This is a genomic window from Paenibacillus brasilensis (assembly GCF_009363115.1).
In the GTDB taxonomy this organism is placed as follows: domain Bacteria; phylum Bacillota; class Bacilli; order Paenibacillales; family Paenibacillaceae; genus Paenibacillus; species Paenibacillus brasilensis.
On the sequence record NZ_CP045298.1, the window covers coordinates 1405430 to 1463100 of the forward strand.

52 protein-coding genes and 4 pseudogenes (1 of these 56 cut by a window edge) are annotated in these 57671 nt (G+C 47.0%); 19 read left to right on the forward strand and 37 right to left on the reverse strand.

Annotation, left to right across the window (positions count from 1 at the left end):
* Positions 1 to 881, reverse strand: partial view of an amidohydrolase gene (locus GCU48_RS06615; protein ID WP_244316104.1) — the 5' portion only. Its footprint begins 373 nt before the window's first position; 881 of the gene's 1254 nt are visible here — the first part of the coding sequence; it begins with the start codon at positions 879 to 881; the stop codon falls past the left edge of the window.
* A gap of 413 nt (positions 882 to 1294) precedes the next feature.
* Here GCU48_RS06615 and GCU48_RS06620 point away from each other — a divergent pair, with 413 nt between their 5' ends.
* Positions 1295 to 2266 carry a ring-cleaving dioxygenase gene (locus tag GCU48_RS06620; protein WP_152379479.1) on the forward strand — a complete coding sequence of 324 codons (972 nt, stop codon included), beginning with the start codon at positions 1295 to 1297 and terminating at the stop codon, positions 2264 to 2266.
* A gap of 88 nt (positions 2267 to 2354) precedes the next feature.
* Here the strand turns inward: GCU48_RS06620 and GCU48_RS06625 are convergent, their stop codons facing one another.
* The 4 genes and pseudogenes from GCU48_RS06625 to GCU48_RS06640 all read right to left on the reverse strand — a co-directional run bounded on the left by GCU48_RS06625 (position 2355) and on the right by GCU48_RS06640 (position 8870).
* Complete coding sequence (locus GCU48_RS06625; RefSeq protein WP_152379480.1) at positions 2355 to 4052, reverse strand: M3 family oligoendopeptidase; 1698 nt, start codon at positions 4050 to 4052, stop codon at positions 2355 to 2357.
* A 270-nt stretch (positions 4053 to 4322) separates the two neighbouring features.
* On the reverse strand, positions 4323 to 5132 hold the full coding sequence (thiD, locus tag GCU48_RS06630; RefSeq protein ID WP_025719462.1) for a bifunctional hydroxymethylpyrimidine kinase/phosphomethylpyrimidine kinase: 810 nt from the start codon (positions 5130 to 5132) through the stop codon (positions 4323 to 4325).
* A 196-nt stretch (positions 5133 to 5328) separates the two neighbouring features.
* Positions 5329 to 6735 carry a DNA-binding protein gene (locus GCU48_RS06635; RefSeq protein ID WP_152379481.1) on the reverse strand — a complete coding sequence of 469 codons (1407 nt, stop codon included), beginning with the start codon at positions 6733 to 6735 and terminating at the stop codon, positions 5329 to 5331.
* A gap of 237 nt (positions 6736 to 6972) precedes the next feature.
* A pseudogene (locus GCU48_RS06640) lies at positions 6973 to 8870 on the reverse strand (bifunctional 2',3'-cyclic-nucleotide 2'-phosphodiesterase/3'-nucleotidase).
* A 211-nt stretch (positions 8871 to 9081) separates the two neighbouring features.
* On the opposite strand from GCU48_RS06640, the gene GCU48_RS06645 reads away from it, so the two are divergent.
* From GCU48_RS06645 to phnE (GCU48_RS06660), 4 genes are all read left to right on the forward strand, one after another.
* Positions 9082 to 10050 (forward strand): phosphate/phosphite/phosphonate ABC transporter substrate-binding protein, encoded by a 969-nt coding sequence (locus tag GCU48_RS06645; RefSeq protein WP_152379482.1) that lies wholly within the window; start codon positions 9082 to 9084, stop codon positions 10048 to 10050.
* Positions 10051 to 10183: 133 nt separating this feature from the next.
* Positions 10184 to 10954: a phosphonate ABC transporter ATP-binding protein gene (phnC, locus tag GCU48_RS06650; RefSeq protein WP_152379483.1), complete on the forward strand. Its 771-nt coding sequence runs from the start codon at positions 10184 to 10186 to the stop codon at positions 10952 to 10954.
* A complete protein-coding gene (gene phnE / locus GCU48_RS06655; RefSeq protein ID WP_152379484.1) occupies positions 10951 to 11805 on the forward strand; it encodes a phosphonate ABC transporter, permease protein PhnE in 855 nt (284 codons plus the stop codon). Before phnC ends, phnE (GCU48_RS06655) begins: the two co-directional genes overlap by 4 nt.
* Positions 11802 to 12599, forward strand: a complete 798-nt coding sequence (phnE, locus tag GCU48_RS06660; RefSeq protein ID WP_152379485.1) for a phosphonate ABC transporter, permease protein PhnE — start codon at positions 11802 to 11804, stop codon at positions 12597 to 12599. The genes phnE (GCU48_RS06655) and phnE (GCU48_RS06660) overlap by 4 nt, the downstream gene beginning before the upstream one ends.
* A gap of 103 nt (positions 12600 to 12702) precedes the next feature.
* Here phnE (GCU48_RS06660) and GCU48_RS06665 read toward each other — a convergent pair whose 3' ends face one another.
* The 14 genes from GCU48_RS06665 to GCU48_RS06730 form a co-directional block, all read right to left on the reverse strand.
* The gene (locus tag GCU48_RS06665) at positions 12703 to 13833 is read right to left on the reverse strand and encodes an aminotransferase class V-fold PLP-dependent enzyme (RefSeq protein ID WP_152379486.1); all 1131 of its coding nucleotides are present in this window, start codon (positions 13831 to 13833) and stop codon (positions 12703 to 12705) included.
* A gap of 218 nt (positions 13834 to 14051) precedes the next feature.
* Positions 14052 to 14927: a sulfate ABC transporter permease subunit CysW gene (cysW, locus tag GCU48_RS06670; RefSeq protein WP_025719449.1), complete on the reverse strand. Its 876-nt coding sequence runs from the start codon at positions 14925 to 14927 to the stop codon at positions 14052 to 14054.
* Positions 14928 to 14974: 47 nt separating this feature from the next.
* Positions 14975 to 15808: a sulfate ABC transporter permease subunit CysT gene (gene cysT / locus GCU48_RS06675; protein ID WP_025719447.1), complete on the reverse strand. Its 834-nt coding sequence runs from the start codon at positions 15806 to 15808 to the stop codon at positions 14975 to 14977.
* An 85-nt stretch (positions 15809 to 15893) separates the two neighbouring features.
* Entirely contained in the window at positions 15894 to 16940 is a 1047-nt protein-coding gene (locus GCU48_RS06680) for a sulfate ABC transporter substrate-binding protein (RefSeq protein WP_025719445.1), read from the reverse strand.
* A 385-nt stretch (positions 16941 to 17325) separates the two neighbouring features.
* Positions 17326 to 18009 carry a hypothetical protein gene (locus GCU48_RS06685; RefSeq protein WP_152379487.1) on the reverse strand — a complete coding sequence of 228 codons (684 nt, stop codon included), beginning with the start codon at positions 18007 to 18009 and terminating at the stop codon, positions 17326 to 17328.
* Between the two features lie 119 nt (positions 18010 to 18128).
* Positions 18129 to 18626, reverse strand: a complete 498-nt coding sequence (locus tag GCU48_RS06690; protein WP_152379488.1) for a hypothetical protein — start codon at positions 18624 to 18626, stop codon at positions 18129 to 18131.
* A 137-nt stretch (positions 18627 to 18763) separates the two neighbouring features.
* Entirely contained in the window at positions 18764 to 19306 is a 543-nt protein-coding gene (locus tag GCU48_RS06695; RefSeq protein WP_244316106.1) for a TetR/AcrR family transcriptional regulator, read from the reverse strand.
* Between the two features lie 156 nt (positions 19307 to 19462).
* Positions 19463 to 20764 carry a pyrimidine-nucleoside phosphorylase gene (locus GCU48_RS06700; RefSeq protein ID WP_152379490.1) on the reverse strand — a complete coding sequence of 434 codons (1302 nt, stop codon included), beginning with the start codon at positions 20762 to 20764 and terminating at the stop codon, positions 19463 to 19465.
* 32 nt (positions 20765 to 20796) lie between these two features.
* Positions 20797 to 21504 (reverse strand): purine-nucleoside phosphorylase, encoded by a 708-nt coding sequence (gene deoD, locus GCU48_RS06705; RefSeq protein ID WP_025719435.1) that lies wholly within the window; start codon positions 21502 to 21504, stop codon positions 20797 to 20799.
* Positions 21505 to 21543: 39 nt separating this feature from the next.
* Positions 21544 to 22728, reverse strand: coding sequence for a phosphopentomutase (deoB, locus tag GCU48_RS06710; protein ID WP_208811970.1), 1185 nt, complete (start codon positions 22726 to 22728; stop codon positions 21544 to 21546).
* A gap of 29 nt (positions 22729 to 22757) precedes the next feature.
* Positions 22758 to 23936, reverse strand: a complete 1179-nt coding sequence (locus tag GCU48_RS06715; protein WP_152379491.1) for a NupC/NupG family nucleoside CNT transporter — start codon at positions 23934 to 23936, stop codon at positions 22758 to 22760.
* A gap of 77 nt (positions 23937 to 24013) precedes the next feature.
* Positions 24014 to 24409 carry a cytidine deaminase gene (locus tag GCU48_RS06720; protein ID WP_025719430.1) on the reverse strand — a complete coding sequence of 132 codons (396 nt, stop codon included), beginning with the start codon at positions 24407 to 24409 and terminating at the stop codon, positions 24014 to 24016.
* 32 nt (positions 24410 to 24441) lie between these two features.
* A complete protein-coding gene (deoC, locus tag GCU48_RS06725; protein ID WP_152379492.1) occupies positions 24442 to 25104 on the reverse strand; it encodes a deoxyribose-phosphate aldolase in 663 nt (220 codons plus the stop codon).
* A 208-nt stretch (positions 25105 to 25312) separates the two neighbouring features.
* Positions 25313 to 26248: a DNA-binding transcriptional repressor DeoR gene (locus GCU48_RS06730; protein WP_025719428.1), complete on the reverse strand. Its 936-nt coding sequence runs from the start codon at positions 26246 to 26248 to the stop codon at positions 25313 to 25315.
* 345 nt (positions 26249 to 26593) lie between these two features.
* Between GCU48_RS06730 and GCU48_RS06735 the strand changes: the two genes are divergently transcribed.
* Positions 26594 to 26881 carry a chemotaxis protein CheW gene (locus tag GCU48_RS06735; RefSeq protein ID WP_244316108.1) on the forward strand — a complete coding sequence of 96 codons (288 nt, stop codon included), beginning with the start codon at positions 26594 to 26596 and terminating at the stop codon, positions 26879 to 26881.
* Positions 26882 to 26958: 77 nt separating this feature from the next.
* On the opposite strand, the gene GCU48_RS06740 is transcribed toward GCU48_RS06735, so the two are convergent.
* On the reverse strand, positions 26959 to 28077 hold the full coding sequence (locus GCU48_RS06740; protein ID WP_152379493.1) for a slipin family protein: 1119 nt from the start codon (positions 28075 to 28077) through the stop codon (positions 26959 to 26961).
* 1080 nt (positions 28078 to 29157) lie between these two features.
* Here GCU48_RS06740 and GCU48_RS06750 point away from each other — a divergent pair.
* From GCU48_RS06750 to map, 4 genes and pseudogenes are all read left to right on the forward strand, one after another.
* Positions 29158 to 30378 carry an IS110 family RNA-guided transposase gene (locus tag GCU48_RS06750; RefSeq protein ID WP_152379494.1) on the forward strand — a complete coding sequence of 407 codons (1221 nt, stop codon included), beginning with the start codon at positions 29158 to 29160 and terminating at the stop codon, positions 30376 to 30378.
* Between the two features lie 112 nt (positions 30379 to 30490).
* Positions 30491 to 30802 (forward strand): annotated as a pseudogene (locus GCU48_RS27695) (IS110 family transposase); the annotation flags it as partial.
* Positions 30803 to 31245: 443 nt separating this feature from the next.
* Positions 31246 to 31830 (forward strand): TetR/AcrR family transcriptional regulator, encoded by a 585-nt coding sequence (locus GCU48_RS06760; RefSeq protein WP_025719425.1) that lies wholly within the window; start codon positions 31246 to 31248, stop codon positions 31828 to 31830.
* Positions 31831 to 31837: 7 nt separating this feature from the next.
* Complete coding sequence (map, locus tag GCU48_RS06765; protein ID WP_152379495.1) at positions 31838 to 32584, forward strand: type I methionyl aminopeptidase; 747 nt, start codon at positions 31838 to 31840, stop codon at positions 32582 to 32584.
* 180 nt (positions 32585 to 32764) lie between these two features.
* On the opposite strand, the pseudogene GCU48_RS06775 reads toward map, so the two are convergent.
* The 4 genes and pseudogenes from GCU48_RS06775 to GCU48_RS06790 all read right to left on the reverse strand — a co-directional run bounded on the left by GCU48_RS06775 (position 32765) and on the right by GCU48_RS06790 (position 39422).
* Positions 32765 to 35871: pseudogene (locus GCU48_RS06775) on the reverse strand (glycosyl hydrolase).
* 499 nt (positions 35872 to 36370) lie between these two features.
* Complete coding sequence (gene ribD / locus GCU48_RS06780) at positions 36371 to 37480, reverse strand: bifunctional diaminohydroxyphosphoribosylaminopyrimidine deaminase/5-amino-6-(5-phosphoribosylamino)uracil reductase RibD (RefSeq protein ID WP_152379498.1); 1110 nt, start codon at positions 37478 to 37480, stop codon at positions 36371 to 36373.
* Positions 37477 to 38241 carry a GTP cyclohydrolase II gene (locus GCU48_RS06785; protein WP_007432264.1) on the reverse strand — a complete coding sequence of 255 codons (765 nt, stop codon included), beginning with the start codon at positions 38239 to 38241 and terminating at the stop codon, positions 37477 to 37479. Before GCU48_RS06785 ends, ribD begins: the two co-directional genes overlap by 4 nt.
* A gap of 71 nt (positions 38242 to 38312) precedes the next feature.
* Positions 38313 to 39422: an FAD-dependent monooxygenase gene (locus GCU48_RS06790; RefSeq protein WP_152379499.1), complete on the reverse strand. Its 1110-nt coding sequence runs from the start codon at positions 39420 to 39422 to the stop codon at positions 38313 to 38315.
* Between the two features lie 255 nt (positions 39423 to 39677).
* Here GCU48_RS06790 and GCU48_RS06795 point away from each other — a divergent pair, with 255 nt between their 5' ends.
* Positions 39678 to 40013, forward strand: coding sequence for a winged helix-turn-helix transcriptional regulator (locus tag GCU48_RS06795; RefSeq protein ID WP_152379500.1), 336 nt, complete (start codon positions 39678 to 39680; stop codon positions 40011 to 40013).
* An 87-nt stretch (positions 40014 to 40100) separates the two neighbouring features.
* On the opposite strand, the gene GCU48_RS06800 is transcribed toward GCU48_RS06795, so the two are convergent.
* Positions 40101 to 40538, reverse strand: a complete 438-nt coding sequence (locus GCU48_RS06800; RefSeq protein ID WP_025719419.1) for a winged helix-turn-helix transcriptional regulator — start codon at positions 40536 to 40538, stop codon at positions 40101 to 40103.
* Between the two features lie 154 nt (positions 40539 to 40692).
* Between GCU48_RS06800 and GCU48_RS06805 the strand changes: the two genes are divergently transcribed.
* Positions 40693 to 41211, forward strand: coding sequence for a DJ-1/PfpI family protein (locus GCU48_RS06805; protein ID WP_152379501.1), 519 nt, complete (start codon positions 40693 to 40695; stop codon positions 41209 to 41211).
* 34 nt (positions 41212 to 41245) lie between these two features.
* Here GCU48_RS06805 and GCU48_RS06810 read toward each other — a convergent pair whose 3' ends face one another.
* Complete coding sequence (locus GCU48_RS06810) at positions 41246 to 42151, reverse strand: DUF1835 domain-containing protein (protein WP_152379502.1); 906 nt, start codon at positions 42149 to 42151, stop codon at positions 41246 to 41248.
* Between the two features lie 168 nt (positions 42152 to 42319).
* On the opposite strand from GCU48_RS06810, the gene GCU48_RS06815 reads away from it, so the two are divergent.
* Positions 42320 to 43021, forward strand: coding sequence for a YoaK family protein (locus tag GCU48_RS06815; protein WP_152379503.1), 702 nt, complete (start codon positions 42320 to 42322; stop codon positions 43019 to 43021).
* A 9-nt stretch (positions 43022 to 43030) separates the two neighbouring features.
* On the opposite strand, the gene GCU48_RS06820 is transcribed toward GCU48_RS06815, so the two are convergent.
* A complete protein-coding gene (locus GCU48_RS06820) occupies positions 43031 to 44206 on the reverse strand; it encodes an alanyl-tRNA editing protein (protein WP_152379504.1) in 1176 nt (391 codons plus the stop codon).
* Between the two features lie 214 nt (positions 44207 to 44420).
* Here GCU48_RS06820 and GCU48_RS06825 point away from each other — a divergent pair, with 214 nt between their 5' ends.
* Entirely contained in the window at positions 44421 to 44759 is a 339-nt protein-coding gene (locus GCU48_RS06825) for a hypothetical protein (protein WP_244316110.1), read from the forward strand.
* 87 nt (positions 44760 to 44846) lie between these two features.
* Here the strand turns inward: GCU48_RS06825 and GCU48_RS06830 are convergent, their stop codons facing one another.
* On the reverse strand, positions 44847 to 45407 hold the full coding sequence (locus tag GCU48_RS06830; protein WP_025719414.1) for an NAD(P)H oxidoreductase: 561 nt from the start codon (positions 45405 to 45407) through the stop codon (positions 44847 to 44849).
* A gap of 163 nt (positions 45408 to 45570) precedes the next feature.
* Here GCU48_RS06830 and GCU48_RS06835 point away from each other — a divergent pair, with 163 nt between their 5' ends.
* The 3 genes from GCU48_RS06835 to GCU48_RS06845 all read left to right on the forward strand — a co-directional run bounded on the left by GCU48_RS06835 (position 45571) and on the right by GCU48_RS06845 (position 48464).
* Positions 45571 to 45954 (forward strand): winged helix-turn-helix transcriptional regulator, encoded by a 384-nt coding sequence (locus GCU48_RS06835; RefSeq protein ID WP_152379505.1) that lies wholly within the window; start codon positions 45571 to 45573, stop codon positions 45952 to 45954.
* Positions 45955 to 46247: 293 nt separating this feature from the next.
* The gene (locus tag GCU48_RS06840) at positions 46248 to 47021 is read left to right on the forward strand and encodes an alpha/beta fold hydrolase (RefSeq protein ID WP_152379506.1); all 774 of its coding nucleotides are present in this window, start codon (positions 46248 to 46250) and stop codon (positions 47019 to 47021) included.
* A 216-nt stretch (positions 47022 to 47237) separates the two neighbouring features.
* Positions 47238 to 48464, forward strand: a complete 1227-nt coding sequence (locus GCU48_RS06845; RefSeq protein WP_152379507.1) for a sugar efflux transporter — start codon at positions 47238 to 47240, stop codon at positions 48462 to 48464.
* Positions 48465 to 48519: 55 nt separating this feature from the next.
* On the opposite strand, the pseudogene GCU48_RS06850 reads toward GCU48_RS06845, so the two are convergent.
* The 5 genes and pseudogenes from GCU48_RS06850 to GCU48_RS06865 all read right to left on the reverse strand — a co-directional run.
* Positions 48520 to 48828: pseudogene (locus GCU48_RS06850) on the reverse strand (pectinesterase family protein); the annotation flags it as partial.
* 181 nt (positions 48829 to 49009) lie between these two features.
* On the reverse strand, positions 49010 to 50047 hold the full coding sequence (locus tag GCU48_RS06855; protein ID WP_152379508.1) for a threonine aldolase family protein: 1038 nt from the start codon (positions 50045 to 50047) through the stop codon (positions 49010 to 49012).
* Positions 50034 to 50462: a MarR family winged helix-turn-helix transcriptional regulator gene (locus GCU48_RS06860; RefSeq protein WP_049825229.1), complete on the reverse strand. Its 429-nt coding sequence runs from the start codon at positions 50460 to 50462 to the stop codon at positions 50034 to 50036. The genes GCU48_RS06855 and GCU48_RS06860 overlap by 14 nt, the downstream gene beginning before the upstream one ends.
* 176 nt (positions 50463 to 50638) lie before the next feature.
* Positions 50639 to 50809 carry a hypothetical protein gene (locus GCU48_RS26800; protein ID WP_007432293.1) on the reverse strand — a complete coding sequence of 57 codons (171 nt, stop codon included), beginning with the start codon at positions 50807 to 50809 and terminating at the stop codon, positions 50639 to 50641.
* Positions 50810 to 50828: 19 nt separating this feature from the next.
* Positions 50829 to 51023 carry an H-type small acid-soluble spore protein gene (locus GCU48_RS06865; RefSeq protein WP_025719396.1) on the reverse strand — a complete coding sequence of 65 codons (195 nt, stop codon included), beginning with the start codon at positions 51021 to 51023 and terminating at the stop codon, positions 50829 to 50831.
* Positions 51024 to 51258: 235 nt separating this feature from the next.
* On the opposite strand from GCU48_RS06865, the gene GCU48_RS06870 reads away from it, so the two are divergent.
* Positions 51259 to 52446, forward strand: coding sequence for a macrolide family glycosyltransferase (locus tag GCU48_RS06870; RefSeq protein ID WP_152379509.1), 1188 nt, complete (start codon positions 51259 to 51261; stop codon positions 52444 to 52446).
* A gap of 28 nt (positions 52447 to 52474) precedes the next feature.
* Here GCU48_RS06870 and GCU48_RS06875 read toward each other — a convergent pair whose 3' ends face one another.
* The 4 genes from GCU48_RS06875 to GCU48_RS06890 all read right to left on the reverse strand — a co-directional run bounded on the left by GCU48_RS06875 (position 52475) and on the right by GCU48_RS06890 (position 56873).
* Positions 52475 to 54013 (reverse strand): FAD-dependent oxidoreductase, encoded by a 1539-nt coding sequence (locus GCU48_RS06875; RefSeq protein ID WP_152379510.1) that lies wholly within the window; start codon positions 54011 to 54013, stop codon positions 52475 to 52477.
* A gap of 638 nt (positions 54014 to 54651) precedes the next feature.
* Positions 54652 to 55353, reverse strand: a complete 702-nt coding sequence (locus GCU48_RS06880) for an SDR family oxidoreductase (protein WP_152379511.1) — start codon at positions 55351 to 55353, stop codon at positions 54652 to 54654.
* A gap of 97 nt (positions 55354 to 55450) precedes the next feature.
* Positions 55451 to 56191, reverse strand: coding sequence for an SDR family oxidoreductase (locus tag GCU48_RS06885; RefSeq protein ID WP_152379512.1), 741 nt, complete (start codon positions 56189 to 56191; stop codon positions 55451 to 55453).
* A gap of 103 nt (positions 56192 to 56294) precedes the next feature.
* Complete coding sequence (locus GCU48_RS06890) at positions 56295 to 56873, reverse strand: TetR/AcrR family transcriptional regulator (RefSeq protein ID WP_152379513.1); 579 nt, start codon at positions 56871 to 56873, stop codon at positions 56295 to 56297.
* 87 nt (positions 56874 to 56960) lie between these two features.
* On the opposite strand from GCU48_RS06890, the gene GCU48_RS06895 reads away from it, so the two are divergent.
* Positions 56961 to 57296, forward strand: a complete 336-nt coding sequence (locus tag GCU48_RS06895; protein WP_244316111.1) for a DUF421 domain-containing protein — start codon at positions 56961 to 56963, stop codon at positions 57294 to 57296.
* Positions 57297 to 57671 lie beyond the last annotated feature (375 nt).

Below are 57671 nucleotides of genomic sequence, written 5' to 3' on the forward strand. Positions count from 1 at the left end.
TCTTCATTCGTCTGCTCATCCACTGAGCGTGTTTCGATGATCATACGCGCGTTTTCAGGTATGATGTTGGCGGCCGTGCCTCCTTCCAGCACACCTACGTTAATACGTGTTTCCCCTGTGCTGAAACGGGGCAGCGAATGAATGTTCAGCAATGCGGTGGCCGCGCCTAGCAGGGCATTGTTCCCTTTTTCCGGCGAGGAGCCCGCATGTGACGCCACACCGCGAAAGCGTGCCTCCAGTTTGGTGGACGCCAGAAAGCCTGCCGAGCTGCCATGAATTTCACCCAGCGGTATATCACAGCCAAAATGCTGGCAAAAAAGTGTGTCTACATCGTCCAGCATTCCTTTGTGTACCATAGCATAAGCACCTCGAACTCCCTCTTCTGCCGGTTGAAAGATCAATTTAACTGTGCCCGCAAACTGGCGGTCACTTAATCGCTCCGCCAAGCCGATGCCAACCGTCGTATGTCCGTCATGAGCACAGGCATGCATAAGTCCTTCATACAGTGAACGGAAGCCTTCGGCCTGCGGCACATGTCGTGTTTCTGTGCTTTCCGTAATCGGCAGCGCGTCCATATCGAATCGGAACGCCACGGTGGGCCCTTCCTGCACACCCCGCAGAATACCAACAACAGCCGTATAGCCCCCCCTCATATGAGCCGCAATTTCAGGGTCCGCCCCATCCCTCAATGCGCGTTCATAAGCGGCCTCCAGCACTTCTTTTGCCGGCAAGCCTCGAACGGCGCTCGGTTCCATCGCGTCCTGTCCATAAATCACCTCGTAGCCGAATTGCCGCAGCAGGCCTACAACCTTGGATGCTGTTCGGAATTCAGTAAAGCCCAGCTCAGGATGACGATGTAAATCCCGGCGCAGCTCGATCAAATCTAACGTATATACCACCTTACCTTTACATAAAAATAGTAGAATTTACAAAAGCGTATTTCTCAATTATGACAGACTATCCAAACCACGACCAGAAGCGCCCACACTATGAAGAAGAACGGCGAACCCATAAAAGTTTTCCATAGGATAGCTCACGTTGTAAGCATAGATTATCTCTGAATTCCAAGTATTATATATCGTTCCTGATATATTGATCTCGCAACAGGAGCAATGGCGATGAGAAACACCGTCCGTCTGGGCCTTGGCCCAATTGGTTATGATAAATAATATCAGGTTGACAATCATTCAAAAATGATATATCTTAATATCAAGATAATAAATATAAAGCAGTTTTAACACCTATTCATTCAGCTTTACAAGCCAAATATATAAAAACCAAGGAGGATATTGATATGAAACTGTTAGGATTGCATCACGTATCGGCGATTACAGCGGCGGCTGCTAAAAATGTTGATTTTTATACTCAGGTTATGGGACTTCGGTTGATCAAGAAAACGGTGAACCAGGACGATGTTAGTGTATATCACCTCTTCTACGGAGATGAACGCGGAACCGCGGGGACGGAAGTTACATTCTTTGAAATTCCGCATGCCGGACAGACTCGTACAGGGAATAACAGCATTTCAGCACTCTCTCTGCGCGTACCGAATGACAAGGCGCTGGATTACTGGAAAAATCGCTTTGAGCAACTGGATGTAAAACATGGCGAAATTACGGATCAAGCAGGACGCCTGGCGCTTTCGTTCGAGGATTTTGAAGGACAACGCTTCTTCCTCGTTTCGGATGAGCATGATAACGGAGTGCGCGGGGGGACGCCTTGGGAGAAAAGCCCTGTTCCTGCCGAATACGGCATTGTTGGACTTGGGCCGGTTCATCTGACGATTCCCAAAGCGGAGAATACCATCCTTATTCTTGAACAAGTGATGGGCTTCCGTAAAAAGGGCTCCTACCCTTCCCCTGTTGCCGGACAACCGGATGTGGTTATCTACGAAACAGGTGAAGGCGGTACAGGAACTGAAGTTCATCTGGAAGAGCGCAACGATCTGCCACAAGAACGACCAGGACGCGGCAGTGTGCATCACGTTGCTTTCCGTGTTGAAACCGAGGAAGAGCTCAAACAGTGGGTAGACCGTATTGGGCAGCTGCAAATTTCCAACTCAGGCTTCGTAGATCGCTTTTATTTCCGTTCCTTGTACTTCCGTGAGCCGAACGGCATTCTGTTTGAATTGGCTACCGATGGCCCCGGCTTTGACACCGACGAGGAACTGGAGTTTCTGGGAGAATCCCTGTCGCTGCCGCCATTTTTGGAGTCGCGCCGCGAATCTATTGAAGCCAATCTCAAACCACTTAATACCAAACATTAATTGAATTTTCATTTGCATAAAAGGGCATTCCGCCACCTGCCAGCCTTTCGGCTATGACAGGTAAGCGAAATGCCCTTTTTGGTTAAGCTTACAGCTTTTTATCATCCACGCTGTTCAGCCACGCCTCAATTTCTCCGATCACAGAGGCGATACAGCCATCCTGGAACGGCGAGATCAGTCCAGCCAGTTCAACCAATCCGGTAAAAGATCGGCTCCCCCCGGCACGGCACAGCTTCAAATAATCCTCCCACGCAGCTGTCCGGTCGATACTCATACGCTTCCAGAATTGGAATGCGCACAATTGCGCGAGTGTGTAGTCAATATAGTAGAACGGGGATTGAAAAATATGACCCTGCTTGTGCCAAAATCCACCCTGCTCCAAATACTCGTTACCTTCATAGTCGAGGTGCGGTTTATACTTGCGTTCAATGGAGCGCCATGCGCTTTTACGTTCAGCCGGGGTCCAGTCCGGATGCTCATATACCGCATGCTGGAATTCATCTACGGCTACGCCGTAAGGCACGAACAGCAACGAAGACGACAGATGCTCAAAGTGATATTTGTCCGTATCTTCTTCAAAGAACAGCTTCATCCAAGGCCAGGCGAAAAATTCCATACTCATGGAATGAATCTCAGCTGCCTCCATAGTAGGCCAGTGATACTCTGGAATTTCAAAATGTCGGCTTTCATAGACCTGGAAGGCATGACCTGCTTCATGTGTCAATACGTCGATGTCACCGGATGTACCATTAAAATTAGAGAAAATAAACGGCGTGCCATATTCGCTCAAAAAGGTACAATAGCCTCCGCTTTGCTTACCCTTTTTGCTGATCAGGTCCATCAATTCTCGTTCGATCATAAAGCTGAAAAATTCATTCGTTTCCGGTGAAAGCTCCTCATACATACGTGCTCCATTACGAAGAATCCACTCCGGGTCACCTTTCGGCGTAGGATTTCCTGACAGAAAGTTGAAGCCTTCATCATAATAGCGAAGCCGATCTACACCGATCCGTTCGCGCTGACGCTCCTTCAGCTTTGTTGCCAGGGGAACGATGTGCTTCAGCACCTGCTCGCGGAAGTTGGCTACCATCGTGGCATTGTAATCTGTACGGCCCAAGCGGGCATAGCCCAGCTCTACGAAGTTGTCGTAGCCCAGCTTATGTGCCATGCGTGTGCGTACCTTGACCAATTCATCATAAATCCGATCCAGCTCGTCCTCATGCTCGCTCATAAATTGATATTTGGCCTCGGAGGCCAGTTTGCGTGTTTCCCGATTCGTATCCAATTCAAAAGGCAAAAGCTGCGCTAACGTGCGTTCTTGCCCTTCAAACAGAATCTTGGCTGAAGCAATAAGCTGGGCATATTCAGAGGTCAGCTTATTTTCCTGCTGCAAATCCTCGATGATATCCGGGTGGAACGACTTGAGCGCTACCTCGGCAATACTAAAAAGCTGGCTGCCCCATTGGTTCTCTAGCTCGGCTCTGAACGGAGAATCCACCAATACCCGGTAGTAATCCGTTACATACTCCTGAATGACCGGCATGAAATCATCAGCATACTCTTGCTCCGCTTTGTAAAAGGCATCCTCCGTATTAATGGAGTGCCGAACTTCCACCAATTGCAATTGCGTTTCCACATGACTGCGCAGCTTGTTAATCGCATGAATCACTTCATTTTGACGTTCTACGCTGTCTGCCTCGCGAAACTGCTGCAACAGCGTTTTAAACCGCTGTTCAATTTCAGGCTGCTCTGGTCGGCTGTAAGCCATTTGGCTGAATAATGTCATTGTTTTCGTTCCCCCCTCAGTGTAATAAACCTGATGCCTATTATACAGTACGATTAGACAAAACTGGAAGCTTTTGTTCCAAAAAAAGACAACCTAAAAAGCCGCAATACCATGTATTTCGGCTTTTTAAGCTCAGCTGGCTTTTATCTCAGGGATATCTTTGCCTAAAGCAATTATTATATCTATGCAGCCTGATGAAGATTTATAAGACCTTCTCTGTTACACACATTGATGCATAATGATTTTAGCAAACTTAATGATTTTGCGTGCTTATTGATTTTGTAAACGGTGTGCGGCATGCAGGGTCGGACCGACGAATTCATTCAGCTTGAAGCCGCCCGCAATTGCCTGTGTGATAAATTTCTTGGCCTGATCCACCGCTTCACGTACAGTCAGCCCTTGAGCCAAACCAGCCGTTACCGCAGCCGAAGTGGTGCAGCCTGCACCATGGGTAAAGCTCGTTTTTACCACATCGGCCTCAAACCAGTCAAACGTGATTCCATCATACAGCAGGTCCATCGCTTTGCCTGCGCTAATTTTACCACGGTCCTTGATCAGCACGTGCTTCGCTCCGCGCTCATGGATAACGGCAGCCGCTTCCTGCATCTGCTCCAGTGTCGTGATCGGTCCAGTCTTCGCCAACTGCGAAGCCTCGAACAGGTTCGGCGTTACCAGATCAGCGCCGGGGATTAACAACTCCAGCATCGCCTCTGTATTTTCCGGCTGAAGCACTTCATCCGTACCTTTGCAGACCATAACCGGGTCAATTACGATCCGCTTCAGATCATGTTTTTTCAAATGGCTGGCTACCAGCTCGATAATATCAACGGAACCGAGCATACCAGTTTTCATCGCATCAAAGCCGATACCTTCCAATACAGTACGCAGCTGCGCTTCCACTACATCCAACGCAACAGGATATACAAGATGGTCCCAGGTTTTAGGTCCCATCGCAACTACGGTTGTCAATACGGTCATGCCATATACGCCAAGCTCCTGAAAGGTTTTCAGGTCTGCCTGAATACCTGCTCCACCGCTTGTGTCGGAGCCCGCTATCGTTAATGTTTTGGGAATCGTCATTTGTACATGCTCTCCTTCACTTTCTGTGCTGCATTTATCCTAATCCCGCATGCGAAACTTGTCAACGCGCAAAGCGTCTTTTCCATGCTAAAAGTCACAGGAATCCGCAATGGCAAAAAAACGAGAACATTCCCCTTTGGAACGGGAACATCCTCGTAAGAACGTGTTATATGAAGAGTTCACATGAAAGTTAGAATTACGAATACCCACCGGTACTGTGATCATAGGCATGATTCTTTCCATTTTCGCTTACGCCGAGACAAAGGCTTTGATACAAATGCTGCTGTTCTGGAGTAGCAAAATTCCGGTGCTGCTCAAATAAGGCCATGCAACCGATGATATGCTCGGTATAGCTATTATCTATAGACAGCTGTAAGCAATGCAGTGTTTGTCTCAATCCCTCAGAGAAATCGCCCTTTCGAAAATGATATTCCGCATACACCTTGCAAAAGGATGCAAAGCGGAATGCATTAAAGTGCTTGCGATAATGAGTGTCCCATTGTTCCGGTGCAAGCTCCCAGAAGCTCTTGAGTTGCTGACTGAACAATCCCAGCTCGGCATCCGCAAAATAACCGAACCGGTTCGCTGATTCGAGCAATGTGTTCAAGCCTTCCAGTGTCTCATCCGGATGTTCGCGCAGATAAGTAATATACTCATAGATTGCAGCAGTGTTACCCATTTTAATTTCAATACAAAGTCGGTTGCCCTGAGCATATACACGGTGCATTTCGACTACTTTCCAACCTTCCTCGTCCAAGCCCTCAAACCAGCTTAAATCTGCATAACCTTCAATCCATTGCTTGGATTCCTCATATCTGCCCTGAAACTCATAGCAGCTGGCCTTCAGCAGATGTCCCTGGGCATAGTAATAAACGAGCGGCTTAAGCAGCTCCAGGTGCTCATCCCCAAATCGGTTCCGATTGCGATATAACGCCTGCGCCAGCTCTCTTAGCTCATCCGCATACATTTCCATCTCAGACCATTGCATTTTTGACGCAAACACTTGGGACAGCATATGTAAGCCTTCCAATGCGTATGTTTCCGGTAAACGGCTACGATATAAATGGAATTGCACAGCGGCCTTCAAGTTCTGTTTGTTATCCTTAATCTGAACCTGGAAAATACGAAAATAGCTGATCGCCAAGCGTTCGGAATGGGTATACTTCTCACTCTCGATAACACAATCATACAGAAGCATGGAGGCTTCATGTCGATCATTCTCAAACATCTCTTCTGCTGTCTCAAAAATAGCTGGAATGTTCGATAAATCATCCATCAGATAGCCAAGCACACTGCGTATGCAGTCCAGCTTGTTCAACTCCGAGCAACGGAGAAGAAAGGGACGCAGCCTCCGCCAGTGCGGTAAGGAATGAACAAAGCATTCATCCACATACATCTCGAACAAAGCCCCTTCTTCTAATCCCATGGCCTCGGTGATTAGATCAAGCTGATTGACTGAAATAGGCCGTGGAGGGTTCCGGTTAAGAATACCGCTGAGTGTACCCGGATTTACCTTGGAAGCATCTGCAAAACACTGCATCGAAATGCCTTCACTTTGAATATACTTTTCAATTTTTGCGCGAATCGTGGTGTTTTTTTCCAAAGGGACACCCCCTCAAACGAATGATGATGACTTTTTCATTACCTTTTAAACCAAAATTTGTTTAATCAAAGTATATGTCTAATTATACGGCAGGTCAATAACTTAAACGCGACTCTGGACATATAAAATCACGAATTTCGTACGATATTAAAACCGTATTATGAAAAAAGACCACCCCGGAAGGTTTGGTCTGTTTATGTGCTGTGATGCGAGAGTAGAAAGTAGTTTGGTATAGACTTATAGACGCCCAAAATCAATAGCGAACTTGGCGTAGCCTTCTATGGTTAATCCTTCATAAAGCAGCTCGGAATAGGCTTGGGCGGCCTCCGTGGCTTGCGGAGAGGTCAGAAACGTCACATATGGACGCCCCACCCATGGGACAAGGGACCAGTGACCATCTGCTTTTGGCGTCAATGTCTTCATTTGCTGCACATATTCGGTCAGCACGTGCCGATTTTCATCCGGTGAAGCAAGTACGATTCGTTCTCCACCCGGATTAACGAGCGCAGAGGAGAACGCGCGATAGTTGTTCGTGGCCACCAAATAGCTTCGCTGCATATCCATTGGCTCTCCTCCGAAAGACATATGAAGGATTCTGTGCACATCCGGCTCCTTTAATTTCCCGGCAATATCATACCTGGCAGGCTGCGTTACATCAATTTGATACCTGATCCCGTCGATGATATCAAAATTAAAGCTCGGAAAATCAGCATCAATCAGCTCTTGCTCATGCTCTGCCAAAGGATCAATCTGCCGGAATTGTCCGGCAGACCACTCAAGCCATTCCCTGATTTCCGCTCCGGTCAACCGGACGACATGCAGCGTATTCGGGAAGTTATACAAATCTGCGATATGCTTGATCGCCAACATCCCTGCCGGAATATCAGTGTAGTACGAAGGTCCGTATCTGCCGCCCGTCTTAAATGGAGCCGCTGCCGACAGAACGGGTAAATCTTCATGCTCGCTCCCTTGCATCTGCTGCTTCACATACCAAATTTGCGCATCATTTACGAGTTGAATTGAAGCATCATCCATCACTTGGGCAAAGAAGCTGTTCACCGGCACCATCGTTTGGCCTACAGGAGCGCGAATATACTCCAATGTTCCGGCGTGCTCCTCTGCTACCAACTGCTGAATTGCAGTATCCGGCTGCACCAGCGCCTTCTTCTGTACCGGATCATACACCGGGCGTACCTCGGCAGAAGATGCAACCACCTCCCACTTTCCTTCCATAAGAGTAAGGTCGAGGTCAATAATACCCAGATGATCCCCCCAGAAGCCCGGCTCTACCGCCGGAATATCGTGGATGGTGCCTCGTTCCGTATCAACACCCGTTTTACCAACAAACAAAGGCCCGGGGAATACTTTATGCGCATGACCAAACAGAATGGCGTCAATTCCCTCCACCCTGCTTAGCGGCAGCACCGTATTTTCCATATATGGCGTTTCAGGAATATCCTCAAAGCCCGCATGGGGCATAGCAATGATCAGATCGGCTCCCTCAGCCTTCATTTGGGGAATAAACCGTCTTGCCGTTTCCAGCATATCCTTGACGATGATTTTTCCCTCCAGCCATGCCTTGTCCCATTGCATAATTTGTGGAGGCACAAAGCCGATTATCCCCACCTTTAAAGATGCTTACCGCCTGCTTCATCCTCTACCGTTTTGTCCAGCAGCAGATATGGTGTGAAATAGTTTTGTTCATTTTCTCCCGCTACATAAATGTTGGCATTCATATAAGGAAATCGCGCTCCCCGAAGGCAGGTCTGCAAATATTCCAATCCATAGTTAAATTCATGATTACCGATATTTCCTGCCTCGTACCCTAAAAGATTCATTGCTTTGTAAGCAGGATGCACAGCACTGGAGTTCTGTTGAAGACGCTGCACAGCATAATCACCCATTGGATTTCCCTGAATGACATCCCCGTTATCCAGCAGAAGATGGTTGGACACCTCAGACCGGGCCGCTCGAATCAAGCTGGCGGTTTGTGCCAGACCATACTGCAACGTTTCCTCATCTGCAAAGTAATCATAATTCCACAAGCTGACATGTAGATCCGTCGTAACCATGATGCGAAATTTTACCCTCACCGGACGTGATGTTTCCAGATGTATCACTTCATTTGTATCCAATTCTGTTCTCTCCCCCAGCTTCGGTCATAGAGCTTGAACAAGTCTAGCAGACCACTGTTAAGAGAATGTTAAATGAATCAAAGCAGGTAACTATATGATAAATTTTACATTACTTTCACCAAAGTCAGGAGTGGTTTTAACCCTAGCCGTCGGACTAGCTGTTAAGATTTGGCTGACTTCTTTAATTACTATGTTTTAGGGGGAAATTATTTTGTTCAAAAAAGCACTGACCTTGTGCATGACCTTCACACTGGCGGCAGGTCTGGCTGCTTGCAGCTCCAATGTAAGCAATAACAACAGCGCGTCCACTCCTGGCACAGATGGCACGAAAAGCGAAAGCACAGCCTATGTTCCTACAGAGTTAAAGGTACAGTTCGTTCCTTCCCAAAATGCTGATACGCTCGAAGCCAAAGCCAAGCCGCTCGAAAAGCTGCTAGGGGACAAGCTTGGAATTCCGGTGAAAGTAACGGTATCTCCTGACTACAACACGATTGTCGAAGCCATGTCTTCCAAACAGGTAGATGTAGGTTTCCTTCCACCAAACGCCTATGTGCTGGCACACGATAATCGCAAAGCAGCCGATTTGCTGCTGCAAGCCCAACGCTACGGCATTGATGATGCCACAGGCAAGGACACAACTGAAAAGGTAAACTTTTACAAATCAATGATCGTGGTGAAAAAAGATTCTCCGATTAAAAGCCTGGCTGATCTGAAGGGCAAAAAAATCGGCTGGCAAAATGTAACCTCCTCGGCAGGCTACGTGTATCCCGCAGCCGAGCTAAAAAAAGCCGGCGTGGACCCGGATACGGATGTACAGGGTGTAACGATCAAAGGCCATGATGCCGCTATTCTGGCGCTGCTGAACGGTCAGGTTGATGCTGTAGCTGTTTTCCAGGATGCGCGCAACACGGTAAAGAAGGAAATTCCGGATATATTTGAAAAAACACGCGTCATTCATTACACAGCAAAAATTCCGAATGACACGGTCAGCGTACGTTCCGATATGGATCAAGCGTGGAGAGACAAAATCAGCCAGGCCTTTATAGATATCGCCAAAGACCCGAAGGGCGGCGAAATCATTAAGGAAATCTACACACACGTAGGTTATGAAAAGGGCGACGATAAAAACTTCGACTCTGTACGTGAATATGCCGAAGCCGTCGGCCAAACGGTTAAGTAACAGGAGCAAACTCGCAATTGTAATGAAGCAGCAGCTACGAAACAGGCATTACGAATGACAGGGCAGCACCGTCCATGTATTCATGGCGGTGTTGTTTTCATTCCACCCCATCGGGGGAGAAAGTTGGGAGCAAATGATCGAATTCCGCAACGTATCGAAAACGTACCCAAACGGCACCAAAGGGTTGAACAATATTAATCTGACGATTAAAGAGGGGGAAATGGTCGTTATTGTCGGCTTGTCCGGTGCAGGCAAGTCCACCCTGCTGCGTTCCATTAACCGATTGCATGACATTACCTCCGGCGACATTGTCGTAGGCGGCAGGTCTGTTACGTCTACCGGAAGCAGCGAGCTGCGGCGCATTCGCCGCGATATCGGCATGATCTTTCAAAGCTTCAATCTGGTTAAGCGGTCGACCGTGCTCCGCAATGTACTTTCCGGTCGTGTCGGCTATCATTCGACGCTCAGAACTGTTCTCGGCCTTTTTCCGAAGGAGGATGTGGAGCTGGCGCTGACGGCACTGGAACGCGTGAACATCCGCGAAAAAGCCTACAGCCGGGCCGATGAGCTGTCCGGTGGCCAACAGCAGCGTGTATCTATCGCCCGCGCGCTGGCGCAGGAGGCCAAGATTATACTGGCGGACGAGCCTGTCGCATCGCTTGATCCGCTGACCACCCGCCAGGTCATGGACGATCTCCAGCGGATCAATCGTGAAATGCAGATTACGACCATCGTCAATCTGCATTTCATTGACCTGGCGCGCGAATATGCGACGCGGATTATCGGGCTGCGCGCCGGTGCGGTTGTCTTTGACGGCACGCCGGAGGAAGCTACAGATGAGGCCTTTGCGGAGATCTACGGCCGGGCCATCAAGCATGATGAACTACTGGGAGTGGGATCATGAAGCCCGACTCTACGGCCCAGCCACTCTCTTCGACGCCGCCGTCGCCACATACCGGACCGCCGCAGCCCGGCAAGTCGCCCACCGGACCACCCTTGCCGGGGCGTTACAAGCGTTATGCCACCTGTATGATTTTTATCGTAGTGCTGGTAGCCTGCTCCATTCATACGGATGCCACGCCTTACCAGTTGATCGTTGGCTTGCCCGAAATGGGCAAGCTGCTGCGCGAAATGTTTCCGCCTGACTGGAGCTACCTGCCCACCATCTGGAAGCCGATGCTGGAAACGATCCAGATTGCCATTGTTGGCACGACACTGGGAGCCATCCTGGCGATCCCTGTCGCGTTGCTATGTGCCTACAATGTGATGCCGCGCAAGCTGATTTCGCTGCCCATGCGCACGATTCTAAATCTGGTGCGGACGATCCCCGATTTGCTGTTTGCCTCCATCTTTGTGGCGGTGTTCGGCATCGGACCGTTTGCAGGGATGCTCGCCCTGCTTTTCTTCTCCTTCGGCATCATAGCCAAGCTGACGTTCGAAGCGATTGAAGCGATTGATCCCGGGCCGTTGGAGGCTATGACTGCCGTCGGTGCAAGCCGCATTCAGGTCATTGCCTTCGGTGTTGTGCCGCAGGCGCTGCCTTATTTTGTGTCGTACTTGCTGTACACCTTTGAGGTTAATGTGCGTGCGGCTTCCGTGCTGGGCCTGGTCGGCGCTGGAGGTATCGGTCTGCTGCTTGACCGTTCCCTCGGGCTGTTCCGATATGACCGGGCAAGCATCATTATTCTACTGACCCTCGTCATCGTCCTTGCGATTGATTACGGCAGTAACCTGCTACGGAGGAAATTATTATGAATGATCCTACGCTTCGCAGACCTGTTGGCTCCCGCCTGCGCCTATGGGCGATAGCTATTCTGCTAATCATTATTTATATTTGGGCTTTTCGCGGGATGCAGTTTGAAGGATTACAGGGAACGGCCAAAAGTGTCTCTGTCGCTATATTGGACGGCTTTCTCCATCCCGACTGGTCATTCGTCTACATCCCTGAAGGAGAGGATTTATTGCGCGGGCTGCTGGATACGCTGGTCATTTCAATTCTCGGAACCTTCGTATCCGCGTTTGTCTGTCTTCCATTCGCCTTTTGGGCGTCCAGCAATTTGACCCGATTGCGTCCCCTATCAGGCAGCGGGAAATTTGTACTTAGTGTCATCCGGGTATTTCCCGAAATGATCGTCGCCATTCTGTTTATTAAAGCCGTTGGACCCGGCTCGTTTGCCGGGGTGCTTGCCCTTGGTATTCACTCGATCGGCATGCTGGCGAAGCTATTTTCAGAAACGATCGAAAGCGTCGATCACGGGCCGCAGGAAGCCTTGGTCGCGTGTGGCGCCAATCGTCTGCAGGTGATTTTCTTCGCCGTACTGCCGCAGGTGATCCCACAGTTTCTTTCCTATTCGCTTTATCGTTTTGAAATTAATATCCGCTCCGCCACCACACTCGGTCTGGTCGGTGCAGGCGGTATTGGTACTCCGCTGCTGTTTGCACTCCAAATGCGAAACTGGAACCGCGTAGGCGTTATTTTACTGGGCATTGTGGTCCTGATCATTTTGACGGATCTGATTTCCGGCTGGCTGCGCAAACGGATCGTATAGTCTTTTTATTTATATAATTTATAAGCTAGAAGCCCAATAAAGCCTCTTCTGTGTAAAAGGGAAGTGTCCCACTCCCATTCACACAGAAGGAGGCTTTTCCTATTCAACAAATCCTCGCCAGCTCATCCATCACCCGCCTAATCTCCTCAGCTGTATTGTAAAAATGCGGAGCTACACGGATGACATCCTTTCGTGCCGAAACGATCATATTTTGGCTTCTCAAACGCATCTCCACAGCCGTTACGTCTGCTACTTCAACAGCGAGCAGGCTTGGTAATGTGCCTCCCCTGTAAGGTATACGTATGTTCAGTCCTTTGCGACTTCCATACGCAACGGAAAACTCCAACAATTCACTCATATATGCCTGAATATTCGTGACCCCGATCTCCAGCAGCAGCTTTAAGGCCGCATTCGCGGCAAAAATGCTGATGAACGAAGGCAATCCCGACTCGAAGCGTCGGGTTCCCACCGCCGGAACCGGGTGAGCAATATCAAACCGGGAAGCAAGCTCCTGTCCTAGCCAGCCCGTAAGTCGAGGCTTGAAGCGGTCTATTCGATCCTTGCTTACATACAGAAAAGCCACTCCTGGTATTCCCAACATATATTTACGTGCTCCAGTCACCAGAATATCTATGCCCATTGCCTTTACATCCACCGGAATGACCCCCGCTGACTGATAGGCATCCACAAACAGCAGCGCCTGATTTTGATGAGCTATAGCTGCAATGGATTTTAGATCCTGCTGAAATCCATGGGTATAATTCACATGGGATGCTATAACGAGTGCAGTTTTTTCCGTAATATGCTCCTTATACTGCTCTATCGTAACCTCTCCTTCGATGGAGGGGATACAACGGATGTGATCACGGAACAACTCCTGTGCTTGCCAAATGTGTCCCACCGTCGGAAAGTCGGTGTCCGCATATACAATGCCTTCTTTTCCCGGTACATAAGGAAGTGCAGTCGCCACCCCGGCAATGGCCTCAGAGGCTGAGGACAGCACTGCAATTTCGTCAGGCTCCGCCCCGATTAGCTTGGCAAAATGCGCTCTGGCTTCCTCCAAGCGTGCCATAGACAGCTCGCCGTTATTGCCATATTGCAGCAAGCTTCGATGGTACTCCTCAATTGCAGCAGAAACCTGCCTCGATACAGCCCCTTGGGAACAGCTCCCAACATGGATATGTGAGGACAGCACCGGAAACACCTGACGGTAGGACTGAAACGGATGTTTCATATTCCCTTCGCTCCTCCTGGACACAGCTGCGTGCCTTGATATGATCATTTTATTATCCATAGAAGCCGGCTTAGAACAAGAGCCTCCCTTCCATCTTCTCGTCGGTAATAAGACGATAGACACCAAGAGAGGCTCTATGGGCTCAAGCACATTCGCTTGTTACGTTTATCCTAAAGTCAATCATGCAATAAGCCCGCTGAAAGAGCACAGGACCAAAATTAATGTCCGCGCTTGCGCCCAAACCAGCTTTTAAGCACCAAGGTAGCGAGAGCCAGAAGCAGCAGCAACGAAGCCACGGCAAAGGATGCCGAAAATTGATATTCATTATACAAAATCTCCACATGCAGCGGCAGTGTGTTCGTCTCTCCCCGGATATGTCCGGAGACGACGGACACCGCGCCGAATTCCCCCATGGCTCTCGCATTACATAGAATGATGCCATAGAGCAGACCCCATTTGATATTCGGCAGCGTCACCTTCCAAAAAATACGCCAGCCGCGAGCGCCCAGCATAACAGCCGCCTCTTCCTCCTGCTGTCCCTGATCCTCCATCATGGGAATGAGTTCGCGCGCCACAAACGGAAAGGTGATGAACAGCGTTGCCAAAATAATGCCCGGCAAGGCAAATATTATTTTAATATCATGCTCATCCAGCCACGGCCCAAGCCAGCCTTGTGCGCCAAACACCAACACATACATCAATCCGCCGACGACAGGTGAGATCGCGAAGGGTAAATCAATCAAGGTGACCAGCAAGCCTTTGCCGCGAAATTGAAATTTTGTGATCAGCCAAGCGGCGGCTACGCCAAATACCGTATTCAGCGGCACCGTTATGGCTGCCACCAGCAGCGTCAGCTGTAACGCGGACATCGCGTCCGGGTCCCGCAACGCTTCGATGTATACACTCCAGCCCTGCTTGAGTGCTTCGGTAAGCACGACGATCAGCGGCAATACCAGCACCCATAGCAAAGCAAGAAAAGCAGCACCAATCAGCGTCCACTTTACCCAGGGTGCCTCGCTTGTAACCCTGTGGGGCGGTGCAGATGAAGGTACTGGTGCATGAGCAAGCCCCTGCCCCGTTATCGCTTGTGACATGATCATGTCCCTCCTTAGAACGCGGCTGTACCGCTGCCCTACATTAATTATATGGCACGACGCCGTGACCAGCGTTGAATGCTATTAATCACAAATAACAGCAAGAACGAAATTACCAGCAGCATCATCGCTACTGCCGTTGCTCCTGCATAGTCATTTTGCTCCAGCTTGGACATAATGAGCAGCGGAGCAATCTCGGTTTTCATCGGCATATTGCCGGAGATGAAGACAACAGAACCGTACTCGCCAATGCCCCGGGCAAATGCGAGTGCAAAGCCCGTCAGCAGCGGCGGAATCAACTCCGGCAAAATCACGCTGCGGAAGGTACGCCATCTGCCCGCTCCCAGCGTTGCAGCAACCTCTTCCTCGTCCTTGTCCATCTCCTCCAGCACTGGCTGCACCGTCCGCACGACAAACGGAATGCCGATAAACATCAGCGCAAGTGTAATGCCCGTCTGCGAATACGCCATCTTCCAGCCCAACGGTTCGAACAGCGAACCGATCCAACCATTTGGCGCATATAGAGCGGTCAAAGCAACACCCGCAACTGCAGTAGGCAAAGCAAAGGGCAGATCAATGACCGCATCGAAAATCCGTTTTCCCGGAAACTCATACCGCACCAATACCCAGGCTATCAATAAGCCGAGAAACAGGTCGATCAAAGCCGCTGCCGCGGCACACAGAAAGCTGACCTTGTAGGAAGCCAGCACCCTCACATCCGTTGCCACGTCCCAAAATTTCTCCCACGTCAGTCCGGTTGAGTTCAGAAGCAGCGCCGATAAAGGCAGCAGCACCACCAAACTAAGGTACAGCACACTATAACCCATCGTTAACCCGAATCCGGGAAGTACGCGTTTTCGGGTGGCTTGCACTTGACTCATGTTCTGTCCATCCCTCTCTGAAATCCTTTCACTCTAAACGCTTGCGTATTACCGATCCTCTCCGACTTGACAGACGACTTATTTATCAACTGCCGGGTACATAAATCTGGTCAAAAATACCCTTATCACTAAAATGCTTCTGCTGCGTTTCCTTCCACGTTCCAAAAACATCCTTCAAGGTTACGAGCTCCATATCCGGAAATTGATTCTTGAATTTCGCCTTTACACTATCCAGCGTTGGACGGTAATAGTTCTTGGCTGCAATGGTCTGCCCTTCTTCACTGTACAAATATTTCAGGTACGCGTCCGCTACCTCACGTGTGCCTTTTTTATCTACAACCTTATCGACGATCGCCACCGGAGGCTCAGCCAAAATACTGATCGACGGATACACGATATCAAACTTATCCGCACCCAGCTCCTTCACAGAGAGCAATGCTTCATTTTCCCAAGCAATCAGCACATCGCCAATTCCACGCTCCACAAAGGTCGTAGTCGCCCCGCGCGCTCCGCTATCCAGTACCGGTACGTGCTTGTATAGCTCCTGTACAAACTGCTGAGCTTTTGCTTCATCGTTATTGTTTTTCTTGAGCGCATAGGCCCAAGCCGCAAGATAGTTCCAACGGGCTCCACCCGAAGTTTTAGGATTTGGTGTGATGACCTGCACATCACCACGGATTAAATCATCCCAGTCCTTGATCCCTTTCGGATTGCCTTTGCGCACTAACAGCACGATGGTTGAAGTGTATGGAGAGCTGTTATGCTCATATTTATTTTGCCATCCCTCTTTAATAAGTCCTTTTTCCTGTAGCGCATCAATATCATAGCCCAGGGCCAGAGTGACCACATCCGCATCCAGTCCATCCTGCACAGAGCGACTTTGCTTGCCAGATCCCCCATGGGACTGCTTGATCGTCACCTTCTGCCCTTTCTCCTTTTCCCAATGCGCGGCAAACGCTTTATTATATGCCTCATACAGCTCACGGGTAGGGTCATAAGAAACGTTAAGCAACTCGACATCCTTGGAGCCGGAAGCTGAGCTCCCCTCCTTACTTGCCCCGCAAGCACTTAGCATAATCGTTAAAACCAAAGATAGTCCGAGAATAAGTCCAATTTTCCATTTACTCTTCATCAAGACACCCCTAATTCTATGTATTTTGTGAAAACACATTCATTTACGCCTGTTATTTACAGGCCTATTCAGAAAAATAGCGGAGAATTCCCTGATGCAGCTCTGATAGGTCAAACCTGTCGCGTGGACAGTATCTGCCTGCTGTTCCTAGAGGTTCTCCGCCACAATGGCGTGATCATAATGACCATACTTTAATACTTTAAATCTTTAATTCCTACCTGTTTAATGAGTTATACGAATATAATACGAGTGTTTATGAACAATGTCAAACTTTTTTTTGGCATGGGCTATCTGTGTTTTGTTTGCTTCAAAGAGAGAGGACAGCCAGAAACATGAAAGTATGTTTCCGACTGCTTAGGGGTTATTTTCACACGCGGAGTATTGCTTAGTTGGCCACGGTTTCAAGATTAATCGAAAAAACTCCAAAAAGCTTCGGATTGTCGGTGTCTCTTCTTAACCACAGCTCACCCGAGCCAACCATAACTCCTTGGTAATTGACAAACAAATCATCCGTCTTTTGGTTCACCAGCGCTTCACGAATCGCATCCGTAAAAATCTGATCATACTTGGCAATAAAGTCTTTCTTATTCGGAATCGTTAGCGATTTCTCGCTATCATTGACACGCAAAGGGTAAAAAATATAATTGGCCACCTTCTCTTTGTCATTGTCGGCAACAGCCTTTTGTAACGCTTTGAACGTGTTCAAAAACGCTTTAGGGTCTTGAATGCCTGCTACCTCAAAAGGATTTTGAGATGGATTGGAGGGTGTCGGGGAAGAAACTGCATCCGATGAAGCAGCCGGGACCGAAGGAGTGGACTTTTGCGCGTCATTGCTGCTGTTTTCTGCATTCCCACTCTCTTTGGCTGCTTTGTCATTTTGGGCTGAACCGCTACGATTCGCATCGGCTCCGTTCTCAATCACGCTTGTACTGCTTCCGGTATTGTTGGCTTCAGCATTCTTATCCTGGCCGCAGCCAGCAAGAGCAACAAATGTAAGTGTAAGTAAAACGGCTGTGAGCGACAGCTTACGTGACAGCTTTTGATTACCGAATTCATGGTTTTTGGGCACAACGGGTCATCCTTTCTGCTTCTGCTTTCTGCTCTGGCCTATTCTGTTCATTAAGTTCAACCGTTCTATTGTAACATAGTAGGCTAATGACCGCATGTCGTGCCCATTCTGGAAGGAGCTTACAGTGTAATATATGCGAAAGTTTTAACGGTTCCTTGCGATCCATCGTCTGTGCTTACGTTCAAGATCAACTTATTCGAGGAGTCGCTTCCCGCTTCTGCCTGCCCCTCCTGCTTTACAAACAACAGATCATGGCGTTCTCCCGGCTGTAACGTTCGTTTAGTAAATCCGCTCGTTGTACCTTCCAAGTCTGATCCATTCGAACTGGTGAGGCTGTATTGTAAGGGTTGCTTTCCTGTATTTTTGATGCTGATGTACAGCTTGCGCCCCTCTTCAAATTTAAAGTCCGTTTGTCCTTGTCCTCCAAAGTGCATTCTTTGATCTTGTACGATACGCTTGGCTGCGTCTCCCTGCTTACTCTGCGCGCTAAGCGGAGCTGCCGGGTGCGTCACATACGACGTTGATGTTGATGTAGTATTCGTGGTATGGATACTGGCAAAAGTCGCATAACCTACGATCACCCCCGCAACGCCCATCCAAACCCATTTTTCCACCATTTTATGCCCTCCTTCACAAAAAAAGCCGAACTCATATCTATTATGAGTCCAGCTGCCATATTTTCCAAACCGGATCAAAAGCATCCTCCGTTCATGTTCTCCTACTACACCAATGGCCCATGCCCGCTTTCATTTACTCAATTCTGAATTAGTCCATGCCAGTAAATATCCCAAGAGCTTTCCAGACGCGGATCAAAATCGGCGGTTCCGTTATACACAAGCTCTACCAGCATGCCTTCGATTAAATTCATATAAGCTGTTGCGGCAGATCGGGCTGGAACACGCAGCTTTACCGACGTTTCGGCCGCAATTCGCTCACACACCAAATTTGTCTTATGCTGGACATAGCGTATAACCATGGCCTGAATTTGGGCCTCCAGATTGGACGGTATCAGAAAGCCGACATACAAAATCAAACGCAAATTCATGGCGCTCCCATAACGGTCCTTGAATTCGGCGATGAGCCCCCGCAGAACAGCTTCAAGCGGCTGCTCAGATTGCTCATGAAAATAACGATCCAACTCCAGAATTTCCTGCTTCACCGCATCAGAAAATATATCCAAGAACAAATCATCTTTGCTTTTAAAATGGTTGTAAATAGACTGCTTCTTTATCCCTACCTCATCTGCAATCAATTGCAGAGAAGCGGCATCGTATCCCTTTCTCGCAAATTGATGCAAACCAGCCGTTTTAATTTTTTTTGCAGTGTCATGTTTTCCGTTCCCTTACGAACGTTCGTCAGAATGAACAACACTTTTTTTCTCTGATCACATTTCGACCTAAAAAATGAAAAAAGCCGGAGCCCCTTTGAATTATGGGGACACCGGCTCTTGTGCTTATTCTGTCACCGTTCCGTAGATCAGCACTGGCGCTTCCGCTTGATCCGCAATCCGGATGTTCGCGTAGATTTTCTCCAGCACCTGGGCTACGTCTTCACGGTTCGCATGGATGGTAACCAGCGAGTCGCCTTTTTTAACCGCATCGCCGACCTTTTTGTTCAGCATCAGGCCGACAGCCAGATCAATCTCGGATTCTTTGGTCGCACGTCCTGCTCCAAGCAGCATCGCAGCCGTACCGATTTCGTCCGCTACGATCTCGGCCACCACACCATCCTGCTTCGCAGGTACTTCAATGAGATACTGTGCCTGCGGCAAGCGTTCAGGATGATCCACTACAGAAGCATCACCGCCCTGATTGGCAATAAACTCCTTGAATTTCTCCAGTGCTTTGCCGTTGCGAATCACTTCTTTGAGCTTCTCTTCAGCATTTTCGAGGGAATCTGCTTTCCCGGCCAAAAATACCATTTGGCTGCCCAAGGCCATACACAGCTCTTCCAGATCTTTGGGTCCTTCACCGCGCAGTGTATCAATCGCTTCTTTGACTTCCAGCGAGTTGCCAATGGCCAGACCCAGCGGTTGGCTCATATCAGAAATAACCGCCATCGTTTTGCGGCCGACATTATTCCCGATGCTTACCATCGCATGTGCCAGCTCTCTGGCATCGTCTACCGTTTTCATGAATGCGCCTGCACCTGTCTTGACATCCAATACGATGGCATCGGAGCCGGCTGCGATTTTTTTACTCATAATCGAACTGGCAATGAGCGGAATCGAGTTTACCGTTGCTGTAACGTCACGCAAGGCATACAGCTTTTTGTCCGCAGGCGTCAGGTTGCCGCTTTGTCCGACCACAGCAATTTTACTGCGGTTCACCAGCTCCACAAATTCATCCTTGCTGATTTCTACGTGGAAGCCGGCGATGGCCTCCAGCTTGTCAATCGTTCCCCCGGTATGTCCGAGGCCGCGACCTGACATTTTTGCCACCGGAATGTCCAAGGCCGCTACGAGCGGGGCCAGTACCAGCGTTGTCGTATCGCCCACACCACCAGTCGAGTGCTTATCGACCTTTACTCCTTCAATCGCGGACAGATCAATCGTATCACCTGAATGGACCATCGCCATGGTCAGATCAGCACGTTCCCGTTCGGTCATATCTTTGAAGAAAATGGACATCGCCAATGCACTGACCTGATAGTCAGGAATTTCACCCTGAGTGTAGCCTTGGATAATAAAATTAATTTCCTCCGTACTCAGTTCTTTTCCATCACGTTTTTTCTCGATCAAGTCTACCATTCTCATATGTCATTACTCCTCACTGTGCGTATGATCGTTTACAGGGATACTGCTGTATCCAGTGCAACTTCCATCATTTCTTTAAAGGTGGTTTGCCGTTCTTCCGCCGTTGTTTCTTCACCTGTCAGCAAATGATCGCTTACCGTCAAAATTGTCAGCGCGTTAACGCCAAATTTGGCTGCCAGCGTATACAAAGCCGAAGTCTCCATTTCGACACCCAGCACGCCGTATTCCATCAGCTTTTGCACCACTGATTTGTCATCACGATAGAAGCTGTCCGAACTGAATACGTTGCCGACATGCATGTTCAAGCCTTTGGCAACACCGCGATCATAAGCGCCCTTTAAAAGAGGGAAGCTGGCAATCGGCGAATAGTCGTAGCCGCCAAAGATATGACGGTTCATGCCAGAATCCGTACACGAAGCCTGTGCCAAAATCACGTCACGAACATGCACATGCTCCTTCATCCCGCCGCATGTGCCTACACGGAACAAGTTTTTTACACCGTACTCGCTGATCAGCTCATTGACATAAATACTGATCGAAGGCAGTCCCATTCCGGTTCCCTGTACAGACAGGCGTTTGCCTTGATACGTTCCCGTAAATCCGAGCATTCCGCGTACCTCGTTGTAGCAGGTCACGTCCTCCAGATACGTTTCAGCGATAAACTTCGCCCGCAGCGGGTCTCCTGGCAGCAAAATCGTTTCTGCAATTTCTCCTGGCTTAGCTCCAATGTGTACACTCATTGTTCTATTCCTCCGTCCCATTTGTCCGTGATTATATAATTATTGAAGCTCAGCCAAAAAGCTTGTTCCGTGTTCCGGCAGTTTTACACCGAAGTTTTCCGCTACCGTCGCCCCAATATCCGCAAACGTTGTACGGAGCGCAAGCTCCTTGCCTCCAGCTGTAAAACGTGGGGAATACACTAACAATGGTACATATTCACGAGTATGATCCGTTCCCCGGTACGTTGGGTCATTCCCGTGGTCCGCAGTGATGATCAGCAGATCGTCATCCGTCATTTTGGCGAATACCTCCGGCAGGCGTGCATCGTAATCGTCCAGGGCTTGACCGTATCCCTGTGGATCACGGCGGTGACCGTATACAGCATCAAAGTCCACCAAATTCAGGAAGCTTAATCCGGTGAATTTCTCATCCAGCGTAGTGACCAGCTTATCCATGCCGTCCATATTGGATACGGTGCGTACCGCCTTCGTTACACCCTCACCGTCATAAATGTCGGAGATTTTCCCCAAAGCGATCACATCCAGACCTGCATCCTTTAGCTCGTTCATCGTAGTGCGGCCAAACGGCTTGAGCGCATAATCATGGCGATTGGAGGTGCGGGAGAAGTTCCCCGGTTCGCCTACGAACGGACGTGCAATAATGCGGCCCAGCATGTACGGATCCTCCAGCGTGATTTTACGGCAGAATTCGCAAATCTCATAAAGCTCCTTCAGAGGTACAACTTCCTCGTGCGCAGCAATTTGCAACACCGAATCCGCCGAAGTATAGATGATAAGCGCTCCTGTCTTCACATGCTCTTCGCCCAGTTCATCAATGATTTCCGTTCCGCTGGCTGGCTTGTTGCCAATGACTTTGCGCCTTGTATGCTCCTCAATGCGCTGAATCAGCTCATCCGGGAACCCGTCGGGGAATACGCGGAACGGAACCGCAATATTCAAGCCCATGATCTCCCAATGCCCAGTCATCGTATCCTTGCCATTCGACGCTTCCTGCATTTTAGTGTAGTACGCGAGCGGCTTTTCAGCCGCCGGTATCCCTTCGATAGGACGAATGTTGGACAGACCAAGCTTACCCATATTCGGCATGTTCAGACCGCCGCGTTCGCGGGCGATATGACCAAGTGTATCTACATCATAATCATCAAACTTGGCTGCGTCCGGCGCTTCGCCGATGCCGACCGAGTCCAGCACAACCAAGTGAATGCGTTTAAATTTAGGCATCATAAAAATCCTTTCCTGACTTGCTGTTTTTTTTACAAAAACAACCCTGCAATCGTTGCCGACAGCACGCTAACCAGCGTCGCCCCGTACAACAGCTTCAGACCAAAGCGGGCCACCACATTTCCCTGCTTTTCATGCAGACCCTTCACCGCCCCGGAAATGATACCGATGGATGAGAAGTTGGCAAAGGATACGAGGAATACCGATACGATCCCGATTGTACGCTCAGACAAGCCTGTTTGTTTGGTCAGATCCAGCATGGCCACAAATTCGTTGGATACGAGCTTGGTAGCCATAATGCTGCCCGCCTGAACCGCCTCGCTCCATGGAATCCCCATGACAAAAGCGAACGGTGCAAACACATAACCAAGCAGCGCCTGAAAGCTGATTCCAAACACCCAGGTGAAAATCCCGTTAACCATGGCAATCAGCGCCACAAATCCAATCAGCATCGCTGCTACAGTTATGGCTACCTTGAAGCCGTCCATAATATACTCACCGAGCATTTCGAAGAAGGACTGCTTCTCTTCCTCCTGAACCTCCAGCAAATCGTCTTCTTTTTCAATCTTGTACGGATTAATAATCGAAGCGATAATAAAGCCGCCGAACAGGTTCAACACCAATGCAGTAACCACATATTTGGGGTTCAGCATTTGCATGTAAGCCCCCACAATCGACATGGATACAGTGGACATTGCAGATGCACACAACGTATACAGCCGATGTTTCGGCAGAAGACCAATTTGCTTCTTAACGGAAATAAACACCTCGGATTGACCCAAGATAGCTGAAGCTACAGCGTTGTAGGATTCCAGTTTACCCATTCCGTTTACTTTGCTCAAGATAATACCGATATATTTGATGATGAACGGCAGGACTTTAATATATTGCAGAATCCCGATCAGCGCGGAAATGAACACGATCGGCAGCAATACATTGATAAAGAAAGGTGCCGCCCCCTCATTTGCAATCCCGCCAAACACAAAATTGATCCCTTCACCCGCATATTTCAGCAGGCTGCCGAACGCTTCGGCAAACCCCGTGACCAAAAGTTCGCCAATATCTGTGTTTAGCAATAAAAAAGCAAGCGCTGCCTGCAATACAACCATAACTACCAGCGGACGATACCTGATTTTGCGCTTGTCGCTGCTGGCAATGTAAGTCAGTCCAAATACAACGAGCAGCCCCACTAAAGCGATGATATATTTCATTTAATTATCCCCCTTATTACATTAAGCGCTTACATTAACTATAAAAAGAACGCGCCCTCGAAAGAGGCATTCTTTTTTTATTTCCCCAAATCCGCGGGACGAAAAGCACCCGGCAGTAGTTTTTCCATCGTCCACTCTTCCGTGTTGCCATGAAGGTTAGTCAGATATATTTTGGTATCTACATGAGCAAATTCGGAAATGACCTGTCTACAGGCCCCGCATGGAGATACAGGTCCTGCTGTGTCTGCTGCAACCGCAATCGCATCAATTTTACGGCAGCCTTCGGATACCATTTTAAAAATCGCCGTCCGTTCTGCACAATTGCAGAGGCCGTAGGAGGCATTTTCCACATTACATCCGCGATAAATCGTGCCATCGCTACCGAGAACCGCTGCACCGACTTGAAAATTCGAATACGGAATATATGCCTGTTTTCGCGCCTCAAGCGCTTCCTGAATCAATTGATCCTTCACCCGCGAATCCCTCCATGACTTTAAAATAGTACTTAGTAGGAAGATGTAGACTGCTCGCCCTCGATGATTTTCACACCGGAGCTTGCACCGATCCGACTTGCGCCTGCTTCTACTAATTTTTGCACGTCTTCCAGACTGCGTACGCCGCCAGAAGCTTTAACACCAATCTCAGGTCCTACTGTTTTACGCATCAAGGCCACGTCTTCCGCAGTAGCTCCACCTGTAGAGAAGCCTGTCGAGGTTTTCACAAAATTCGCTCCCGCTTTGACGGATAGCTCACATGCAAGTACCTTCTCTTCGTCAGTCAGCAGGCAGGTTTCGATGATGACTTTTACCAGTGTACCGGCAGCAGCTTCCACGACCGCACGAATATCCTGCTCCACAAGTTGCAGATCACGTGCCTTCAAGGCGCCGATATTAATAACCATATCCACCTCAGTCGCACCGTTAGCAATGGCATCCTTCGTTTCAAATGCTTTTGTTGCTGAAGTGCTTGCTCCCAGCGGGAAACCGATAACCGTACAGATGGCTACGCCTGTGCCTGCGAGTTGTTCTGCTGAATAGGCTACCCACGCTGGATTCACACATACGGAAGCAAACTGATATTTCTTCGCCTCAGCGGTCAATTTCGTAATTTCATCCTTCGTCGCATCTGCACGCAACAATGTATGATCAATTAATGCTGCAATGTTCATGTTCTGAACGCTCCTTCAATGATAAATAGTGTGAAGACAAATGTCCTTTATTTCTCTGTGATGAGACCATCATAGCACGGCTTTGAACATATGTAAAACACATTTTGAAATTATGTTCAAGCCTATGCATACGACAGTCACCTACAGTTCACATTACCCTATAGGCGGACGCCAAAACCGTATGTTTACACGGAATTGATGCACATGCTTATTGTAAAAGTGCTTGTGCCGTAAACTGATCCGTCACCAGAATATTCGCGTACTTGCCCCGCAATGATGCACGGATAGCCTCCACTTTGCGCTGTCCACCCGCTACAAGAATAGCCTTCTCCTTCTTGCGTAAATCCGGCAGATCAATTCCAACAGTACGGCTGTTGATTTCGTCACTGCATATATTGCCCTCATCGTCAAAAAAGCGCGAGCAAATGTCGCCCTTGCCGATTTTTTGCAGCAGCTTCTGTTCCTCTTGGTTAAAATACCCCAGTCTGAACAACAGCGCATCCTCCTTGACCGTTCCCACCGTAAACACGGCAATATTCGCCTGCTTGCCAAGTTCAATGATGCGCTGGATGTGCCGATCCTTCTCAACCATTTTCTTAACGGCATGACTATCAAAAATCACAGGAAGCGGTAAGTACCGTGCAATTGTGTGAAAGGCTTCCGCAAACAAATTCACCGTCTCAACAGCATATGTGTTGACATGCGAATGGCTCACGCCTCCTTTGAGCTGAACCACCTCAACTCCCTTAACCTGCTTTTGCTGGAGATGGAGTGCCACTGCATGCATCGTCGTGCCCCACGTTACCCCAATAATATCCGCATCCTGGACCGTTTCATGCAAATAATCGGCTGCCTTTTTGCTAATATGCTTCTTAATCTCCTGATATTCATTGACTGGCGAGTAGCAAACCAGCACGGTATCCAGTCCGTATTTCTTTTTGAGCTGCTCTCCAAGCGCATCCATATCCTCCATTGGATCAACAATACTGATCCTTACGTATCCCTGTTCCTTGGCAGCCTGAAGCAGCCGCGATACCGTAGGACGGGAAACCCCGAGTCTGACCGCGATATCCTGCTGGCTATAGTCGTTCAGATAGTATAACCTGGCTGCCTCGATACTTAATCGCTGCTTATCATGATCCATTCTACCTCAACCCGCTTATCATAAAATGTAGTCCCATCACCTGAGTCTCTCTTTTGGAAGATTTAACTGCCAGTTTGTGATATTCTGTGATTAACTGAAACAGTTTCACCACACCCTCAACTTTATAATTCCATGTGCCAAAACGCAATAGCTAACCCGTTTTACTGTCATTTCACAACGCCCTGTAGAAGACTTATCTGAATATGTAAGGAGAATGGCTATGTCTGAGTATATTGTGTGCAGTCTGGCGGACAAAAGGTTCGCTTTAAACTTTCTGGAAGTGGAAGAAGTCATGAACGTCAAGAAAGGGACACCGCTTCCCTTTTCCGAGGCATGGCATAAGGAATGGTCACCATCCGTGACAACGTATTTACGATCCTCAATTTGCGAAAAAAGCTACTGCTTCCCGCTTCAAATGAGTCCTCCGAGAACAAAATGATTTTGCTCAGCCGGGCGAAGATTGCTCTAATTGTCGATCAGGTGGAGGATACAGCTTCTGCCGAGGACAGTCAGCTACAGAGCAATGAGGAAGAGTGGCAACGCGAGCTGTTTCCCACCGTGCTGGAGCATCATGGTACCCTCATTCCGGTGCTGGATATGGACGCTTTTCTCGCTTCCACCAAGACAAACTAAAAAAGCTTTAAAGCTTTCATGTAAAATACTCCCGAACCTTGAGTCAGCTTGCACTCATCGTTCGGGAGTATTTTCAATTATTGCAGCCCCTGTCCCTCTTTCATGTGAACCAGCGTGTTCAGCTGCTCCAGCAGCGTATTCCCTCCGGTCAGCGAAATGGTGCCAATCTTCTCGCAGATTTTTTCCAGAAACTCCAGCTCTTTGAGACGATAGAGAGTGGCGTTTTCCTCCATCAGCTTGGCCGTATTGAGCAAACTACGAGTAGAGGCCGTCTCTTCGCGGCGTGTGATAAGGTTGGCTTGCGCTTTCTTCTCTGCCAACAGCACTGTATTCAGAATATCCTTGATATCCCCTGGCAAAATAATGTCCTTCACCCCAGCCGACGTAAAGGTCACTCCATATTCGCCGCTCTGCTCATTCAGCCGAGTCAAGACATATTGAGCGATTTCCTGCTTCATTTTCAACAAATCGTCCAGCTTCATGGCGCCAACGTATTCACGCAGCAGCAATTGAAGCATAATATACATTTGCTCCTCGAATGCCCGGAATTCCAATGCACGCAGCGGATCAATGATACGGTATTGACAAACGAAGTTAAGGCGCAGCGTAATTTTATCCTCTGTCATGATTTCCTGTCCCATCAAATCCATCTGCTGCTGGCGCATATCTATCGTTTTGATCTCTGTGTTCACCGTCGACATCCAAAAGCAATACTTGCCCGGCTTCAGCTCGCCTTGCAGGACGTTATCATAATACAGGAAGCCCAGCTCATAGCTGGCTACCTGAAGTGCCTTCCAGAAGCCTTTTGTCTTGGACAAAAAGGCTTGCCCCAATGCCTTATCAATCGCAGGCTGCCGGGTATCTGCATGGACAAAGCGATGTTCCTTGAGCACGCTCCAAAACGCATATTTTCCTGCCGTCAGCAGCTCCACGAACTTATTGTCCTCATAATGCAGGACATATTCATGATCCTCAACCTCTACGACATTCAATTGCTCCAGCAATAGGGGATCGGTCAAAAACAGGCGAATATCATGGTCTGGTACAAAAAACGGTTCACCTACATTCAAAATCACAACCGTCTCCTGCTGAAATGTCTTCAACAGGTAAGTCCCGGGCAGCAGCAACTTGTGGTAGCTCCCTTTTTTGAACAGCAGTCCGCGTTCATCAGATTTAATGGTTATTTTCTTAAACATGGTATCACTCCTAGTATTTAAAATCCTCAACGTAAAAGAGTGCTTTTTTCTACGTGTGGCGGCTCCGCGATCCATTTGATCTTCCGATCGCTGTTGCCTCTGAATTATTAGAATTGATGAACCCTTATAGAGTTAGAATTCAGGGGCAAAGGCGAACGCTGACGCTTCTTCAGATTCAAATGGACCGCTCCGCTGCTGCCCACCTAAAATCAACACACTTTTAAAATGAGGATCTTCATTTTTATTCGTTGTAGCAGGGTTAGTGACCCTTGCAGAGCATCCCTCCGGGGTGAACGGCGGGGCCAAGCTTGAGGAAAAAGGAAGGTGCTGTCTGTCTCCGTGTTTCGAGGATGGGATTCATCAGCCCAACATCGACTGTGAATCCGTATCCCCGAAGCTGCGGGCCCTGTCGTCGCTTGCTCTTTCCGGTATCCGCTAGCCGCATAGCCATCGCCTCGGCATCTGTCATAGGGACCAGAAATGGGATGCTCTCATCCAGGTCTTTTCATTGTTTTTATTCGACCATTCGAATACTCTACCAGAAGTCGCTTGGAAGGCGATTGGGAATCGAACCCTAATGTTGGTGGATACACAAGATTTACAGGATACCTGGCCCGATGAGGGCAGGCACTGCGGGACCTTTAGAAATCCTCACCTCGGTAATATCTTCCTGCATCAGCCTTCATCATTATTGCGCACAACCTCACTCACGAACATGGCGAAAGTATTACGACCCTATACAAAAACAAAAAAAAGACACGGAAGAAGCTCTTTTGGCTCACTCCGTGTCGCTCTTTTTATAGCTACCTGTGTCAACAGAAAATAAAGTATTAGACGCCCATGCCGCTAACGCAGCACCAACAGATGATGAAAATGGTAGGTATGCGATATAATTTACTTACGGCTGGCGAAGGCAGGTCGGCAGTCAATGGTGCTTCGAGCCCGAGTATTAGACTGACCCTAACGACCAGGTGCACCACAGATTGTTGCTCCGAATTTGGAAGCACGCAGGATAGAATAACCATATGTGGTTGTTGCACCAGCCCCTTCAATCTTGCTGCCGTAAGGAGAAGGCTACGAATGGACGTTGTTTACAGTCATGTGTGCGGACTTGACGTTCATAAAAAGAACATCGTTGCCTGCACCATCACGCCTGAAGGTAAAGAAATCCGTACGTTTGGCACGATGACCGACGATTTAATTTTGCTTGTAGATTGGCTCAAAGTCAAGGAATGCACTCATGTAGCGATGGAAAGCACTGGAGCATATTGGAAACCAATCTACAACCTGTTGGAGCTTGAGGAGATTGAGACTCTTGTTGTGAATGCCCAGCACATCAAGAATGTTCCGGGACGCAAGACTGACGTCAAAGACGCGGAATGGATTGCTGGATTGCTCCGGCATGGTCTATTGAAGGGTAGCTTTATCCCAAATCGCGAGCAAAGAGAGCTGAGGGAATTGATTCGCTACCGCCGTAGTCTCATCGAAGAGCGAGCTCGGGAAGTCAGCCGCATTCAAAAGGTGCTGGAAGGAGCAAACATCAAGCTTTCCTCGGTTGCCAGCAATGTGCTTGGGAAATCAGGACGTGCAATGATTGAGGCGATGATTGCTGGCGAAACCGATCCTGAAGCTTTATCTGATCTTGCAAAACGAAAGTTGAAAAGCAAAAAAGCGGATTTGAAGCGAGCATTGAACGGCTTAATGGGCCCTCATCAGAAACTGATGCTGGGAGCTCAGCTCCGTCACGTCGATTATTTGGACGAAGAGATTGGCAGGTTGGATGAGGAAATTAAAAAGCGCATGCTCCCTTTTGATGAAGACTTGGAACTGCTTGACACCATCCCAGGTGTGGCACGAAGAACAGCAGAGACTATTCTAGCCGAAATTGGCTCTAATATGAATCAGTATCCTTCCGCCGCCCATTTATGTTCTTGGGCAGGGCTGTGTCCGGGTCAGAATGAAAGCGCCGGAAAACGATTGTCCGGCAAGACGCGAAAAGGAAATAAGAAACTCCGAAGTACGCTTGTAGAAGCTGCGAAGGCTGCGGCTAGAACAAAAGAAACGTATTTATCCAGCCAGTATCATCGGATTTCCGCGCGTCGGGGAGCTAACCGAGCGACGGTTGCAGTAGCACACAGTATATTGTCTATGGTTTACTATATCCTTAAGCGGAAACAACCCTACATCGAGCTAGGTCCAACCTACTACGAGGAACGAAAACGGGACGTGATCATCAAGCATTCCATTAAGAAACTGGAGTCATTAGGTGTATCAATTACTGTGAATACGGCAGCTTCCTGATCGTTATGCAAACCATACATTACTAATGCCCCTGGCTATTTTTTTGTTTGCCGGAGGGTCGCTTTCTTGTTGCCTTTTTTAGGTGTTCTACGGAGCGATATTTTCAGGATAGACGCGAAAAGGAAATAAGAAACTCCGAAGTACGCTTGTAGAAGCTGCGAAGGCTGCGGCTAGAACAAAAGAAACGTATTTATCCAGCCAGTATCATCGGATTTCCGCGCGTCGGGGAGCTAACCGAGCGACGGTTGCAGTAGCACACAGTATATTATCTATGGTTTACTATATTCTTAAGCGGAAACAACCCTACATCGAGCTAGGTCCAACCTACTACGAGAAACGAAAACGGGATGTGATCATCAAGCATTCCATTAAGAAACTGGAGTCATTAGGTGTATCAATTACTGTGAATACGGCAGCTTCCTGATCGTTATGCAAACCATACATTACTAATGCCCCTGGCTATTTTTTTGTTTGCCGGAGGGTCGCTTTCTTGTTGCCTTTTTTAGGTGTTCTACGGAGCGATATTTTCAGGATAGACTGGATGTCTTTATTCCACGCGGCTTTTCGAATTGCCATACCGTCAGACTCCATAAAATAAGTTTTAGACTTGCCTTAGAAAATTGAAACAGCGATAGCAAAGGACAAGAAAATAAAGTCCTTTGCTATCGCTGTTTCATTGAACTAATGTTTCCCGTTAGGTTAACGCCAGCGCCCAGTCTACAACTTTATTTTTACGGTCTAGTTCTTTATTTTTCAGTACTTCATTCATCGAACACCAACAAATCTCTTTTGCATTTCTCCGCCCCATACGTTACTATCTTTGTATCGACAAATTTGCAGGTCTATATTAAGGAGGTTTTAACACCCATGTGCCCCCGTACCAAAGAACAAAATGAGCTCATACGTATGCAGCGCAGAGAACAGATCCTGGATGTCGCCGCTCGCTCCTACTTTCGCACGGGCGGCAGCTTTGATATTCGCGACGTTGCCCGCGAGGCAGGGCTTGGTTACGGCACAGTATACCATTATTACCCCAACCGGCATTTATTAATAGAAGATGTGTTAGGAAGCGGCTTCGAGCGATGCGAGCAAGTTATCGCAAAATGGGCGAACATCAGCGGCAGCCCCCCGGATGACTGGCAGTTGTTGACGTATTGTAAAGCGCTGCTCCGGCTGTGGCAGTCGGACGCCCGCGCTTATCTCGTCTACAAAATGGCGGCGGAACATTATGCTGGCTTGCCTGAGAGGGATCGACACCACGCCAAAAGAAAATTTATGGAACGGCTGTATGTTCCACTCCAATTGATCGCTCAGTGCGAAGACGACAGCGTCGACCATATGCTTGCCGTACTGGTCGGTTGCTGTGGGCTGCACTACTATGCGGGCAATTCCGACCTGGACGTCGATCGAATCGCCCGACTCGCTATGCAAGCTATTACGAAGGAGTCCTGATACGAACATGATCATCTTAAAAAGCAAGCATGAAATCGAATCCATCCGCAAGGCATGCCGAGTGGTGGCTGAATGCCATCGTACAATTGCCCCGCTCATCAAACCGGGCATCACAACGAACGAGATTGAGCGCATATTCGAGGATATTATTTTGAAGCACGGCGCCAAGCCATACGAGAAGGGCTACAAGGGCTATCCATATGCGACCTGTGCCTCCGTCAACGACGTGATCGCGCATGGCTTCCCTAGCAATAAGCCACTTGAGGAAGGCGATATCGTGACGATCGACACGGTCGCGGAGCTCGACGGCTGGCTCGGCGATTCGGCTTGGAGCTATGCAGTCGGGCAGATCTCGCCGACGGCCGAGAAGTTGATGCGCGTCACGAAGGAATGTCTTGACCTGGGCATCGAGCAGGCGCAGCCCGGCAATCGACTCGGCGACGTGACGAGCGCGATTCAGCGGCATGCGGAATCACACGGTTTCGGCGTCGTGCGCGACCTTCTCGCCCATGGCATCGGCCGCGACCTGCACGAGGAGCCGACCTATATGCATGTCGGCAAGCCCGGAAAAGGCCTCCGTATCAAGGAAGGTATGGTGTTCACGATTGAGCCCATGATCACCGAAGGCACCTACTTCATGACAATCGATCCGGACGGCTGGACCGCACGGACGATGGACAACAAGCTTGCCGCCCAATACGAGCATACGATCGCCATCACGGCTGAAGGTCCACAAATTTTGACCGCGCAATAGAATAAATAGAGGTCGATCAACGAAAGGTCGACTTCTTTTTTCGTATTCGGCATAACAGCTTTCTTTATTCATTACAGGTGATCGCGTAAACGATATCCCGTTCCCATCTTCAAATTGAATTTTCTCCTGACAACCTGTCACATTCGTATCTTGGGCCTGATCCACTAGAACGCTTTTAGCCTATAGATGGGTATAACTCGCCTTAGGGGTGTCATGAGCCAAGCCATTGCTCTCATAGGTGAACCAATAGCTAATGACCTGACCAGCTGAAAGTCCACTGACCGTGTGCTCCCAGGCTCCATTGTTGTTCTTCATGCGATAATTCATTTGAGTGCCGCCGGACACGGTATAGTGGACATCTACAAATGCCGATGTACTCTTCGGCTGGAACGTGATCAACGCCTCGTGGTGGAAATCCTGGAAACCCCTGTCGTTGTAGAGGAAGCCTGGTGTGTATAGCTGAATGAAGGGGTATCATATTGCAATCCCGCTTTTTCATAGGTGAACCAATAGCTGACAACGGTCCCGATGGCGAGGCCTGTAACCCGCTGCTCCCAGACGCCGCCGTTGTTTGTCATCCGGTAGTTGAGCTGTTGTCCACCTGGCAAAGTATAATGCACGTCAACATAGGCGGAGGCTGTTTTGGGCGTAAATTGAAGCAGCGCTTCACTGTCGCTGACAAAGCGGGCTTGTGCGGTGTAATCCTTCGTTTCTCCGCCCCCGTCATTCCCACCGTCAGAGGATGCTTCCGTAGTTACGGCTACAGCATTGCTGGCCGCAGATAGGTTGCCGGCTGCATCGCGAGCCTTAACGGTAAAGCTGTAAGTGGTGGCTGCATTCAGCCCTGTAACGGAAATAGAAGTACCGCTGGCCTCTGCTGTCTGAATCCCGTCCTTATAAACGGTATAACCCGTAACACCAACATTGTCTGTGGCTGCATCCCACTCCAGCGTGACCGCCGAAGCCGTTTTAGCCGTGGCTCGCACATTCGCGGGGATGGATGGTGCTTTCGTATCAGGCTGCGGATTGCCGCCGCTTCCATTTCCGGTATTAAAGCTATTCGGCTGTACAGTGATACTATGCCCATCTGAGAAGGTTACGGTTTTGACCTGGTTTGTAAAGTTGTAGGCTACATAGGTTTTTACTCCGTTTTTATGAAATACGGCATAAATAGGTGAATTGGCGGTGATGCTGCGGTCGATGTTGCCTAAAGCATCCAAATTGTAGATCCAGTGATATGCATTCGCCTTGGAATTACCCGCTTCCGGTGTCATGCTCGCTGCGCGTGTGCTGAATCTGCCCTTCGCATCGGACGGGTCCGAAATCGCTCTGTACATATACACAATATCTTCCCACGGATTGAAATTACCTCCGCTTTTTTGCAGCAGATCGTTATAATTTTTAGCTGCATACTCCGGATATTGCGTCAAATACAAGGATGCAGCGGTGATCGGCAGCCAGTTGATGCCATGCACCTCTGTAGCATTATCGGTCCACCATGTTGCATTTCCCACCGTTTTACCGCCCCAAATCATGCTCGCCGTAGCGCTTTGCATCCCCGTGGGAGTGTTTGTGCCTTTCACATCAAACCAGTATTCGTTAATCGCATTCATTTCAGTTGTATATAGATAAATGCCCAGATCACGTGTTCGAGTGTCTCCCGTCGCTTCGCCCCATAAAATTAGACCGGCCCAGGCATTCATCGCCTCTGAGGAAGATTCATTGTTGTTGCCGTCACCAAATTTGGCATGGCCGGAGGCCCAGGTGTGCCCGGCATAGGGATCAAAATTACGCAAATACGGAAATTGCGAATCAGACCTGTCGGTATTGGCGATGTCGCGAATGAGCAGATTCACCATTTTCCCCCATTGGGCATTGGATGCCCAGCTTTTGTCCACACGTGCAATTTCAGCTGCAGCCTTAATAAAGTAGCCATAATGGAAATGATGGTCATTTAATTCCACTGCACTGCCAAAGCTGTCGGGATAACCAATCAATGTCCCCCAATTGCTGTTATACACAAATAGATTGGAGCTTTTCAGATTCCCCGAGCTGTCACTGGCCTTAAACCAGTCCTGCAGCCGGCTTTTGATCTCATTGCGGAACTGGGTCGCTGCAGCAGTGTTGCCAGCCTGGTCGGCGATCGGTGCCAGAGCTGCCAGCTTGCCCAGACGTTTTCCAATCCAGTACGTGTCTTCATTGCCAGAGTAGGTTTCGGCTTTCGCTTCGTTAATGTAGCTGTTCAGCGTATTTTTATCGTAGGACCCCAAGTCGGGCAGGGAAGGGAGCACCCCTGTAAATTTCATTTTCGTTTGAAAAGAAGTACCTTCCGCTGTTTTCATCAGGCCGCGTACAGAATTATATGTGTAGTTCAGCAAGGGTTGGGAAGAATTTTTCCACTGATGCGGATATAAGGCAAAAATAGTACCGCCCTGTGTACCTTCCTTCGCGGCTGTAGTAACGGTAAAGGTGGTGGTTAACTCGGCAGAGGTTTCGTTATAGCTGTACTGTGCTTTGGAGTCTGTGACAAAGGAATAGGCGTATTGCCGGAATTTGTTCAATGTGGCCTCTGTTTTGTCAGGCAAAGCTGCCACCGTAAAATAGCTTTTCCCGTTCAAATTATTGGTCAGTGTGCTCGTTCCCAAGCCGGACCAGGTACTGCCGGAAGGACCAAACAGGCCATAGTGTGAACCATTGACCGTAATGCCAAGCACAGGGGTGGTGGAAGACCCGAACCAAACCTCAGGTACCTTATTAAACGAGAGCTTGGGATTTCCGCCGCCAAACTCAAAATAAACATATGGAGAGCCGTGTCCATAGGTAGCACTCATTTTATTGCTTCCGCTTTGAAATAATGATTTGACAAACCAGTCGCTGAAGCCGTCCACCTTGGCATCAGGAAATGAAGCGGTTACAGAATGGCCGATGGTAAAATCGTTCACATCATCCATCCAACCTGCGATGTACCCCGGATTTACAGTAATTTTTCCGCTCGGGTTAAAAATGCGCAGCCCGTTTTGCTGATTTTTCAAGGCAAGGGGGTGCGGATATTGGGCCTCGGAGTAGGGAACCCAGGCTAGACTGCTCCACCAGTCATTGGTGGGCATTGGACCGGATACATTCCCTGTTTTGTAAATTTCATTCTGCGGAGTTGTTGCTCCAGCGGGCAGTATGGTTGAATATGAACCAGCACCTTGCGTGACCTCACCCGAAAAGGCTTTAGTAGAAACCGGTGCAGCTAAAAATACCAGACTGGCACTTAACAAGCATAACAGCAATTTTTTCATAGCCTACCTCCTCCTTAGAATTCGCTAACCCCTTTCACTGCAAGGTTTTTCCCTTTTATTCCAATTCAGATTCAACTTCATTGTGCTTTATCCTGATTTCTAGGTCAATCCTTCATTTCTATATTTCAACTAAACGAGGCGAAAGTCTCTAAAAAAATAAAAGAAACCAGGACGAAAAGCCCGAAAATCCTCCCGGAGCACCGGAACACCATTCATTCTGGGAAATTACATCCATTCTTTCCTTTGGCTTCATCCCATAAAACATTCACCCCATGAGTTGTTCATCCCATTAACCATTCACCCTAATAAAGGTTTAGTATACAAAAAAAAGAATCTTCCAGGCTTCCAGCCCTTCAGATCCTCAGTCTTTTTGAATCTATAAGTTTTGAGTCTTTAAGTCTTTGAGTCTTTGAAAGTCCTCTTCCCCTTCTACCATGCTCCACACCAATTCGGAAAAATGAGTTACTTTGTGGCGGAGCCTCCCTCACCACAATTTCACTCACTTCTTCCGCTCAAAATACCCTTCTATCTTCAAATCCACGCCAACCTGCGTCACGCTCAGATCCTGTAGCCCAACCGCTTCGCTCATCGCTGACACGCCTTCTCCTCCCAAAAAGCCCGGTGCTTCACGTCCTCCAACCAGCTTCGGCGCAATATACAGTACAAGCTTGTTTGCCAGTCCTTGCTGTACGAACGAAGCGTTCACCTCGGCACCGCCTTCCACGAACACCGAAGACACCTCCGCTGCACCCAAAATATCCAGCATTTGCGGCAGACTAACCCGATCACTGTCTGCATCCAGTGTCGAATATACCTTTACACCAAGCTGTTCCAGCTGGCTTCGTTTGTCTTCATCATAAACACGTCCTGTAAATATCCAGGTGGGCGCTTCTCCATCTGTAATGACACGAGCATCAAGCGGAATACGCAGCGTGCTGTCCAGAATGATACGAATCGGATTCCTTCCTTCCGGCAAACGTGTCGTTAGCTGCGGATTATCATGAATCACGGTCTGCACACCGACCAGGATGCCTACATGCTCATGACGAAGACGATGCACATCCTCCCGTGCCACCTCGGACGTAATCCACTTGCTTTCCGAGGTTCGGGTGGCAATTTTACCATCCAGCGTCACCGCTGATTTGATCGTAATATAAGGACGCTTGCTTACAATATAATGGTTAAACACTTCATTCATACGAATGGATTCCTGCTCGCATACTCCGACAATGACCTCGATGCCCGCATCTTTCAAAATCTGTACCCCTCTGCCCGAAACGAGCGGGTTCGGGTCCAGTGCAGCGATCACCACGCGGCGAATACCAGCCTGCACAATCGCTTCTGCACACGGACCTGTCCGTCCGTGGTGGGAGCATGGCTCCAGCGTTACATAAATCGTTGCTCCCCGAGCATGCTCACCCGCCATACGCAAAGCATGAATCTCCGCATGTGGCTCGCCGGGCTTCAAATGAGCGCCAATCCCAACAATACGACCGTTGTTAACAATCACTGATCCGACGAGCGGATTCGGTTCTGTCTGCCCTTTGGCACTTCTGGCATTTTCCAACGCCAGGCGCATATATTTTTCGTGAATGGTCTGAGTGGTCATAGAACCTCCCTGAAATCGAAATCCCGCAAATGGCCGGACCGTTCCACTTTTGTATTCAAATACCGCTCGTTATATTGCGATACATCGCCCCACAGCGGCATACGACCCGCCACATTCATACCCGATTTTTTCAAGGCATCCAGCTTTTTAGGGTTATTTGTAATCAATGTTACCGGTTTTTGTCTCAGGTGACGCAGCACATTGATGGCGTCCACATAATTGCGGGTATCATCTTCAAAGCCCAATTGATGGTTGGCTTCGACAGTATCCATGCCTTCCTCCTGCAAAATATATGCCATTGCTTTACTGAACAAACCGATCCCACGACCTTCATGATTGGCCAGATAGAACAATGCACCTGTTCCATGCTCCACAATCATCTTCATGGATTGGTGAAGCTGAAATCCGCAATCACAACGCTTGCTGCCAAAAATATCTCCAGTATGGCAAATACTATGCATACGAACAAGTGCATTTTCCGACTGTTGAAGATCACCATATACCAGTACACTTGACTGTTGTCCCTCTGCCAAATTCAGTGTCGACAATCGCTTCACAATTGTGTCAGCGGTTGCGTTCAGCAAGTCCTGACGATCTGCCTCATCCCGTACAGGCAACCAGCAGTACCATTGGAAAACAACGGTTTCTCCTTCCAAATTAACTGGCAGCTTGATCGGTCCTACCAAAATCGTCGAGGATTGCTCTCCACGAATCGTTTGAATTTTATCGTTAAGTAGCGTAGCTACATCTTTTTGGTTCATCTCTCTGCACCATCCTTTATATAAGCTCTATCTATCCGGAAGCCTCGGTTATTCAAAGCCTAATCGCTGATTTACATGGTTGGGGTAACTGCTGGTAAAAAATGTTCATGAAACGTGGATTCCATCGTCAGCTGCCGTTCCTGAAGCTCGGTCACGGCCTGTCGCCGTCCGTCTTCGAACGCCTTCAAGCCCGCTGCGGTGTATCCCTCCTCCTGACGTAAACGAAGAAGCTCACTCGCCAGCACATCGGCATCCTTCAAGGCTGCGTTCAGGCCAAAAGCTCCGGTAGGTGTCATGGTATGCGCCGCATCTCCAATGAGGACCAGTCCGCCCAGCGTCCACGTGTCACTGCGGCTGCTGAAAATATCCAACGGCACGAAGTCCTTCCATGAACGAATGTGATCATGCACACTATGCTCCAGATCTGGGAAAGCCTCCGTCATCAGCTGGATGAACGGTTCAAAAGATTGCTTAAACAGGCTCGAAAAGCTGCCTTCCTCCACATTCCAGCCAATTTGGATGTAGCCCTCAGCCTGTGAGAATAAAGACAGCTGCCGTCCATTGACCAGCGCAAGACGTGTGACAGGCTCCCATCCGACAGGTGCTGTGATTTTCGCCCATAGCAGATCATAGCCGTGCCGAATGTTCGTTGCAGGCATCTGTGCCAGCTTGCGCACCGTTGAATAGCGACCGTCTGCCCCGACAATCACAGAGCTATGAATTGTAATCTCACAGCCGCTCTGGTCACGGGCGGTCAGACCCGTGTAGCCCTGCTCGCTGTCACCTTGCAATGAAGTCACAGTCGTGCCAGCCAGGTAACGGAAGGATTCATACGTTGAAGCCTGTCTCAGCAGAGCCTCCAAAAAGCGAGGCTGTGGAATGTGAATCCCCACATTCCCGTCTGCTGAGCCCGGCTTGACCGTTTTCATCTGCTGCTGATGCTCCCAATATTCGATTCTCGTTGAGGCAAGAATGTAATCCTCATGAATTTGTTCAAGCAGCCTGTGCTTTTGAATCACCTGCTGACCCTCATCATTTAAAATTTCACCGCGGAAGGCCTTTCCCGCCACGCTCTGCCGCTCAACCAATATTGTAGAAATACCCTGCTTCGCCAGCAAACAGGACAACAAAGTCCCTGCCGGTCCCCCGCCAACTATACACACTTCACATTTCAGCTTCATCTGACTTCCCCCTGCGCCCAAACCATGACCTCAACAATTAGTCCGTACCTGTCCATTTAATTACATCATTATAACATTAAAATAAGTTCAAATTTTAAGCATTCATATATAAATGTCCGTAGCGAATCTAACGAGTTACTTTATGTAACAAAGTATATTTATATCATTCAATTTCGTCAAGTAATAAATTTATACAAAGTAAAGTAGTTTACTTTTGACAGTGTATCGTTAATAATAGGAGCATGAGGTGATCTTATGAACATTCCGCAAATGTGCCCACGGTTTGAAAAAGCTATGGAGCTACTGAGCAAACGTTGGACGGTATTAATCGTGTTTCAACTAATTAATGGTCCGCAACGATTTGTCGCTATTGAGAATTCAATCCCCAATTTAAGCGGGAAGGTCCTTTCCGATCGCTTGAAGGAGCTTGAGGAAGAAGGAATCATACAACGTATGGTTTACCCTGAGAAGCCGGTTCGGATCGAATACTCCCTTACGGATAAAGGACGCGATTTAGCTCCATTGTTTGACCATATCGGTACTTGGGCTACCCGCTGGATTGAAGTTGTGCCAGCAATTGAACAGCAATGATCCGCCTAACATGCTAAAGAACGCCTTTGCCGGGTACAATTCGTACTCATCACGCAAGGCGTTCTATTTCTTTATAAGACATTTCACTTATGTATCTTTTTCATGATTTACAAGGTTACCATTGCAGTTCCCATCAACGCTTCCATCGCCGCCGCGTTGCATTTCCTCACGGATGGCTTGCACCCGTTTTTTCCCCCAGTCGTACATCATCTCTACAATCGGTAAAATCGTCATTCCCAGATCGGTCATCGAATACTCCACCTTTGGGGGCACCTCTGGATATACTTCCCGATGTACAATACCGTCCTCCATCAACTCGCGCAGCTGGTTGGTCAGCACTTTATGTGACAGCTTCGGAAACAGCCTTTGCAGATCGCTAAAGCGATGCGGCCCTTCCACACCCAAATGCCACAAAATAACAACCTTCCACTTTCCGCTTAACACCGACAGGGTCAATTCCTTTTCACAGTTATAGTCTCCGTTGACGATCTTCTCCCGTATTTCTTCTCTTAGCGTATCAGACATATATCGTTAACTCCTTTTAATTCATCATGTTCTTACAGCCTAAGCCTAACAGTAACCTACAGGTAACCTCCGTACTTGAAAGTGCATTCTTCACAGCTAGACGAAGCCATCCTACAATAATAGATATCGTTTCACATTCAAGGAGGAATAAAGTATGAGTAAAAAAGCCCTTTTTATTATACCCCCAGAGCGCTTTAATGAGGATGAATTGTTTAAACCCAAGGAAGCGCTAGAGCAAGCAGGCGTTACGGTGACACTGGCTAGTACAAGAACAGGTGAAATTATCGGTGACTACAACGGTAAAGCGACCGCTGAGCTTATATTCACAGACGCAGTCCCTACGGACTATGATGTGGTATCTGTAATCGGTGGATCAGGAACAAATGATCATCTGTGGAACAATGCAGACCTCCAAGCTCTGCTGAAACAAACCCATGAGCAAAACATTCTATTGTCCGGTATCTGCGCAGGCTCTGTAGCCGTGGTTCAAACCGGACTGCTCTCCGGCAGAACGGCTGCATGCTATCCGGTGGACGTACAGAAGGATCAACTCCAATCGCATCAAGCCGAATATGTGGCTCAGCATGTCGTTGCGCATAGTGACATTATTACAGCCGATGGCCCAGATGGCGCTCAGGAGTTTGGCGAAGCCCTCGTTAAAGCCCTGCGATAAACTAGCTTAGAAATCACGAGAGCAGGTCATACAATCAGGCATTTTCAGGTCCATTTTTCATTGGGCTTGGAGATGCCTTTTTTCTAATACTATACCGCCTCATGGCTCCTGGAATGCCCTTGGTTTCCAATTGTCCATTATAAGCCAGGTATCGGAGTCGATATTCAAAAAACTCATCCCCTATTTGTTGATCCAAATATCCTATGACCTCTCCAATCACTCGTGCAGACTTCATAAAATCTGGTTGAGGTTGCTGCTGATGCAGCTTGTTCACCTTTTTTAATATATAGACGTCATAGTAGTCTTCGGCTACGTTAACGATCTCTCTATCCTTCCATATCCGCAGTACTTCAGGCTGCAGCGACAGCTCATACCACTCCTCCACCAATCGTCCTCTTTCTTCTTTCGTTAATGGAATACCCTTGCCGCTTTTGTTTACAATGGATTTCAGCTGGTCTGCAGATATCTCAGCTGATCTTAAACCTGTAGTATCCCGCCGTCTAACTTCGTGGCTGTAAGCGTCCGCAGCATTTTTAATACGTATAGGGTTAGGCATATTTCTCAGCAGATACATGGCCAAACGGAGTCCCACCTGCTCTGGTGCATTGTTCCCTGTCCAGATTGTAATGTCCGCCTGTGCAGAAATAGCAGCAAACTGTTCCATTAGTAGAAAATCATCCAATTCAGCGTATTCGCCATATTCATCATAAATATGATCTCTAAACCATTCACGTCTATGGCTACGACCAATTTCCTCTTGTAACTTCCACAGTGGACCGATCGCATAATTATCCCGAAAAGAAATTATTCGATGAGTGTCTTCCCATCCAAGTTGTTTGAGCGCTATTTTCATACTCCCTGCAAAAGAATCACCTACCACGATGTGTACCTGTGTTCCTTTAGAATCAGGCTCCCAACAGGTCATCTCTAGAAGCTTCATTCCGTCTCACCTCTTCTGTAATTTGCATTATACCTATCAGCAGTAATTTATGTTACTTGTTCTCCTTTTGCACCTGTCTTTCATGCTGAAGTGACTAATTTAATTGTACGGTTCTGGATTGTCGTGCTAATTTGGAAGAATCGACGTTTAGCATAGGAGGCTTATGCCGTGATTATGAAAGGCAAAATCCATTTACATCAGGTAACGTCCGAATCGTTACGACTGGGCGCCTTACTTTCATTAGTAGGGGGCTTTCTGGACACATATACCTTTGTCGGAAGAGATGGCGTATTCGCCAACGCACAGACAGGCAATATCGTACTGCTGGCTGTCAAAATCATTCAGGGAAGCTGGGTTCAGGCGCTAGTTCATATCCCGCCCTTGATCGCCTTTTCGCTGGGCGTTTTTATTGCTGAAGGGATCAAGCGAAAATCGACCCACCGTCTAACACCGGACTGGGCCCGCACTATTCTTTTACTGGAAATTGCAATTTTTTTCATCGTGGGACTGATTCCGCAAGGAGTTCCCAATACGGTAGTAGTGGTGATCGTCTCGTTCGTCGCTTCCGTACAAATGACTTCCTTCCGCAAGCTCATTGATGTGCCGTACACCTCGACGGTCAGCACCGGAAACCTCCGATCCGCTTCAGAGGCTGTGTATATCGCCATAACGACCAAGGACACGAACGCTGCCATTCGAGCGATGCGTTATGGTGTCATCCTGGCAGCCTTTTTGGTCGGTGCTTTGCTGGGGGGATTTCTGACTTTGACGATTGGGGATAAAGCCATTTGGGGCGCTGTTGTTGCACTCATTTTTTCTTTTATTTTATTTACGGAAAAAGAGAAGTGGAAGCTGCCCCTGCGTCACTAAGCCTGTGTATTACCCCTGAACAAACTGGCGCTGGGCCATTTCAAAGAAATTCAAAAGATCCTCGCGGGATGGGAATGCGGCCTGAGCTGATTGGTTGCTGCCGCCCCCCTTCCCTTGAAATGAGCCCAGATTCTCCTTAAAAAATGTCCCACAGGCGACAGCCTGTGTGCCGTTATGGGTCAGAATGATTTTGTTGTCTGCTGTTGTGGCGAATAAAACAAGCAAATCATGTTCAGCTGTCAGCCTGGCAGCCATTTGCTGTATTTCCTGAAACGATTTTTGTTCAAACATATGAGCAAGAACGTGTCCCTGAACCGTAGCGAGCAATTCTTTCGACTGATACGAAGCATTTTCCTTCTGCAGAAGCTCCATTTGCGCCTTAAGCTGCTTGTGCTCCTGCTCCCACTTTTCAAATCGGGTCAAAATGTCCTTTCGTCCGGTATTGAACCTCGCAGATAATACGTCCAGAATCCGAACACTCTCGTTAAAATCCTGAAGTGCACGAGCGCCGCATTTGAAATGGATTCTCGCCATGCCCTTCTGCTTCTCCCATTTCAGACATTTGATGATTCCAATCTCCCCCGTCTGAGCCACATGTGTGCCACCGCAGGCATTATATTCAATGCCTTCAATCTCAACAATCCGAATATTTTCCGTCACTTTGGGCGTTTTCACGAGCGGGATATCCTTCAATTGCTCATCGGTTACAAAATAGCTTTTTATGCTGCGGTTACTGTAGATTTGCCGATTCACTTCCTGCTCGATTGCCGATAGCTGCGCCGATGTTACATTCGAACAATTGACGTCAATCGTGGCGTACTCTTGTCCCAAATGAAAGCTTTCTGTCCGCGCGCCCAACAGCTCCAGACAAACCGCTGACAACAAATGCTGTCCGCTATGCTGCTGCATATGATCCAATCTGCGCTCCCAATCCAAACGGCAGGCCACCTTCGTTTCCTCCGGCATATGCTCTACCTGATGCCAGATTTCCCCCTCTTCCAGAAAAACATCCATCACCCGGATGTCCTGAATAGTTCCTGTATCGCACGGCTGTCCCCCTCCATGTGGATAAAAAGCCGTTTCCTCCAGCATGACAAAATACTTGTCATCTCTTTCCATACTTCGGGTAATATGTGTGTCCCACTCCGTGAGATTCGGGGCAGCGTAGTATAATTTTGTCGTCATTTAGAAGCTCCTCGCTTTAGGCATCAAATTTTAAAAAACGTCGCTATACGATATAACATTTCTAAATTTCGGGCTGAATCTCCAGGCCCACACCAACATCCACTTTATTATCGAGCACTTGATTGTAAATATCAATGGAGGGGATTACTTGACGACCTAACAATGGAACACCTCGTCTTGAGCCTTGGCAAAATTTTTTGTTCTCTCGGGAGCCGTGCTTTCGAGGTCACTGTTTCCGCCTTTGGCGATCCAAATCGGTAATTTCTTCCCATTTGTATGGATGTACAAATTCGTCCGCACGATGGGACTACGTGGTGCGCCTTTACAGGAAATGCTTCCCGAACTTGGCTCATTGTTGCTATATGTCGGTGTACTCTCCATGCTGGTTATAGCCAGAGCACTGTGGGAAAAGCAAAAGCTGGCCAAAAATGCTACAGGCGATGCTCCTGGAATGGGGGCAACTCATTCCGTTGGTCCAACTAGCACGCCTGGCGGCGGGATCTCTGTGCAAGGAGGAGCGTCAGCGCCTATACATGAGCCAATAAAAAGGTAGCTTTCCCCAGTTCATACTTAAAATAAAAAGCACCCTTGAAATCACTATAAAAGTGGTTTTGAAGGTGCTTTTACTCATTCCTCAGGTTCACTTATATGCTCGACCTAATTGATAGGCGTGCTCCAGCAAGCCTTCAATGTATTCTTTCGATTCGGACAAAGTATCATAGAAGAACTCAACCTTGGACTCTCTTACTCTTGCGTAACCGGCAATGGCTTTATTCAAATATTGAGTTACCAGATCGTGGTATCCATACTTGATCAGATGTTCTTTTGTTCCTCCCGCCAGGCACATCCACAAAACCTGTTTTGTCGTAAACTCCTGAAGTAAGCCTATGTTCCATACTTTATCCAGGTATCCCTTTAGCATGGAAGGGACACTGTACCACCATAGAGGAAACACAAAGACCAGAGCATCCGCAGCAGCAATTCTGTCCATCTCTCTCCGTGTTTCAGGAGCATATTGTTTATGAGGAGTATTCCAATCCAGCTCGTCTGCCGCGCTATAAACCGGATTAAACCCATCCCGATCCAAATCCAGAATATCTACCTCGTGCTTATTCTCTTTCAATCCCTCTACAAAACGCTTCATGACTGCAAGGGTAAGTGAGTCTTCTCTAGGATGCGTAACGACCAATAGAACTTTCATGTTATCCGTAACCTTCTTTCTTCTCGTGATTGGTGTACCCTGTCTACAGATGCTATTATGGTTGATATATATGAAAGTGTGAAGTACGCACTTCAATGTACCGTAGGTACTTTAAGGTTCCTTAATGCTTTTTTGCACTACAGATCCGAGGGGAGAACAGCAAATGAAAGATAATGCAAAAACATATATGCTCGGGATTGAAGCGACCCTGGAGGTCATCGGCGGGAAATGGAAAGCCATCATCCTGCATCATCTAACCAGCGGCAAAAAACGTACATATGAGCTCCGTCAGCTCATTCCGAAAATCACCCAAAAAGTGCTCACACAGCAGCTTAGAGAGCTGGAAAAGGACGAAATCATCCACCGAATTATCTATAACCAGGTTCCACCCAAAGTAGAGTATGAGCTTAGTGAATACGGATGGGATTTTAAAGATCTGCTCGATCGTTTTTGCTTATGGGGAGAAGAACACTTAGACAGGGTTTATGGTGATAAAACAACGGTGCTGGAGGAATATTCTGCAATCGGTAACGAACCTCTATTTTAGACTTATCAACGATTCGTAATGATTTGGGATGTGTATCAAACGAGTTCATATCCGGGCTTGACCGTCACACGACAACGTATCTTCCTTCATGAGAATTCATGGCCCCCGTACAGCCTCGCCAAAACGTCAGGATATACTCCATACTTGATCTGGTTGTTATTTATCTTCATATCGACAAGACTTGCTTCACTACGTCGGATAAAAATAAATTTATAATTTCATGAATTTTTTTGATCTGACAGGCCCAAATTATCTCTAATAAAACAAATCACCAAAGGGAGGGGAGCATAACGATGACTACTACAAACATAAATGGGTACTCCATGCACTATATTGATTCTGGAAAAGGAATCGCTATCCTTTTCATTCATCCTCCGGTACTCACAAGCTTAAATTTTACATACCAAATCCAAGGGCTATCGCCTCATTTTCGAACAATTGCTTTTGACATCAGAGGACACGGCAAGAGTCAGTCTTCCAAACAAACGGTTACTTACCCTCTGATCGCCCAGGATATCAAACAGTTGATGGACCAGATGAGCATTGATAAAGTCTTTTTGTGTGGATATTCTACCGGAGGCTCGATAGTGCTTGAATTTCTCTTGGCCTATCCGGATCGGGCATGGGGAGGCATCGTGATCAGTGGAATGTCGGAAGTAAACGAATGGCGACTAAGAAATAAAATTTCTTTGGGTATGGCTCTTTCCAAAATCGGCGCAGTCGCTACGATTGCGCTTTCTAATGCTTGGTCGCAAACGAAACACTTTGCTTTGTTCCGTGAATTATTCAACGATGCGAAGCAGGGAAATTCCCGCAATGTCGAACAATATTACCGATACAGCTTGAAGTACAATTGCACCTCACGTCTCGGGGAAATCCATCTTCCTGTCCTGCTCGTTTATGGTGAGGATGATAAGCTCTTTCATCCTTATGCTAAAATATTACATCAGCAATTGCCGAAAAATGAGCTTGTTTTCATTAAAAAAGTCGATCACCGCCTTCCTACGAAGGCCGCCGGAGTTTTGAACGACCAGATCAAGCAATTCATAGACCGCTTCAGCCTTTAAGACGCAATCTACAGAAAAATTCCATATACACATCTGCATCCCACTCTCAATACCATATCTTTGTCTGTATATGACCTCGCAAAAAATGGCCAGCTCATCAAAGGAAAAATAATATTTGATACAGTGTAAATATACAAATTATGCTAACCTCATATATAGTTCAGAGGATAAATATTTAATATTCTGCTTCTAAATCTGAAGGGGTGTAAAAATGAAATGCTAAAGCGTATTAAGAATCTTTTTGTTATTCCTAACTACCCGCTATTTATGGTCTGTATGTTACTACAGGGTATAGCCATATCAATCAGCGCACCTTTTTTGGCTGTATATTTTACAACTACACTTGGCGTATCGGTTGGAACTTTTGGCGTTTTTACGGCTGTGACCTTGATTTGCGGTATATGGATAAGCTCTCTGATTGCCAAGCGTTCTGATACTGGATTGGATCGCAAACAAATCTTGGTTATTTGTACGTTATTTAATGCGATAGCCTTTGCAGGATATCTTGTCATTCAAAATTTTTATGTACTTTTTGTATATATGACTGTTTTCACAGCCATGGGCGCACCTGGAATGCCGCAGTTATTTGCCAGTGCACGTGAAGCGGTAGATCGCAGTAAATCAGCTGATCATGCCTTTGCCAATTCGACACTTCGCTCTATGTTTTCTCTTGGCTTTATCACAGGGCCGCTTTTTGGGTCTTTCCTGATTGCACATACCGGTTTTAAAGGTATTTTTGTAGGGACAACTCTTATTTTTATACTTATCGCTATGCTTCTATTTTGTTTTATTAAGCAATCCCCTGCTCGGCTCAAAAGTAAGGAGCAGCTCTCAATACATCACATTACATTACATAAAAACATTGAAATTCTGATCCCCTTCTCAGTCCTCACCTTGCTCTATGTGTCTCACTGGATGAATAATTTGAATATCTCCTTGTTTATCATTCACAATTTAAAGGGGGACACGAGTGATGTGGCTCTAATATCCAGTGTCTGCGCGCTATTAGAAATACCTTTGATGCTCATGCTGGGCGTACTTGCAGCTAAATACTCCAATCGTTTGCTTGTATCTTTAGGGGCATTAACAGGAGTTGTCTATTATGTTCTCGTCCTTATGTCTACGGAGATGTGGCAGCTATTAGTGGGGCAGCTACTTCTTGCCTTCTTTGTTGCAGTGATTTCGGCCATCGGCATCAGCTATATGCAGGATTTATTGCCCTCTCTTCCTGGTTACGCCTCGACCCTGTATTCCAATGCGACAACCATCGGCAGACTGGTGGGAAGCTTGTTGGGCGGATTAACCGCTCAATGGATGGGTTATCGAAACTCCTATTGGGTATGCCTGGCCTTGATTCTCTGTTCCCTCGGTTTGCTGGCGGTCTCTAAAAAATTAGAGTTTGGAAAATCAGCTGCTCTACAAGAAAGAAATCACAGTCTATAGGGTGCCTCCAATCCAAGAAACAGCGGTAACCTTGGACGAGTACGTAAAGTCCGGGTTACCACGCGCACTGCTTTGTTGTGCTATTAACGGCTTCAACGGTGTACTGGCTTGCTTCGTCGGCAGTAAGCTGTTTGGCCCAAGGTACACGCTCGCTCCCTCTTGCACCTGGCCCAAAGCTGTCGAACTCTCCAAATCTTGCAGTCTGCTCATTGGATTCCTTGCCCCAATTATTCCAGCCCCCCGGCTTGTTCTCTTCTGTTGAAGCTGCTGTCACATATCCGGCACGCAGGCTGTGTATGATCGAATTATCAAACACGGCAGATGCATTGCCAAATATAAAATCTACACTGCCACTGATGTAGCTCAGCATATTGCAGAGGATGTCGGATTGTTTTTCTATTTTTAGATCCGCTTGCTCTTTCATGGAACTGAAGACAAGCTGCATTGAACCCATTGCATTGGCAGCATAAGAAGCTCATACTTCACTGCAGTTACGCATTGAAGTATGAGCTTCTGGGTTTACTTCCTATCAACTTACGTATCTTTTACTGCAAGGCTTGGATATCCTGAATCAGCATTTCAACATTTTCTTTATTCGTGGCCCAGCTGGTACAAAATCGAACAGCACTATGTGTAGCATCAACTTTTTCCCAAAAGGAAAAAGTATATTTTTCGCTTAAAGCTTTTAATGTACGATCTGGTAAAATAGGGAACTGCTGGTTGGTTGTAGAATGATATAGAAATTGAATTCCTTGTTTCGTTAATGCAGTTTGAAGCAACATGGCCATATCTATAGCGTGCTTGGAAATTTCATAGTATAAACCATCTTCGAATAAAGTTTCAAACTGAATGCCCAACATTCTTCCCTTCGCCAACAGCCCTCCTTTTTGCTTGATCATGTATCGAAAATCTTTTTTCAAAGCATCATTTATAATAACTACCGCTTCTCCCATCAACGCTCCAATTTTTGTCCCGCCGATATAAAATACATCGCACAGCTTCGCTATATCTGCTAAAGATGCATCGTTGTCCATTGCCACTAAGCCATACCCTAAGCGAGCACCGTCTATAAACAAGGGTAAGTCGCATTCCCGGCAAACTTGACTTAATGCTTTAAGCTCGGATTTAGTATAGATCGTTCCATTCTCGGTAGGCTGTGAAATATAAACCATACCAGGCTGTACCATATGCTCAAAAGTGGCATCATTCCGGTGAGCGTCATACAGCTTCTTTACCTGTTCGGCCCGGATTTTCCCATCATCGCTTGGCAGAGTAAGTACTTTATGTCCAGTAGCCTCAATCGCTCCTGTCTCATGTACGGCAATATGTCCAGAAATTGCGGCAATGGCGCCTTGATGCGGACGCAAAATAGAAGAGATCACCGTTGTATTGGTCTGTGTACCTCCAACTAAAAAGTGTACGTCCGCATTTTCGGAGTCACATGCCGTTTTAATATAAGCCCTAGCTTTTTCACAGTGCTTATCCACACCATAGCCGCCAGTTTGTTCGTCATTCGTCTCCAATAGTCGCTGTAAAATACGCTCATGGGCACCTTCGGTATAGTCACACTCAAATCGAATCATTTTGTAATCTCTCCAATTTCTCTAGTTTATTCTGAATGAACACCATAGAAGCATGTAATTCTTTAATCTCTTCCTCTGATAAACCTTGAACTAATTTTATGACTTGTTCGTCAGATCTTTCATCCAGTTGGTGATAGAACGCTTTCCCTTTAGGCGTCAAACGAATCAGATTTGTTCTATTATCTACCGTAGAATTTTCCTTAACAAGAAAGCCCTCTTTGCAAAGTTTAGCTATGATTCTACTCATATAACTGCGGTCAATTTTAAGAGAGTCGACCAATGTATTGGCTATACATGGCTCGATCATACCGATCTCTATAATGACGCGTGCCTCGGTAAAGGAATATCCGCTATCCAGCACATGTCTGTCTAATACACCCAGCATATTGGTATAAAAACGATTGAAACGTCTCATATCTGCTATGATCCCAGCATCTATATTGATGTATAACTCCCCCTATTTAGTGGACTTATGCAACAATTATATTAAGGATTTTTGTGGACTATGTCAACGAAAACGCCAATATCATTCAAGTTTTGTATCATATAAAAAGCACGCAGCAGAAAATCCTGTGCGTGCTTGATCGTTCTCTATTTTTCCTCCAACTCATCCGGTACATCGTATTTATTGATATGTGAGGTCATCGCAGCAACGGCTTCGCTGGCATCCGTCGTGGCTGGTACTTCCCTGACCACATCATCAGTCTGGTCACGAAAATTCAAGCGGTCGGCCTCGACCACTTTCTGTTGATTTGGTTTCATTCTTCATATCACTCCTTTCTTATTCCAGTGTCTGATCCCGTTCTGTTAACGTGTACAAGGGGACTTCCCGTTCCTCTTCCGGCTTGTTGAGCGCATAAATACGTGCCGTTTCACTCTGCTCATTCACATGCTGAATATAAATCGGCAGCCCATCACACAACACATTCGCCATTATGGGAGAGGACGCTATTTCTTGTGCTCTTTGGACATTCATTTGAAAGGCCTCCCTAACTGATTAGGTTCGTCTTTACTATGCACAAGATGAATATCTGTTATACACATTTCTTACCGACTTGCCCCTGTACAATAATTCTCTCAGATTAATTTGGGACACTTAAATACGTTTGCAGAAAGGTTATCATTTGAAAAAATAAATATTATTGTTATTATAGATAGAGAGATTCAGTGAAAACTGCGATCTTCGAAGAAACGAAAAGGAGTGATGATGAATGTTAAACATTTTAATGGTTAATATTCCAGCAGAAGGGCATGTGAACCCTACGATCGGGATTACGCAAGCCTTTGCAGCACGAGGGGACCAAGTACATTACATTACAACTGAGAAATACAAGGACAGATTAGAAGCAGTTGGAGCAACGGTTCACCTGCATCCCGATTTGGTCAGAAATGCTTCTATTAACGGATCTTCTCCATCCGGATTGAACGAATTTTTGAACATTCAAATTCAGACTTCGCTAGACATATTGGAAGTTACCCAGAAGTTGTCGGAAAGCATTGATTTTGACTTTGTATTCTATGACAGATTCGGAGCAGGCGAATTAGTTAGAGATTATTTGAATATCCCCGGCATTGCTTCATCTCCATCCTTTCTTGTTTCAAACAATCAGATGATTGTTAACCCCTTTCGTCCTGATGCTGAAGTACCGTTTCAGATTGATGAACAGGCCACAACCTCCCTGCAGCACATGAAGGAAAAATTCAGTGTTGCTCCCAAGCATATGTTTCAATTTATGAATAATTCAGGGGCACTGAATGTTGTATATACCAGCAGATATTTCCAGCCGAACGGCGAACTGTTTAGTGACGAGAATCTTTTTATTGGCCCCAGCTTCCCAGAGCGCAAAGGGGAAAATTCATTCCCCCTGGATGCATTACAAGATAAAAAAGTTCTGTATATTTCGATGGGAACGATGTTCGATCATATTGAAGACTTTTTTAACACCTGTATTGAAGCTTTTTCCGATTTTGAAGGCATCGTCGTGATTGCAGCAGGCGAGAAAGCTGACTTTACGAAAATCAATCCGGCCCCTGAGCACTTTATCATCTCGCCCTATGTTCCTCAATTAGAGGTATTACGTCATTCAGATGTGTTTATTACTCATGGTGGAATGAACAGCGTGAATGAAGGAATTCACTTTAATGTACCTTTGGTCGTCCTGCCTCAGGATAAGGATCAGCCGATGGTTGCGCAGCGGTTAACGGAACTTCAAGCTGGCTATCGAATAACCAAGGACCATATCAGTGTACAATCATTAAGAGATGGCGTACGTGAAGTGGTGTCGAACGCAGCGTATAAAGAGGGGGTGCAAAAAATAAAAGAAAGCTTCCAGCAAGCCGGAGGTACAGAGGAAGCTCTCGCAAAAATTGATGCTTATCTTCAAAAGGAGCTCGCGTAAATCGCGAGCTTTTTTATCCTCTATGGTGCTATTCGAGTTCAACCTTGCCAAGAGATTTTTGGGCCGGTCCTTCAATGACTTCGCCTTGATACGAATAGCGAGAGCCATGGCATGGGCAATCCCATGTTCTTTCCGCCTCGTTCCACTCGACTTCGCAGCCCATATGAGTACAAGTTGTGTCCACTAAGTGCAATGCTCCTTGTAGGTCTCGGTAAGCGCCCGCCCTTTTGCCGTTCACCCGGACGACCGCTCCTTCGTCATGTTGCAGTTCTTCGGCTTTTTTGTGGCTCATTTCTAACTTCCCCGCAATCAGGTGTTTAGCCACATTTGCATTTTGAGCCACGAATGTTTTAACATCGGGGTCCACATGAAATCTTGAAGGGGAGAAAAGATCCTGGTACGGGCTTTCCTTACCGATAATCAGATTCGTATTTAACAAAGCCGCCGCCACACTTGTGCTCATCCCCCATTTTCTATAGCCCGTAGCAACGAAGATGTTAGAGATGTCGGATAGTTCCTGCCCGATATAGGGGAGCTTGTCTAGTGTATACAAGTCTTGGGCCGACCAGCGATAAGCGATTTCCTTTAATCCAAATGTTTGCTCTGCAAACTTTTCTAATGCTTCATAGTACTGGAAGGTACAAATTCCTTGGCCCGTTTTGTGGCCTTCCCCACCGACGATCACCATTGGTTCTCCATTTACCAGTACCGAGCGAAGCGAACGTTTTGGAGCTTCAGCACTTAGGTACATCCCCCCCGGATAGATTCTGTCGGTCTTGACCGCTAGTACATAAGAACGCTCGGCATGCAATCGTGCAAAATAAAGACTACTTGGATCATTGAATGGAAAATGCGAGGAGGATACCACATGGTTGCAAGTAATTTTATTTCCGTCGTTTGTTCTAATGATGGCAGGGCTTCCCTTTTCCACACCTACAACGGTGGTTTGCTCGTAAATTTTCCCGCCCTGACGGATGACTTGATTCGCCAAATGCTTTAAGAAAGGAACCGGATTGAACTGGGCCTGGTTTTTCATCATGATAGCTGCTTTCGTTGAAAACGGCAGAGGTGTATGCTCGACATAACTCCCCGGGATGCCCAATTCTTCGTAGGCCTTATATTCAGCGGCGATTTTGTCCACATACGTATCTGCACACGTATAAACGTAGGCATCTTCTTCTGTAAATTGACAATCAATATTGTACTTCTCTACCGTTTGTTTAATGAATTGAAGAGCATCGCGGTTAGCTTCATAATAGAGCCGTGCTTTCTCCTTACCAAAATGTGAAAGAAACTCACTATAGATCAAGTCGTGCTGAGCGGTAATTTTGGCGGTAGTGTGGCCTGTTGTCCCATGAAGCATCCGTCCTGCGTCGACGACCGCAACTTTTAATCCTTTTTTAGACAGTAAATAAGCAGTAGTTATACCGGTGATTCCCGCACCTACAATGGCAACATCCACCTGAATATCCCCATTAAGCTTGGGAAAGCCGGGGATGTCAGTTGAAGCTAACCAATACGATTCCGGAAATTGTGGAAATATTGTATGAGATTCGTTTTTCATCATTTTACAACTCCCTTAAAATTACACTTTATGTATATTGTTGTCATTATGTACTTTTATATTCACTATGCGACTCTCTTAGTCAGGACAACAGTGAATAACGTGATGCTTCTGAATTTTCTATACATTTTGAAGATTACGATGTGGAGGCACATTCAAATAATATGTATTCCCAACTATCTCCATAAAAACCAATAAAATCAAGTGTTTTTGAACTTTTAGGCTATTTTCTAGTACCCTGGCCGCTTCTGATTTAATCTTTAAACTCTCCCCAGTTTTTCAAGGAATTACGATTGCTTCATTTCTATATCACAAGGACTCTCCTTTGCTATTTACGTTGGTCTCACGAATTCAATCTTTGGCATAATCATTATTTTAATAATACAAAAAGGAGAAAATTACATTCGGGACTGTTTCTATGCTGCCAAACTTCCTTGGAGATAAAAAAAGCTGGGCAATCGTCTCAAGAAGTATTGCAGATATTATGATTACATAAAAATACCTGAACTTTGTACTTCTGATCTTGATAGCCCACCTCCTCAAAGAACTGCCTATATACTTTTTCACAAGTATCCAAAAGCAGGGATAAACGAAGAAATGCAAATTAATTGTACTCCTCCTAAGAATAATTATGTGGTATTTTATTGAAACAATTGGGGGTACAGGGAAGGTACTCCTCCGGCAAGGCCTTGTTGTAAATTCCGGCTTGTATCATCAGCAATAATCTCGTAGAGATCAGATTCGATTCCATCAATCGCGATTTTGGCGATTTCCTCTGGACTAGTCTTAGGTGCTTCGATACTAGCTGTCATATCCGTGTCCATGAACGCTACGTGCAATCCGGCAACCTTAATGTTTTTAGGGGCTAACTCCAAGCGTAATGCATTTGTTGCTCCCCATTGAGCAGATTTTGCAGCTGAATATGCCCCTGAGTCACCGATATTGACCCAAGATAATGCAGATAGGATATTCAGGATCGAACCTCCACCATTTTTTTCAATAACAGGTGCAAAAGCTCGAACCATTGAAATTGTACCGAAAACATGGGTGTTGAATTCCAAATAAATATCGTCCAACTCACCTGTGAAGAGGGAAGCGCCCGTTGCGGAACCAGCATTGTTGATCAGAAGGGTTGCATCCCCAGCAGTCTCAGCCGCAGCCATGACGGATTTCGGATCAGTAATATCGAGCTGTAGCGGAATAGCACCCGGCAGATCAACTGATGCTGGGTTTCTCGCTCCAGCGTATACTTTGGCTCCTCTTGCTAAAAGCTCAAGAGCCAATTGTTTTCCTAAACCTCGATTTGAACCGCTGACCATAGCAACTTGTTTTGAAATATCCATTTTTTTATTTCTCCCTTGTTTTTAGAATTATCGTTCTTAAATTGGTATACATGCTTCTATTTCATACATCAATAGCGTGCTTTATCATAAAAGCGAATTACTGACCAAACAACATATCGTTAACCTGTTTCACAAGAATGCTTTCGTTCGGGCCCGGATTATTACGATACATTTTCGCTGACTCCACCAGAACTTCATCCGTATCTGTACCAAGTACATTCATCGTTTCTTCAATGAATGCTGCAAGTGGCATCGCATTTGGATCGTAATTGATCATTTGCGTTTGAACCAATGGCGGCGCAATTTCCAGTACTTTCACCGATGTATCTTTCAGAATGTAGCGCTGAGTCAGTGTATAGGAGTGAAGCGCTGCTTTCGTCGCAGAATATATAGCCCCCTGTACCACGGGTACGAATCCGAGTATCGAAGTCGTATTGATGATATAAGCTTCTTCTTTCGACTTTAAGTGGCCCTGCAGTGCAGACGCCATACGGATCGGACCAAGCAGGTTTGTGGTGACTGTCTGAACCAAAAGATCTTCGTCAACCAACCCCGACGGATCTTCAGGTGTATAAATACCGGCGTTGTTAAACAATACATTAAGATCCGGGTATTCTTTAATTAACTGCTGGGCAACTGAATTTACGCTTGCAGGGTCCTGTATATTCAGCTCCACTGCAGACATGCCAGGATTCGCTTGAATGGTCTCCTCCAGACGCTCTTTACTCCGTCCTGAGATGATAACCTTGTTTCCAAGTTTGTGTAATGCCTCTGCTAACCCTCGTCCAATTCCTGAACCGCCGCCTGTAATAAAAATCGTGTTTCCTGCCAATTTCATTTTTAAATCCTCCTTTGTTATAACTTATCTTCGGAGATTAACTTAAGCAAAGGGACATGCACACAAGATGAGAACGATCATTCTAGTAATTACAAAAAAATTATCAGCCTTGCAAAAGTTTCATTGATATATTCACTATACGAGATAGTTTTTCTTTATCTACCGAGGTTCTTGCCAGGACCCTTATACCAACCGAAATAGCATGCAGAGATTCTGCTAACCCTTTGGCATCCAAATCAGTGGAAAATTCTCCATCCCGCTGCCCCCAAAGAATAATCTTCTCAAACAGTTGCTCTGTTGTTGCGAATGATTCAATAGATTTGCTATCCACATCGGCATCACGTGCGGCCAGTTCCGCCGCCGAATTCACCATTAGGCAGCCGGAAGGCAAGCCCTCTTCATCGAAAACCATGAAACGAAAAATAATCTGAATAGCTTCCGTTGCAGTCTTAGAACGTTTAACTTCCCCTGTAAAGGCGGCTTCAGCTTTGTTGATATAACGATCCATAGCCTGCAGAAAGAGCGAATGTTTATCGCCGAATGTGTCATACAAACTTCTACGATGGATTCCCATATGCTCAACCAGATCACTCATCGATGTCTTCTCGTAACCTTGTTCCCAGAATATCTTCATTGCTTTATCCAATACTTCGTTCACTTCAAACTCTTTGCTTCTAGCCATAAAACTACCTCCCAAAACTAATGTAACACATTGGGAACGTTCAGTAAAGAAAAAACATCGTTTCTAAACCTGAATTCTTAGCTTGCCATGGACGATATCGTTATTTTGATAAAAAGTTTTTCTGCATTCGTTATCCTCATGCTAATTGCAAGAATATTGGAAAAGCAAACCCTTTCAAATATGAACTTTCACGAATTCGTGGGGGCTGTCATATTGGGAGCTATGGGAGCCAACTTTGCATTTAACGAAAAGATACAAGTCGTCCACCTATTAATAGCCCTGTCCGTTTTTACAATTACTTCTTTTGTTTTATCCAAGCTGTTTTTGAAATTCAGAAACTTTAAGATGAGGACAGAAGGAACACCCGCCGTTCTCATAGACTTTAAACCAACAGCTTCGCCAGAAAGAGATTTTTTAATATAGGGGGCTAGCCACATGCCCATCAAGTTAATATTTTTGAATACCCCCAAAACGAAAAAAAGCTATTCTTTATGTTAATAAAAGATAGCTTTTTTCATTTTTTGGGGGTGTATTAATTACTTAGCTTGATGGGCATGTTGCGGGACCCCTTAAAGAACTATTGCCCGGGCTTGTGGAAAGGGGATATCGTAGTGTTACCATTTCCGAATTATTTACATACGAAAAAAAATCCCCCAGCAGGCTTTGATTTGCAAGTGACGCCCCCTTAATACAATTCCGCCAAAGGGGGCGCTTCTTAGTTTAATTCCGGGGGATTTTGATGTTGGTGTTCATGGTGTATGACCTAGTTAAAAAGATCGCCATTTTGTCCCTGCTGCT

Coding starts and splice junctions, on each gene's coding strand:
- GCU48_RS06620 (WP_152379479.1), top strand. CDS start 1,295: ATGAAACTGTTAGGATTGCATCACGTATCGGCGATTACAGCGGCGGCT.
- GCU48_RS06625 (WP_152379480.1), bottom strand. CDS start 4,052: ATGACATTATTCAGCCAAATGGCTTACAGCCGACCAGAGCAGCCTGAA.
- thiD (WP_025719462.1), bottom strand. CDS start 5,132: ATGACGATTCCCAAAACATTAACGATAGCGGGCTCCGACACAAGCGGT.
- phnC (WP_152379483.1), top strand. CDS start 10,184: ATGATCGAATTCCGCAACGTATCGAAAACGTACCCAAACGGCACCAAA.
- phnE (WP_152379484.1), top strand. CDS start 10,951: ATGAAGCCCGACTCTACGGCCCAGCCACTCTCTTCGACGCCGCCGTCG.
- phnE (WP_152379485.1), top strand. CDS start 11,802: ATGAATGATCCTACGCTTCGCAGACCTGTTGGCTCCCGCCTGCGCCTA.
- GCU48_RS06665 (WP_152379486.1), bottom strand. CDS start 13,833: ATGAAACATCCGTTTCAGTCCTACCGTCAGGTGTTTCCGGTGCTGTCC.
- cysW (WP_025719449.1), bottom strand. CDS start 14,927: ATGTCACAAGCGATAACGGGGCAGGGGCTTGCTCATGCACCAGTACCT.
- cysT (WP_025719447.1), bottom strand. CDS start 15,808: ATGAGTCAAGTGCAAGCCACCCGAAAACGCGTACTTCCCGGATTCGGG.
- GCU48_RS06680 (WP_025719445.1), bottom strand. CDS start 16,940: ATGAAGAGTAAATGGAAAATTGGACTTATTCTCGGACTATCTTTGGTT.
- GCU48_RS06690 (WP_152379488.1), bottom strand. CDS start 18,626: ATGGTGGAAAAATGGGTTTGGATGGGCGTTGCGGGGGTGATCGTAGGT.
- GCU48_RS06700 (WP_152379490.1), bottom strand. CDS start 20,764: ATGAGAATGGTAGACTTGATCGAGAAAAAACGTGATGGAAAAGAACTG.
- deoD (WP_025719435.1), bottom strand. CDS start 21,504: ATGAGTGTACACATTGGAGCTAAGCCAGGAGAAATTGCAGAAACGATT.
- deoB (WP_208811970.1), bottom strand. CDS start 22,728: ATGATGCCTAAATTTAAACGCATTCACTTGGTTGTGCTGGACTCGGTC.
- GCU48_RS06715 (WP_152379491.1), bottom strand. CDS start 23,936: ATGAAATATATCATCGCTTTAGTGGGGCTGCTCGTTGTATTTGGACTG.
- deoC (WP_152379492.1), bottom strand. CDS start 25,104: ATGAACATTGCAGCATTAATTGATCATACATTGTTGCGTGCAGATGCG.
- GCU48_RS06730 (WP_025719428.1), bottom strand. CDS start 26,248: ATGGATCATGATAAGCAGCGATTAAGTATCGAGGCAGCCAGGTTATAC.
- GCU48_RS06735 (WP_244316108.1), top strand. CDS start 26,594: ATGGTCACCATCCGTGACAACGTATTTACGATCCTCAATTTGCGAAAA.
- GCU48_RS06740 (WP_152379493.1), bottom strand. CDS start 28,077: ATGTTTAAGAAAATAACCATTAAATCTGATGAACGCGGACTGCTGTTC.
- GCU48_RS06750 (WP_152379494.1), top strand. CDS start 29,158: ATGGACGTTGTTTACAGTCATGTGTGCGGACTTGACGTTCATAAAAAG.
- GCU48_RS06760 (WP_025719425.1), top strand. CDS start 31,246: ATGTGCCCCCGTACCAAAGAACAAAATGAGCTCATACGTATGCAGCGC.
- map (WP_152379495.1), top strand. CDS start 31,838: ATGATCATCTTAAAAAGCAAGCATGAAATCGAATCCATCCGCAAGGCA.
- ribD (WP_152379498.1), bottom strand. CDS start 37,480: ATGACCACTCAGACCATTCACGAAAAATATATGCGCCTGGCGTTGGAA.
- GCU48_RS06785 (WP_007432264.1), bottom strand. CDS start 38,241: ATGAACCAAAAAGATGTAGCTACGCTACTTAACGATAAAATTCAAACG.
- GCU48_RS06790 (WP_152379499.1), bottom strand. CDS start 39,422: ATGAAGCTGAAATGTGAAGTGTGTATAGTTGGCGGGGGACCGGCAGGG.
- GCU48_RS06795 (WP_152379500.1), top strand. CDS start 39,678: ATGAACATTCCGCAAATGTGCCCACGGTTTGAAAAAGCTATGGAGCTA.
- GCU48_RS06800 (WP_025719419.1), bottom strand. CDS start 40,538: ATGTCTGATACGCTAAGAGAAGAAATACGGGAGAAGATCGTCAACGGA.
- GCU48_RS06805 (WP_152379501.1), top strand. CDS start 40,693: ATGAGTAAAAAAGCCCTTTTTATTATACCCCCAGAGCGCTTTAATGAG.
- GCU48_RS06810 (WP_152379502.1), bottom strand. CDS start 42,151: ATGAAGCTTCTAGAGATGACCTGTTGGGAGCCTGATTCTAAAGGAACA.
- GCU48_RS06820 (WP_152379504.1), bottom strand. CDS start 44,206: ATGACGACAAAATTATACTACGCTGCCCCGAATCTCACGGAGTGGGAC.
- GCU48_RS06830 (WP_025719414.1), bottom strand. CDS start 45,407: ATGAAAGTTCTATTGGTCGTTACGCATCCTAGAGAAGACTCACTTACC.
- GCU48_RS06835 (WP_152379505.1), top strand. CDS start 45,571: ATGAAAGATAATGCAAAAACATATATGCTCGGGATTGAAGCGACCCTG.
- GCU48_RS06840 (WP_152379506.1), top strand. CDS start 46,248: ATGACTACTACAAACATAAATGGGTACTCCATGCACTATATTGATTCT.
- GCU48_RS06845 (WP_152379507.1), top strand. CDS start 47,238: ATGCTAAAGCGTATTAAGAATCTTTTTGTTATTCCTAACTACCCGCTA.
- GCU48_RS06855 (WP_152379508.1), bottom strand. CDS start 50,047: ATGATTCGATTTGAGTGTGACTATACCGAAGGTGCCCATGAGCGTATT.
- GCU48_RS06860 (WP_049825229.1), bottom strand. CDS start 50,462: ATGAGACGTTTCAATCGTTTTTATACCAATATGCTGGGTGTATTAGAC.
- GCU48_RS26800 (WP_007432293.1), bottom strand. CDS start 50,809: ATGAAACCAAATCAACAGAAAGTGGTCGAGGCCGACCGCTTGAATTTT.
- GCU48_RS06865 (WP_025719396.1), bottom strand. CDS start 51,023: ATGAATGTCCAAAGAGCACAAGAAATAGCGTCCTCTCCCATAATGGCG.
- GCU48_RS06870 (WP_152379509.1), top strand. CDS start 51,259: ATGTTAAACATTTTAATGGTTAATATTCCAGCAGAAGGGCATGTGAAC.
- GCU48_RS06875 (WP_152379510.1), bottom strand. CDS start 54,013: ATGATGAAAAACGAATCTCATACAATATTTCCACAATTTCCGGAATCG.
- GCU48_RS06880 (WP_152379511.1), bottom strand. CDS start 55,353: ATGGATATTTCAAAACAAGTTGCTATGGTCAGCGGTTCAAATCGAGGT.
- GCU48_RS06885 (WP_152379512.1), bottom strand. CDS start 56,191: ATGAAATTGGCAGGAAACACGATTTTTATTACAGGCGGCGGTTCAGGA.
- GCU48_RS06890 (WP_152379513.1), bottom strand. CDS start 56,873: ATGGCTAGAAGCAAAGAGTTTGAAGTGAACGAAGTATTGGATAAAGCA.
- GCU48_RS06895 (WP_244316111.1), top strand. CDS start 56,961: ATGGACGATATCGTTATTTTGATAAAAAGTTTTTCTGCATTCGTTATC.